This window comes from Micromonospora sp. WMMA1363 (assembly GCF_030345795.1).
In the GTDB taxonomy this organism is placed as follows: domain Bacteria; phylum Actinomycetota; class Actinomycetes; order Mycobacteriales; family Micromonosporaceae; genus Micromonospora.
In genome coordinates, this window is the sequence record NZ_JAUALB010000001.1 from 5458927 (window position 1) to 5516597 (window position 57671).

The following is a 57671-nucleotide window of genomic DNA, read 5'->3' on the forward strand; positions in this document are numbered from 1 at the left end:
TGTAGCGGCGCAGCGAGCGGAAGGTGGTCAGCCGCGGTGCGGCCTCGTTGGTGAAGGCACGGAAGGGCCCAGGGGGTTTCGTGTGCGACGGTGGCGTTGAACGACTCCGCGGTGGCGTTGTCGGCGCTGCCGACCGTGCTCATCGGCCGAAGGGCACTTCTGGCCATCGACTGCGACCGTACTTTTCTGATAACTTCGCAGCGGCGGATCATCATGGTTCGGATGAGGCGATGATCGCCACGATGAACCATCGACGCCAATGCGAAATGGTGGGAGACGGTGACAGCATCAGTCGAATATTCGGTCGATCACGGTCACGTTGAGCTGCTTCCGATCCACTTCGACGACCTCGACTCGATGGGGCTCGTCCACAACTGCCGGTACGGAGTTCTGGTGGAGCGCGCCCTCAACACCTTCTGGACGTCCCACGGCTGGACGTTCGACGGTGGCACCTACAGCCACCCGGACGTGTTTCTCGCGGTGGCCGAGTTCGCCATCTCCTACCGCACGCCGTTCCGGGGCACCGGCGCCATGGCCGTCCACCTGTGGATCGACCAGTTCAGCGGGTCCAGCGCCGTGTACGGATTCCGCTGTCTGTCCCGGGACGGGCAGACCGTGCACGCCGAGGGTAGGCGGGTGCACATCCGCATCGACCCGAAGACCCTGCGCCCCACCGCCTGGGCGGACGACACCCGGTCGGTCATGAAGCTCATCGCACGGCCTTCTGACTGACCACGGGCGCGGCCTTCAGACTGACCACGGGCGGTCAGGACGGCACCGCCTCCACGACCGAGAGCGCGGACGCGGTCGGGATGATCCGGCCCAGTTGGAAACCCTCTCCCGCGAGTAGCGCCGCGAACTCCTCGGCCGTGCGTTCCCGCCCGTCCCACAGGGCCATCATCAGCACGTCCGACACGACGGCGGGGTGTGCGCCCGGAGTCGCGGGCACCACGGCGTCGACCACCAGCAGCCGCGCGTCGTCGGCCATGGCCTTGCGGCACGAGGCCAGCACCGCCGCCGACTCCTCGTCGCTCTTGTCGTGCAGGATTCGCTTGAGCAGATAGACGTCCCCACCGGGCGGTACGGCGTCGATCATGTCGCCGGCCTCGGTACGCCACCGCCCGGCCAGCGCCGGGCCGTCCAGCAGGTGCCGCTCCAGCACCGGGGCGCGGTCCAGCAGCACGCCGCGCAGCCCCGGGTTCGCCGTCAGCACCGCCCGCAGCAGCCCGCCCCGCCCGCCGGCGACATCCACCACGGTGCCGGTCGCGGGGAAGTCGTACGCGGCGACCACCGCATCCTGCTCCAGCGCCGAGACCGTGGCCAGGGCGTCGGCGAAGAGTTGCTCGGTCTCCGGGGCGGTTGGCAGGTGGTCGAAGAACGGCAGCCCGAATACGTCGGCGAAGGCGGTCTGCCCCTGCCGCACCGTGTCGTCGAGCCGCCCGGCCGGCCGCCAGTACAACTCGTCGGTGAAGAGCAGCACGATCGACCGCAACGGCACCGGCGAATCAGTTCGCAGCAGCCGCGCCGCCGGCGTGAGCCGGAACCGGCCCGCGTCGTCCTCGGCGAAGACCCCGCGGGTGCTGAGCAGTCGAAGCGCCCGGCCCAGGCGTCCGGCGTCGACGCTGGTGAGGGCCGCCAGCTCCGCCGCGCTGCGGGGTTCGTCGAGGTGGTCGGCGACCGCGAAGCGGGCCGCGACCCGCAGCGCCGCCGGGTAGAGGTAACCCAGCGAATCTCCGAGTATCTGCCGGATCACGGTCGGGTCGATCCGACCTTCGTCGGCCTCCGTCGCAGTCATCGCGTCGCCCTTCTCGCCGTCGTGGCCGCTGCCGCCGTCACCGCGGCACCGGAAGTTCGCGGAAGCCGCCGAGGGCGGATCCGAGGGAAGATCGATCCACCCGGGTTGGTCAACTTGAGCGGCTCCGGTACGGCGTTCGGCCGGACCTGCGGGTCGGCGCGCGGTTCGGCGAGCTGATCCGGGTTGTCCAGCAGGGGCGGCGTCGAGTCGGCGAGCACGGTCGACCCCGGGTCGGGTCGGTGCGTACGAACAGACAGGGCAGGGGCTGCCCCATCGGTTGTCATCGGAGCACCGCCTCCTCGGGGGCGCTGGGCGTCGCCGGTGGGGCCGGCACGGCTTCGACGATCGACAGCGTCCCGGGAGTCGGGATCACCCGGACGGCCCGGAGGTTCGCGGCGGCCAGCAGGGCGTCGAACTCGGCCTTGGTTCGTTCCTTGCCGTCGAAGTTGGTCATCATCGCGATGTCGTAGAGCTTGCTCGGGTGCGGGTCGTTACCCGAGGGGATGACCGCGTCGATGATCAGCAGCTTCGCCTCGTCCGCCATCGCCTGCCGGGTGGCCTTGAGGATGCGCAGGCTGTCGGCGTCGTCCCAGTCGTGCAGCACGCGTTTGAGGACGTAGATGTCGCCGCCGGTCGGGATCAGCCCGAAGAAGTCACCCGCCACCGGCTCCCAGCGGCCGGCGATCGCGGGGTCGCCCAGCCGGTGCTTGGCGAGGACCGACTCCTGTTCGAACAACACGCCCCGCAGGCCCGGGTTGCGTAGCAGTATCGCGTGTAGCAGGCCGCCGGGCCCGCCGCCGACGTCTACCACGGTGCCGGTGTCCGGGAAGTCGTAGCTTGCCGCGATCGGGTCCTGCTCGGTGACCGACAGGTCGGCGATCGCGGTGTTGAAGATGTCGGCGCGGGACGGGTCCCGGGCGAGGACGTCGAAGAGCGGGCCGCCGAAGATCCCGTTGAACACCGTGGTGCCGGCCCGCACGGTCTCCTCCAGCCGGCCGGCCGGTAGCCAGTACATTTCGTCGGTCAGCAGCAGCACCATCGAGCGGACCGACATGGGCGACTCGGCCCGCAGCAGCTCCGCGGCGGGCGTGAGGTGGTAGGCGCCCCGTTCGTCCTCCCGGAACACCCCTCGCATGGCGAGGAAGCGCAGCACCCGGGCCAGGTGTCCGGGGTCCGCGTCGCTCAGCGTGGCCAGCTCGGCCGGGGTCTTCGGCCCGGACGCGAGATGCTCGGCGATGTCGAGGTGGACCGCGACGCGCAGCGCCGCGGCGTTCAGGAAACCCAGGGCATCCCCCATGACCTGCCGGACCAGGGCCCCCGGGGCGGCCTGTTCGGTGGTGGGCGCAGCGGTCAACGTTCTACCTCCATCGTGGATAGGGCCGGGCGCCGCCGGGGACCGCGGTGGAGCGCGGAGCCGGCACCGGCTCAGGATCGTGGACCGGCCTGACACCGGACTGATGCGCTGCTGACACGGGGCAGGCCGTCGCCGGGGCGGGTGCCGACCGCTCCGGTCGCCACCGTCGCCCCGGGTGACTCGCGTCGTCGCGGTGGCGGCGTACCCACGGGTGCGGCGGCGGACCGAGGCCGGCCGGGAACGCACCGGGCCGCCAGCGGGCCGCCGGGCGACGGACCAGCGCCATGTTCAGGCAGCACGGCTTCCGGCGGCGGTTGTCTCGCCGGCTGCGGCGGCTGCGGCCGGCGGCGGCGCGAAGCGCAGCCCGGCCCAGGTCAACGCGAGCGCGACGACCACCAGGACGGTGCAGAACAGGAACACGTTCCGGTAGTCGGAGAGCCCCTCGCCGGTGGTGCCGCCCACGATGACGGCGAGCGCCGCCACGCCGAGAGCCCCGCCGAACTGCCGGGACATGGTGTTCATGCCGGACGCGCCGGCGAACTGGGTGGGCGGCGCGGACATCGCGGCCGCCAAGGTCGTGCCGTACGTGATGGCGCCCATGCCGAAGCCGGCGATGAGGCTGGCGGGCAGGATGAGCGTCAGGAACGACGGCCGGTCGGTCAGCCCGGCGACCATCCACACGCCGGAGACCAGGAACGCGACGAAGCCGAGCAGGGCCGCCTGGCGCGGGCTGCGTAGCCGGGCGGCGGCCCGTCCCACCAGCAGTGCCGCGGCCGAGGCGGCGAGCGCGCCGGGCGTCATGGCGAACCCGGCCCGCATCTCGTCGTAACGCCACAGCGCGACCATGAACAGCACGGTGCCCAGCAGCCAGGGGAACTGTGCCATGCCGTAGATAAGGGACACCAGGTTGGTCGCCAGGAAGGTGCGGTTGCGCCAGAGGCCGGTCTCCAGCGCCGGCACCGGCCGCCGGGTGGAACGCCAGACGGCGACGGCCACCGCAGCCACGCCACCGGCCAGGCAGCCCAGCGTCCGGCCGTTCCACCAGCCCCACTCCGAGCCCTGGGTAACCCCGACGGTGACCGCGCCGATGCCGGCGGCCAGCAGCAGGGTGCCGAGAGCGTCGGGCAGGCCCCGGCCATGCGTGGGCACCCTGGGCAGCACCCGCGCGGCCACGATGAGCATGGCCACCCCGACGGGCAGGTTGATGTAGAACACGGACGGCCAGCCGAGCCAGTCGACGAGGACGCCGCCGAGCGCCGGCCCGACCGCCGCCGCCACCGCGGACGCGGCGCTCCACAGGCCGATCGCGCTGGCCCGCCGTGCCGGCGGCCCGTCGAGCAGCAGGATCGCGAGCGCCGACGGGATCATCGCCGCCGCGCCGACACCCTGCAGTGCCCGAGCCCCCACCAGGAACGGCAGGGTGGGCGCCAGCGCGCAGGCCAGTGACATGGCGGTGAACAGGGCGACGCCGCCGAGGAAGATGGTGCGCCGGCCCAACACGTCGGCGAGGCGCCCCGCCGAGGGCAGCAGGGCGGCGAAGAGCACCACGTACGCGGTGATCACCCAGGACAGGTCGGCGACGGAGGAACCGTCGAACTCCTGCTGGAGGGCGGGGATCGCCAGGTTGGTCACCGTCGAGTCGAGCATCGCCAGGAAGGTGGCGCCGGAGACCGTGACGAGGATCGCCGCGCTTCGGGTGGGTCGTGTTGCTTGCGACGTCATGCAGTGTTGCTGTCGGTCGACCCGGTGGGCAGGCCGTCGGCGCCGACGGCGATGGTCGCCCCGACCTGGCGTCGGCGACGCTCGTCGACCTCGACGGCGATGTCCTCGTCCTGCGCCATCATCTGGTCCAGGTCCACCTCAGCGAAGCCCAGGACACCCAGTTCGGCGAAGGCGTGGCGCATCTTCGGTCCGAAGAGGCCGATGTCGCGCAGCGTGGGGACGATGCGCGAGAACAGGTGGCTGCGGAACGCGCGGAAGTGCTCGGAGCGGCGCATGAAGTCGATGCACTCGTTCGCGTCGATGTCCAGGTGGCGCCACACCTCCTCGCCCACGAACCGTTGCGCCATCAGGTGACAGGCCTCGACGCAGAACTCCTCGCGTTCGTCGCGCTCGGCCTGGGTGAGCTGCGGGTAGTAGTCGCGCAGGGCCAGCCGACCGAAGGCCACGTGCCGGGCCTCGTCCTGCATGACGTAGGCGTTGAGGGCCTGGGCCAGCGGCTCCTTGGCGTAGTCGCGGATCAGGCCGAACGCGGCCAGCGCCAGGCCTTCGATGAGCACCTGCATACCCAGATAGGTCATGTCCCAGCGGGAGTCGGAGATGACGTTGTTGAGCAGCGCCTGCAGGCTTGGATTGATCGGGTACGCCAGCTCGACCTTCTCCCGCAGGTATCGCGAGTAGGCCTCCATGTGCCGGGCCTCGTCCACCACCTGGGTGGCCGCGTAGAACTTCGAGTCGACGTCGGGGACACTCGCGACGATCTTCGACGAGCAGATCAGCGCCCCCTGCTCCCCGTGCAGGAACTGGGAGAACTGCCACGCGTTGAGGTGTAACCGGACCAGCCCGCGCTCCTTCGGCCCGAGCTTGTCCCACACCCGGGAGCCGTAGATGGCGATGGACTCCTCCGGTACTCCCATCGGGTCGTTCGGGTCGATCTCGATCGACCAGTCCAGCCGTTCGGCGGCGTCCCACTGCCGCTGCTTGCCCTTCTCGTAGAGGGCGAGCAACCGATCCCGGCCGGTGTCGTAGTCCCAGTCGAAGACGGTCGTCGCCCCGCCCGGTACGTGCCAGCGGGTCTGCTCCACCGGGAGCGTGTAGATGCGCGTGCTCAAGCTCGCCTCCGCAGCTGGTCGCTTAAGCCGGCCAGGCCGCCTCGCCCGGCCGTTCGTGCTGACAGTCTCGGCTACCGTCACCCGGCGTAGCATTGGGGAGATCCCTAGGTGCGCGCGTACGTCAGCCGCCGGTCAGCGGCGCGTCAGCGGGCCCGCCCACCATCGGGCCATGAGCGTGGACAGCGCAACGGACCTGGGATCCGAGGGTGTTCTCAAGTGGGCCGGCGGATCCACCTGGTACCGGACAGTCGGTGACCTGACCGGCGGCCCCGCGCCCGTGGTGGTCTGCCACGGAGGGCCGGGCCTCACCCACGACTATCTCCTGTCGTTGGCGGCGCTCGCCGCCGGCGGCCGGGCCTGCGTCTTCTACGACCAACTGGGCAACGGCCGATCCGACCACCGGCCGGACGCGGCGGACGGGTTCTGGACGGTGCCGCTGTTCCTCACCGAGCTGCGCGCACTGCTGACACACCTGGGTATCACCGACCGGTACCACCTGCTCGGCCACTCCTGGGGTGGCCTGCTGGCCCTGGAGTTGGCCACCGAGCGTCCGGCCGGCCTGCGGTCGCTGGTGCTCGCCGACAGCTTCGCCGCCGGCGAGACCTACCGGGCAGAGGTCGGCAGGCTCCGCGACGAGCTGCCCGACGCTGTTCGCGCCGCGCTCGCCGGCCCGCCCGACGACCCCGGGTACGCCGAGGCGGTGAGCGCCTTCTACGCCCGGCATGTCTGCCGGATGCGACCGGTGCCCGACGAGGTGCTGCGGACCCTCGGCGCGGTACGCGAGGATCCGCGGGTCTACGAGACGATGGCCGGCGGCAACGAGTTCGACCTGCGTGGCCACCTCGCCGACTGGGACATCCGGGATCGGCTGGGCCGGGTCGCGGTCCCCGCTCTGTTGATCTCCGGGCGGTACGACGAGGTGACCCCGGCGGCCGTTGCCGAGCTGCACCACGGGCTGTCCTCCTCCCGGTGGGAGCTGTTCGAGGAGTCCAGCCACATGCCGCACGTCGAGGAACCGGAACACTTCCGCGCGACGGTCGACGCGTTCCTGGCCGGGATCGACGCGGCCGACGGTCGACCGGCCACGTCGGACCACGTCCGCTCCGCGGTGCGCTGAGGACCGGCGATGTCGGGACCGGGACCGGCGCCACCCACCACCCCGGCGACGCGCGGCGCGCCGGACACCCGCGAGTTCCGTCGGGTGATGGGGCGTTACCCCACCGGCGCGGTGGTGGTCGCCACAATGCTCGCCGGCCGGCCGTACGGCATGGCGGTGAACTCGTTCACCTCGGTGTCCCTCGATCCGATGCTGGTTCTCTTCTGCGTGCACCGGTCATCGCGGACCTGGGGGGCGCTACGGGCCAGTGGGCGGTTCGCGGTCAGCGTGCTCGCCGCCGACCAGGCGCACGTCTGCCGGGTGTTCGCCACCCCGGGCGCGGACCGTTTCGCCTCGCTGCCCTGGTCGACGAACGACTCCGGCCAGCCGGTGCTGGGCGGCGCGGTGGCCTGGCTCGACTGCGCGGTCACCGCGGTGGTCGACGGCGGCGATCACGAGGTGGTGTTCGGCGTGGTGCGGGCCGCGTTCGACCGCCCGGACGGTGGTCCGCTGGTCTGTCACCGGGGTGGGTTCACCGGCCTGTCGGAGCCGTGACCGGGGCGGACAGCGCGACCGACACCGCGGCCACGATTCCGGCCGGGTCGTCCAGGCAGTAGAAGTGCCCACCGGGGAACACCCGCTCCGACGGTGGGGATCCGGTCCGCTCCCGCCACCACGCCAGGTCCGACGGCCCGGCAAGTGGGTCGTCCCAACCCTGGAACACCGACACGGGGCAGGGCACCGCGTGCCGGCCCGGGGTGTGTCGGGCCAGCGTACGCAGGTCCGCCGTCGTGGTGGCGACCACCAGGTCCCGCAGCTCCGGATGCTGCCAGAGTTCCGCTGGCGTGCCACCGAGTCGGCGCAGGAAGGCCGTCGGGTCGACGATCCCGGCCAGGACGGCGCGCGCCCACCGGGGGCCCGGTGTCGGGGTGGCCGAGACGAACAGGTGGCGTACCGTCACCCCGGCGTCGCGGAGCAGCGGTGTCAGCTCGTACCCGAGCAGGCCACCCATGCTGTGGCCGAACACGGCCAGCGGCAACGGATCGGTGGCGTCCAGCTCGGCCACCGCCGCGGCGACGGAGGCGGCCAGCCCGGCCAGCGTGCCGCCGGCGGGTTCGTCGATCCGGCCGTCCCGGCCGGGCGGCCGCACCGGGCACAGCTGCAGCCAGCCCGGGGCGTACCGGCGCCAGTCCTGGAAGAACCGGGCCCCCGCGCCGGCCGGCGGCAGGCAGAGCAGCCGTAGGGCGGGCGCCACCACCGGCAGCGGATCCAGCCAGAGCGCGGCGGCGCCGCCGGTCACGGCTGCTCGCCCGTGATGAAGTCCGCGGCCCGCTCGCCGATCATGACGGCCGGCGCGTGGGTGTTGCCGGTGGGCACGGTCGGCATCACCGACGCGTCGGCGACGCGCAGGCCGCGCAGGCCCCGGACCCGCAGCCGCGGGTCCACGACGGCGTCCTCGTCGACGCCCATCCGGGCGGTACCGACCTGGTGGTGATAGGTCGAGACGGTTGCCCGGACGTACGCCCGCACCTGCTCGTCGCCGGTCACCTCCGGCCCGGGGTGGACCTCCCGAGCCTCCCAGCCCTGGCGCAGGGCCTTGCCGGCACCCAGTTCCCGGCACAGTCCCACCGAGGCGACCAGCGCGTCGAGGTCCACGGCGCAGCGCAGCACGCCCGCCTCGATGAGTAGTTCGTCGTCGGGTTCGGGCCCGCCCAGCCGGAGCCGGCCCCGGCTGGCCGGGCGCACCAGCCCGGCCTGGAGCGTGAAGCCGCTGTCCGGCGCGGCGAACCCGGGTGGGCACATCGGCACCGGGAAGTGCAGCGGCTGGGTGTCCGGCACCGGAAGGCCAGGGCGGCTACGCCAGTACAGGTGGGTCTGGGCCGGCGGCAGGCCGGCCGACGGACGGCCGAGCGGGCGGCCGGTGCCGAAGACGACCGGCACGAGCAGGTGGTCCTGGAGGTTGCGGCCGACGCCGGGCAGGTGCGCGACCACGTCGAGGCCGAGTCCGCGCAGTTCGTCGGCGTCGCCGATGCCGGAAAGCATCAGCAGCCGCGGTGACTCCAAAGTGCCGGCGGCGAGCACGACCTCCTCCTCGGCCCGGGTGGTGGTGGGTCGGCCGTTCCGTTCCCACACCACGCCCGCGCACCGGTCGCCGTCGACCAGCAGCCGCCGGGCCCGGGCCCGCGTCCGTACCGTGAGTTCCGGCCGGTCGGCGACGGGTCTGAGGTACGCCGCCGCGCTGCCGCACCGCCGCCCGTCCCGCACGGTGAACTGGAGGTACGAGATGCCGTCGAGGTCTCCGGAGTTGTAGTCCGGGTTGAACGGAACGTCGACCTCGCCGGCGGCGTCGACCAGCGACTCGTGGATCGGGTCCGGCCGGTAGGCGGTGAGCACGGGAACGGGGCCGCCGACACCGCGCAGCGGTGTCGGCCCGGTGTCGTAGTCCTCCATCCGCCGGTACACGGGCAGCACGTCCCGCCAGGACCATCCGGTGTTGCCGAGGTACGCCCAGTGGTCGTAGTCGGCCGGCGCGCCGCGCGCGTAGATCATCGCGTTCAGGGAGCTGGAGCCGCCCAGCACGCGGCCGCGCGGCCAGGGCAGGCGGCGGCCGTCCGCGGCCCGCTGCGGTTGGGTCTGATAGCCCCAGTTCTCCTCGGTGAACCACAGCTCGCCGAAGCGCAGGGGATCGTGGATGGCCGGATTGACGTCGGGTCCGCCAGCCTCCAGGAGGAGCACCCGCCGCCCGCGTTCGACCAGCCGGCGGGCCACCGCGCAGCCGGCCGACCCGGCGCCGACCACCACCACGTCGACGGTGTCCACCGGCTCGGTGCCGTCGTTTGTTCCGCGCAATGGTCAGGCCTTCCCGAAGACGAGGACGGCGTTCTGGCCGCCGAAGCCGAACGAGTTGCTGATCGCCACGTGCACCGGGGCGTACCGGGGTGCCTTGGCCACCACGTCGATGTCGATCTCCGGATCCTGACGTTCCAGGTTCGCGGTGGGGGGAATGGCGTCGTGCTGCACGGTGAGCACGGTGAGGGCGGCCTCGATGGCGCCGGCGGCGCCGAGCGCATGCCCGATCACGCCCTTGGTCGAGGTGACGGCGGGGCGGGGGCCGAGCGTCCGGGCGATGGCGGTGGCCTCCGTCCGGTCGTTGGCCGGGGTCGACGTGCCGTGCGCGTTGACGTGGTCCACGTCGGACGCGGTCACGTCGGCGTCGGTGAGCGCGGCGCGGATCGCCTGGGTGATGCCCCGCCCGCCGGGCTCCGGCGCGGTCGCGTGGTACGCGTCGGCGCTGGCCCCGTAGCCGAGCAGGCGCGCCCGCACGCGGGCCCCGCGGGCCCGGGCGTCCGCGGCCCGTTCCAGGACGAGCACGGCACTCCCCTCACCCAGAACGAAGCCGTCCCGGTCCGCGTCGAAGGGGCGCGAGGCGGCGGCCGGGTCGTCGACCCGGGTGGACAGCGCGGTCATCTGGGCGAACCCGGTGAGGATGAGCGGGCTGACGCCGGCCTCGCTGCCGCCGGTGACCACCACGTCGCAGGCGCCGCTGTGCAGCAGAGCGCGGGCCGTGCCGATGGCGGTGGCCCCGGAGGCGCAGGCGCTGGCGGTGACGAAGTTCGGGCCGGTGGCCCGAAGCGCTATGCCGATCTGCCCGGCGACCATGTTCGGCACCAGCATCGGGATCAGCAGGGCGGAGACCGTCGGCGGGCCGCCGCCGAGCAGGTTCTTGTGCTGGGTCTCCCAGGTCGCTACCCCGCCGAGACCGCACCCCATCACCACGCCCACCCGCGCGCCGTCCCAGGTGGCCGGGTCGAGCCCGGCGTCGGCCACCGCCTCCCGCGCGGCGACCAGGGCCAGCTGGACGAAGCGGTCGTACTGCCAGGAGCGGCGGCCCACCGTCCTGCGGGGCTCGAATGCGGGCACCCGGCAGGAGAAGGTGACGGGCAGGTCGGTCAGCTCAGGGTCGGCCCGCGCGGTGGAGGCGCCCGCGCACACGCCCATCCAGGTGGCGTCGACGCCGATCCCGGCCGGGGTCACCAACCCCAGACCGGTCACCGCGAGGTCGCCGCCGGTCATGCCGGTGTCGCCAGGCGGGCGTCGATCAGCTGCGCCGTCTCGGAGATCGTGCTGTGCGGGGTGGCGTCCCGCTCGTCGAGCTTCACGCCCAACTCCTGCTGGACCACGAGACCGAGCTCCACCAGGAACAGGGAGTCGAGTTCCAGGTCCTCGAACGTGACGTCAGGGTGGACCTCGTCCGGCTCGACCTCGAAGCGGGTGACCAAGATGTCGACGAAGCGGTCGTAGGTGGTTGCGGTCATGCGCGTGCTCCTCGTTCTGCAGGACTGGCCGCGGCCAGTCCGGGACAGGTCAGTGACGGCCAGGTGAGGGCGACGGACCCCCAGGTCAACCCGCCGCCGAAGGCGGTCAGCACCAGCCGGTCGCCGGTGCGTAGGGCGCCCGCGGCGAGGGCGTCGGCGAGGGCCAGGGGGATCGACGCGGCTGCGGTGTTGCCGACGCGGGCGATGTTGCTGACCGCGCGGGCCGAGTCGAGGCCGAGGTCCTCGGCCAGGCGGTGCAGGATGCGGCTGTTCGCCTGGTGGCTGACCAGGTGATCGAGATCCGTGGCGCGCCAGCCGGCGCGGGCCAGCACCGTTCGGGTGGAGGCGGCCATCCGGAGCACGGCGTGCCGGAACACCTCCCGGCCGTCCATCGTGAAGTAGTGCTCCTCGGGTGGCACCGGCCGGCCGGAGAGCCGCTGCCGGGACCCGCCGGCGGGCACCGCGATCAGCCCACTGTGCTCGCCGTCGCTGCCCAGGTCGAAGGGACCCACGCGACCCGGCTCGTCGGGGTGCCCGGTGGTCAGCACCACCGCCGCCGCGCCGTCGCCGAAGATCACGGCGGTGGTCCGGTCGAGCGGGTTGAGGATGCTGGAGAAGGTTTCCGCCGCGATCACCAGGACCCGGTCGGCGATGCCTGCCGTGATCAGGCCAGCGGCGCTGGCCAGGGCGTAGACGAAGCCGGCGCAGACCGCCATGACGTCGTACGCGCCGACGTTACCCAGGCCGAGTCGCCAGGTGACCTCGGGCGCGATGCCCGGACAGGGGCGATCCGGTGTGGTGGTGGTGACCACGACGGCGTCCACTTCGGACACGTTGGCGTGTGCCAGGGCCCGGGCGCCGGCCCGGACGGCCAGGTCGGAGGTGGCGGAGCCCGGCTCGGCGAGATATCGCTGGCCGATGCCGGTACGCAGCCGGATCCACTCGTCCGACGTGTTCAGCTCGGCGGGGAGGGCGCTGTTGGGTACGCGGCGTGGCGGTAGCCAGCTGCCGATTCCCCGAAGGACCGCTGCGCGGGTCATGCCGTTCCTCCTCCTGCGCCGGTGCGCCGGCCGGTCGTGTCCGACCGCCGGTTCCGGTGCTCCCACCCTCCCGACGGAAGCTGAAAGCGCACTGACGCCGGACTGACGGGCGGACCTGTCAGTGCGGTCTCAGCACCGCGTCAGCACCGTTGCCGAAGCTGCGGAACCGACAGCGGTTTGCGGAGGGGCGAATGACGACAGGTATCTCTGCGGCGGCCCCGGGGTCCGGGGCGGTGGCGAGCCGTTTCGCCGATCTGGCGGCGCTCGCCGCGATGGTCGGGCGCCCGTTGGGGGTGAGCGCCTGGCAGGAGATCGGCCAGGCGAGGGTGGACAGCTTCGCGGCCGTCACCGGCGACGGGCAGTGGATCCACATCGATCCGGCGCGCGCCGCGCGGGGGCCGTACGGCGGTCCGATCGCCCACGGGTTGCTCCTCGCCTCGCTGATGCCGGGGCCGGTCGTCGAGCTGCTCGCCGTGGACGGGATCGACCTGGTGCTCAACGCCGGCCTGGAGCGGCTGACCTTTCCCGCGCCGGTCCTGGTCGGCGAACGGGTGCGGGTGCGGGCTGAGCTGGCCTCGTTCACCTGGCGGGTCCGCGGCGCGGCCGACGTGACCGTCGAGGCCTGCGTCGAGGTGCAGCAGCGGCCGGCGGTCGGCTGCAGTGCTCTGCTGCGTCTGGTGTTGCGCCCCCGATCGGCCCCGCGCCGGCGGGACTCGAGACCATGAGGCGCCGGTCAGGCAGCGGCCTCGAAGGCCCGCAGGGCGGGATCCCGCAACAGGATCTCGAGGTACCGCTTCTGCAGCCGGTCACCGGGGTCGAGGCCGATGTCCCGGGTCAGACTCCGTCGGAGGCGGTGGTAGGCGTTCACCGCGTCGACCTGTCGCCCGCAGCGGTACAGCGCCACCATGAGCAGCTCGGTGAAGCGTTCCCGCAGCGGGTAGCGGGCGGTGAGCTCCTCCAGCTCGGGCACCACGGTCCGGTCCTCGCCGAGGGTGAGGCGGGCGGCGATCAGATCCTCGGTCGCCATCAGCCGGTTCTCGTCCAGCCAGCAGGCGGCGGCCCGGCAGGCTGGGCCGGGGCCGGCGTCGAGCAGCGCCGGGCCGTGCCAGAGCCGCAGCGCCTGCTCCAGCAGCGCGACCGCCCGCCGTGGATCCTCCGTCCGGCTCGCCGCGCCGAGACCGGCCAACTGCCGGAACCGGTTGGAGTCCAGGGCTTCCGGGGGGAGGTCGAGCTGGTAGCAACTGCCGACCGTCCGGATGAGCGATCCCCTCGCCCCGTGATCGCGTCCGCCGTCGAGGAGCCGACGGAGCCGGGTGATGTGTGCCTGGAGGGCGTTGCGGGCGTTACCGACCGGCTGGTCGGGCCAGAGTTCGTCGACGAGCCGGTCCGAAGTCACGAGCCGGCCCGCGTCGAGGGCCAGCAGCGCGAGTGTCGTACGGACCTTCTCGCCTCTCACCGGCTGGCGACCCTGCTCGGTGATGATGGCGATCGGGCCGAGAACAGACAGTTGCATTTCGCCCCCGAGGGTGGTCGATTCACCGTGCCGCACCTGTCGACGGCGACGCGGCCAAGCGTTTCGGCAATGCCGCATCGACATCTTCACACAATTAAGCCAGCTTCAGGAAAAGTGTTCTTGCGGGGTTGGTGGAAGTTCTACTTGACCCGGCGTCCGGTGTCAACGGAAGTGTCGGCAGGTGGCCACGACGGTGATATTGATAGACCGGACATAGAGGCTGGAAGGTGTGTATCGAGCATCAACTATCTGATCGACAATGACTCATGATACTCCGCTCGGCAGGGCCGGGGCGGACGGGCGATTGGTTGGCGGATGTCCGCTTCCCGACCGGCAACCTCGGGTTTTCCCTAGTGCTGAACCTGGCGTTGGTCGCCCTACGCTCGCTCCTGTCGGTGAACGGCTCGATCGTCTCCTGTGTATTTGTCTAGTGTTCCCAGCCGTTCTGTGGGCCCCTCGTGGAGTCGACTTTTCGAGTCGACCCGAGCTGGCTCCAGGGCCGATGACAAAGACGGAAGGTCTGCCATGGCAACCGGCTCGACGCCAACCCGTAGTGTGGCAAAACCATTGCCGGATCATTTCATGGTGTTGCTGGACGGTGCCGCATACGGCGAGGTGCGGGCGAATCGCTTCCTCAACGACCACTTCGCCCGGGTCAAGGGAAAGAACGCAAACAGCTCCCTCGCCGGCCGGTACGCGACGGTGGGCCTCGCCGGACGCGAGACCCTGCTGGAACTGTTCGGCGCCCCGGTGCCCGGTCCCCGGCCGGTGACCGGTGGACTCGTCTTCTCGTTCCCGCGTGTCGGCTCGGCGCTGGACGCCCGCCGACTGCTCGCCGAGGAGTACGGCGTCGGCTCCCACCACGAACTCGTCCGGCGGGCCGAGCCGGGTGAACCCGACGGCCGCCCCTGGTACCACCTGGTCAGCGTCGACCTCGGTGCGGACAGCCCGTTCGTGCTCTTCCTCAACGAGGTGACCCCCGAGTACTACGCCGCGCTGGGCGCCCGGCCGGGGCCCAACGGAGAGCTGAGCCGCGCCGCGTACCTCGACGGGGTGCTCGGGCCGCCGCCCGACCCGGAGACGCTGATGGCCGACATCGCCGGCGCCACCCTGCGGCTGCGGCCGGAACGGGTCCGGCGGGTGTCCACCGTGCTCGGCGCGCTCGGATACGCCCGCGACAGCGACGGCGCTGACACCGTCGTCCACGACGACACCATCCGGTTACGGCTACGCCCGGACGACACCGGGGTCGAGGGTCTGACCGACGTCGAGGTCGCCCTCACCGCCACCGTGGACGCGGCCGAGCACCACTTCGGCGCGACCTCCCGGCTGGCCGTCGGGCCCGACGACCGGGCCCGGTGGAGCTTCACCCCGGTCGATCCGGCGGAGCTGCGGCGGTGAGCGGCGTCGACGGCACCGCGGGCCGCGACCTGTCGGGCGCCACCGGACACGTGCCCGGCCACCGCCGGCTCCTCGCCGCAGCTCGGACCACCCCGGAGGCGGTGGCGGTGGAGTACCTCGACGAGCGGGTCAGCTACGCCGACCTGGACCGGCGCTCAGCACGGCTGGCTGTGCTGCTACGCCGACACGGGGTGGGCCGCGGCAGCGTCGTGGCGGTGGCGCTGGAACGCTCACCCGAGCTGGTGGTGACGATCCTCGGGGTGCTCCGGGCCGGCGCGGCCTGGGTACCGCTGGATCCGGCGTACCCCGCCGAGCGGTTGGCGCACATGGTGACCGACTCCGGCGCGCGGGCGCTGGTCGCCACGCCGGCCACCGCCGCCGCGCTGCCGCCCACCGCGGCGATCCGGCTGGACCCGGGGGCAGGCGCCGCCGGAACGCCGCCGGACCCGGCCACCGGCCCGGACGACCTGGCCTACCTGATCTACACCTCCGGCTCCACCGGACGTCCCAAGGGGGCCCTGCTCACCGACGGCGGCCTGGCCAACCTGTGCCGGGCACAGGCCGAGTTGTTCGCCGTCCCGCGGCAGGCCCGGGTGCTCCAGTTCGCACCCGCCAGTTTCGACGCCTCCGTCTTCGAGCTGGCCATGGCGCTGGCCGCCGGGGCGACGCTGGTGCTCACCCCACGACCGGCGATCGCACCCGGCCCCGACCTGGCAGCCACCCTCCGCAAAATGCGGATCACCCACGTCACGCTGCCACCTTCGGTGCTCGCCACCCTCCCCACCGGCGAGGAGCTGCCCGACCTGCGAGTGCTGGTGAGCGCGGGGGAGCCGCTGCCGGCAGCGCTGGCCCGTCGTTGGGCCCCGGGCCGCGTCATGATCAACGCGTACGGCCCCACGGAGACGACCGTCTGGGCAACCGCCGCCACGGTCTCCCCCAACGACGAGCGACCCGGCATCGGATCGGCGATCCACGGCGTGTCCGTGCACGTCGTCGACGCCCACCTGCGGCCAGTGCCCGACGGGGAGCCGGGCGAACTGCTCATCGGCGGCGCCGGGGTGGCCCGAGGATACCGGGGGGCACCCGCCCTGACCGCCGAACGGTTCGTGCCCGACCCGTTCACCGGCTTGCCCGGCGCGCGTCTCTACCGCTCCGGCGACCTGGTCCGGCGTGCCCCCGACGGCGGGCTGACCTTCCTGGGCCGCCTCGACGACCAGGTCAAGCTGCGTGGCTTCCGGATCGAGCCGGACGAGGTGACCGCCGTGCTCCGGGAGCACCAGACCGTCCGGGACGCGGCCGTGGTGGTCCGCGACGACGGGGCCGGCCTCCGCCTGGTGGCGTACGCCGTCGGCGACGAGCCACGACCGGAGCCGCTGGTCGCATACCTCGCCTCCCGGCTGCCGGCGTACCTGGTGCCCTCAGCCGTGGTGGCGCTGGACGAGCTGCCCCTGACCCCCAGCGGCAAGGTGGACCGGGCGGCGCTGCCCGCGCCCGACCGGAGCAGCGCCGGCATCACCACCGACCGGGTGGCCCCCCGCTCCGCCACCGAGACCGCCCTGGCCGCCCTGGTCGGGGACCTGCTGGGGCTCGGCGAGGTCGGGGTGACCGACGACTTCTTCGCGCTCGGCGGGCACTCGCTGTTGGCCGGGCGGCTGGTCGCCAGGATCCGCGTCGAGTTGGGACGCGAGGTGCCGCTGTCGGCTTTCCACCGCGCACCCACCGTCGAGGCGCTGGCCGAGCTGGTGGACGCGGGCGAGCTGCCGGTGCTCCCGCCGCTGGTGCCCACCGACCGCACCCGCCCCGTCCCGTTGGCATACCCGCAGGAGCGGATCTGGTACCTGGAGCAGCTGTCGCCGGGCAACCGGGCCTACCACGCGCAGGCCACCCTGCGGCTGCGCGGCCAGCTGGACCGGGACGTGCTGCGGGCCGCGCTGGACGAGCTGGTCCGCCGGCACGAGATCCTGCGTACCGCCTTCGTGGACGAGGGCGTCGGCCCGGAGCAGCGGATACACCCGCCCATGCCGGTGGAGCTGCCGGTGACCGACCTGTCGCACCTGCCTGTGTCCGAACGGGAGGAGGCGGCGGAACGGCACGTGGCCGGGTTCCTCACGGAGCCGTTCGACCTGCGCCGTCCGCCGCTGGCCCGGTGGGCGCTCATCCGCCACGAGCGGGACGACCACACCCTTGTCCACGTCGAACACCACCTCGTCCACGACGGCTGGTCGTACGCGGTCTTCCTGGACGAGTTGGGCATCGTGTACGCCGCGCTGGCACAGGGCCGCCCGGTGCCCCGGCCCGAGGCCCCGCAGTACGCCGACTTCGCCCGGTGGCAGCGCTCCTGGCTGCGCGGCGAGGTGCTGGACCGGCAGGTGGAGCGTTGGGCCGAGGAGCTGGCCGGAGCCCCCGCGGCGCTGACCCTGCCGACCGACCGGCCGCGGCCGCCGGTGCAGAGCTTCGCCGGCGACGCGTTCCGGGTGGACCTGCACGCCGACCTGTGCCGACGGTTACGCCGGTTCAGCCGCGAGCACGGGGTCACCCTCTACCCGACCATGCTGGCCGGCTTCGCCGTCCTGCTGTCCCGCCACAGTGGGCAGGAGGACCTGGTCGTCGGCAACGGGGTGGCCAACCGGCGGATCGCCGCGATCGAGCGGATGCTGGGCATGGTCGTCAACACCCTGCCGCTGCGGATCGACCTGGGCGGCCGACCAGGGTTCGCGGAACTGGTCCGCCGGATCCACGACACGGCGGCCCGGATGTACGAGTGGCAGGACGTCCCGTTCGACCGGCTCGTCCGGCGGCTGGCCCCGGAGCGGGACCTGTCGCGCAACCCGCTGTTCCAGGTGATGTTCAGCTTCCACGACTCGGCGCTGCCGCCCCCCCGGTTCGCCGGGCTCACCGGCACCGTGCTGGAACGGCACAACGGCTCGGCCAAGACCGACATCAACATCGTGGTGCTGCCCCGCGACGAGCAGCTGGCCGGCCACGGCCCCCGTGACGACGCCGCCCCCATCACCCTGATCTGGGAGTACGCCACCGACCTGTTCGACGCCGACACGATGCGTACGCTGGTCGACCGCTACCAGCGGCTGTTGGCGGCGGCGATGGCCGAGCCGGACCGGCCGGTGGGGCGGACCCCGATGCTCACCGCCGAGGAGACGGACGGGCTGCTCACCGCGGGTCGCGGGGCCCGGACCGCGTTCGGGGCGGAACGCAGCATCCCGGAGGTCTTCGCCGACCAGGTCGCCGCCCGCCCGGACGCGCCCGCCGTGACCGACGGCGACACCACCCTGACCTACGCCGAGCTGGACACCCGCGCCGAGAAGCTGGCCCGTCGCCTGCGCGCCCGCGGCGTCGGGCGCGACACCCCGGTGGGCGTCCTGCTGGAGCGGGGCCCCGAACTGGTGACCGTCCTGCTGGCGGTGCTCAAGGCCGGCGGCGGGTATGTTCCCCTCGACCCCGGCTACCCGGTGGACCGGCTCGGCTGGATGCTGGCCGACTGCGGGGCCCCGGTGGTGGTGTCCCGGCGGGCGTTGGCCGAGCGCCTGCCCGACCCGGCCAGCGCGGACCTGGTGCTGCTCGACCGGGCCGACGAGCCGGCGGAGGCGTCACGCCCGCGACGGCCGGCGGCCGCGCCGGCGAGCCTGGCGTACGTGCTCTACACCTCCGGTTCCACCGGCCGGCCCAAGGGCGTGCTGGTGGACCACCGGGCCGTACTGCGGCTGGTGCTGGCCACCAACTATCTGCGGTTCGGGCCGGGGGAGCGGTTCGCGCAGGTCGCCGACGCGTCGTTCGACGCGCTGACCTTCGAGCTGTGGGGCGCGCTGCTGCACGGCGGGACCGTCTGCGTGGTGCCGAAGGAGGCGATGCTCACCGCCGGAGGGCTCGGCGAGTGGCTGCGTCGCTACGGCGTGACCAGCATGTTCCTCACCTCGGCTCTGTTCAACGAGGCGATGGCCACCCACCCGGACAGCTTCGCCGGGGTGACGAACCTGCTGGTCGGAGGGGAGGCGCTCAACGCCGAGCGGGTCCGGCGGCTGCTGCGCTCGTCCGCGCGGCCCCGCCGGGTGCTCAACGGGTACGGGCCGACCGAGACGACCACCTTCGCCGTCGTGCACGAGATCGACGACGTGCCCGACGACGCGACCACCGTGCCGATCGGGCGCCCCATCGCCAACACCACCGCGTACGTGCTGGACCGGCACCTCGCACTCGTGCCGACGGGCGTGACCGGGGAGCTGTACCTGGGCGGCCCGGGGGTGGCCCGCGGGTACGCCGACCGGCCCGGCCTGACCGCGGAGCGGTTCGTGCCGGACCCGTTCGCCGGTGACGGTAGCCGGCTCTACCGCACCGGCGACCTGGTCCGCTGGCGTCCCGACGGGCGGCTGGACTTCCTCGGCCGGACCGACGACCAGGTCAAGATCCGGGGATTCCGGATCGAGCCGGGTGAGGTGGAGGCGGCCCTGGTGACCCACCCGGAGGTGGCCGGGGCGGTGGCGACCGTGGTCGACGGAGCCGGTGGCCAGCGGCTGGTGGCCTTCGTGACGACGACCGGCGCGGTCCCGCCACCGGCGGCGCTGCGCGAGTTCCTCGCCGAGCGACTGCCACCGTACCTGGTGCCGGCGCGCATCGTCGCACTGCCGGCGCTGCCCCTCAACGCGCACGGCAAGGTGGACCGCTCGGCGCTCCCGACTGCCGAGCTGGGCCGCGCCGACACGGCCGCCGACAGCACGCCGCCGTCCGGGCCGACGGAGCAGTCGATCGCGCGGCTCAGCGCCACCCTGCTCGGAGTGGAGCGGGTGGGCCGCCACGACGACTTCTTCGCCCTCGGCGGGCACTCGCTGCTGGCCATGCGCCTGGTCACGTTGACCAACCAGGAGTTCGGCCGGGTCGTGCCACTGCGCGCCTTCCTGGAGCGGCCCACCGTCGCCCACCTCGCGTCGGTGGTCGACGGGGCGGACCGGTGGCGGACGACGGCCCCGGAGATCCGGCAGTCCAGCGGGCGCGCCGCGCAACAGCTGCTCGACAAGGTCGACGAACTCTCCGACGAGCAGGTGGAACGCCTGCTCGCCGACCTGGCGGAAGGCGAGGCGCCCTGATGACCGACACCGTCCCGCCCGCCGGCGGCAACGCCGCCCGCCGGGCGTTGCTCACCGAACGACTACGGCAGCGGGCCCAGCGCAGCCACCCGTTGTCGTACCCGCAGCAGCGGTTGTGGTTCCTCGACCAGCTCGACCCGGAGAATCCGGTCTACACCATCCCGCTCGGCTGGCGGATCAGCGGCCCGCTGGACGTGCCGGCCCTGGAGTGGGCGCTCACCGAGCTGGTCCGCCGGCACGAGGCGCTGCGCACGGTCTTCCGCACCGTCGACGGCCAGCCCCGTCAGGTGGTGGCACCCGCCGCTCCGGTCCGGATCGTCGTGGCCGACGTGGACGACGACGAGGAGGCGGCGCGACGGGAGGCCCGGACCGGGTTCGACCTGGCGGCCGGGCCGCTGCTCCGGGCCACCCTGCTGCGCGCCGGCCCCACCGAGCACCGGCTCTGCCTGACGGTCCACCACATCGCCTGCGACGGCTGGTCGGTCCGGGTGCTGGAGCGGGAGATCTCCGCGCTGTACCGCCAGGCCGTCGACGGGACGCCCGCCGGCCTCGACGAGCCGGCCACCCAGTACGCCGACTTCGCCGAGTGGCAGGTCGCCGAGCTGCGCGACGGCGGGCCGCAGGAGGTGATCGCCTACTGGCACCAGCGGCTGCGCGGGGTGCCGGACGTGGCCAGCCTGCCGACGGACCGGCCGCGGCCGCCGACCCAGACGTACCGGGGCGGGCACCTGACCGTCGAACTGCCGGGCGCGGCGGAGGTCGCCGCGGTGGGCCAGCCGGTCGGGGCGACGCCCTTCGCCGTGCTGCTGGCCGCCTTCGCGGTGCTGGTCCGGACGCACACCGGCGGCAACGAGGTGGTCGTCGGCTCCCCGGTGGCCGGGCGTCTCCGTCCGGAGCTCGACGGGCTGGTCGGCTTCTTCGCCAACACGCTGGTGCAGCGGCTGGACGTGACCGGGCGGCCCACGTTCCGGGAGCTGGTGCGTCGGGCCCGGGACGAGTCCCGGGCCGCGGTGGCCCACCAGGAGCTGCCGTTCGAGCGGCTGGTGGAGCAACTGCATCCGAACCGGGACCTGGCCCACAACCCGCTGTTCCAGGTGCTGTTCAGCTACCACGAGGCGGACCCGCGCGGGCTGGAGCTGACCGGTGCCCGGGTACGGCCGGCGCCCGGTGACAGCGGCACCGCCAAGTTCGACCTGAGCGTCAGCGTGACCCGGGTCGACGACGCCCTGTCGGCCCGCGTCGAGTACAGCGAGGACCTGTACGAACGCGGCACCGCGCGTCGACTGGCCGACGGGTTTCGTACCGTGCTGGCCGCCGGGATCGCCGAGCCGGACCTGCCGATCGACGACCTGCCGGTGCTGACCCCCGACGAGCGGCGGCGGATGCTCGTCGACTGGAACGACACCGCCGCGGCCCGGCCGCCGGACGCCCTGGTGCACGAGTTGTTCGCCCGGCGGGTCGCCGAGACGCCGGACCTGCCGGTGCTGCGCGAGGCCCGGCAGGCCCCGGAGGAGACCCTGACCTACCGGCAGCTCGACGAGCGGGCCGAGCGGCTGGCGGCGCGGCTGCGCGCGGCGGGGGTCGGGCCGGACGTCCCCGTCGGGGTGTTCCTGGACCGCGGCGTCGACCTGGTGGTCACCCTGCTCGGCGTTCTCAAGGCCGGCGGGGCGTACCTTCCGCTGGATCCGACGTACCCGTTGGGGCGGCTGTCGTTCATGGTGGCGGACTCCGGCGCGCCCGTGGTGGTCACCCACTCGGGGCTGAGCGGCCGGCTCGACCCGCTGCCGGTGCCCCGGCTGCTGCTGGACGGCGCGGCGGAGCCCGCGCCGGGTCCGCCCGCCGTGCGCCCACGCCCGGAGAACCTGGCGTACCTGACGTACACGTCCGGCTCCACCGGGCGACCCAAGGGCGTCCTGGTGACCCACCGCAACGTCGGCAACTTCTTCGTCGGCATGGACGCCGTGCTGGGCACCCGGGAACCGGGCACCTGGCTCGCCGTCACCAGCGTCTCCTTCGACATCTCCGTGCTGGAGCTGCTCTGGACCCTGGCCCGGGGGCACCGGGTGGTGCTGCGGGCGGACGAGCCGCAGGGGCGCGAGGGGGCGGTGCCGGCGGAGGTGCAGGCCCGGCACGTCGACTTCAGCCTCTTCTACTTCGGCGGCGACGACGGCGCCGACCCGGCCGACCGCTACCGGCTGCTGCTCGACGGCGCCCGGTTCGCCGACCGCAACGGCTTCGCCGCCGTCTGGACCCCGGAACGGCACTTCCACGAGTTCGGCGGGCTGTACCCGAACCCGGCGGTGACCGGCGCGGCGGTCGCCGCCGTCACCGAGCGGGTGGCCGTCCGGGCCGGCAGCGTCGTCCTGCCGCTGCACGACCCGCTGCGGGTGGCCGAGGAGTGGGCCGTGCTGGACAACATCTCGCACGGCCGGGCCGGCATCTCCATCGCCTCCGGCTGGCAGCCCACCGACTTCGCCCTCGCCCCCGAGCACTACACCGACCGCAAGGCGCGGATGGTGGCCGCGCTCGCCGAGGTGCGGCGGCTGTGGGCCGGCGAGACGGTGACCCGACGGGGCGGCACCGGCGCGGAGGTGCGGGTCGGCACCCATCCCCGGCCGGTGCAGGAGCGGCTGCCGGTCTGGGTGACCAGCGCCCGCAACGTGGAGACCTTCGAGCTGGCCGGTCAGCTCGGCGCGGGACTGCTCACCCACCTGCTGGGACACACCGTCGAGGAACTGGCCGGCAAGATCGAGGCGTACCGGCGGGCGTGGCGCGCGGCGGGGCACGACGGGGACGGCCACGTGGCACTGATGGTGCACACCTTCGTCGGTCCGGACACCGAGCGGGTGCGGAAGCTGGTCCGCGAGCCGCTCAAAGCGTACATCCAGTCGTCGTTCGACCTGCTCTCCGGCCTGGGAGCGGCGCTCGGCCGGCCCGGAGACTTCCGGGACCTCCCCGCCGACGAACTGGCCGAGCTGGTCGAGCGGGCCTTCGACCGCTTCTTCGACACCGCGGCCCTGCTCGGCACGCCGGAGCGCTGCGCCGACACGGTCGACCGGCTCAAGCGGATCGGCGTGGACGAGATCGCCTGCCTGGTCGACTTCGGGGTGCCGCACGGGGAGGTACTCGCCAGCCTGGAGCACCTGGCCGCCGTACGGCGGATCGTGACGGCCCGGCGGGCCGCCGCGCTCGACGACGAGCCGATCGGTGACCAGCTGCGTCGCTGCCGCATCACCCACCTGCAGTGCACCCCGTCCCTGGCCGGGGTGCTCGCCGACGACCCGGCGTCCCGGGCCGCGTTGGGCGACCTGCGCCACCTGCTGGTGGGTGGGGAGGCGCTGCCGGCCCCGCTGGCGGCGACCCTGGCCGGCGCCGTGCCCGGGAGCGTGCACAACATGTACGGTCCGACCGAGGCCACCGTCTGGGCCACCACCGACCCGGTGCGCCCCGACGGCGGGCCGGTGACCATCGGGCGCCCACTGGCCAACACCCGGGTCTACGTCGTCGACACGCGGCTGCGGCCGGTGCCGCTCAACGCCCCCGGCGAGCTGTTGATCGGCGGAGAGGGGGTGGCGCGCGGCTACCACCGGCAGCCCGGTCTGACCGCCGAGCGGTTCGTGCCCGACCCGTTCCGGGCCGACGGGAGCCGGCTCTACCGCACCGGCGACCTGGTTCGCTGGCGTCCTGACGGCAGGCTGGAGTTCCTCGGCCGGATCGACGCCCAGGTGAAGATCCACGGGCACCGGATCGAGCTGGGCGAGATCGAGAACGTGATCGTCGCGCACCCGCAGGTGCGCAGCGCGGTCGTGCTGGTCCGGGGTGAGGGGGCGCACGCGACGCTGGTGGCCTACTGCGTACCGGCGGGCGACGCCGACCCGCAGCCGGAGCGCGTCCGCGCGTTTGCCCGGGAGAGCCTGCCGGAGTACATGGTGCCGGCCCGGGTGGTCCTACTCGCGGAGCTGCCCGTGACCCCGAACGGGAAGGTCGACCGGGGACGGCTGCCGGACGGCGTCGAGGAGCGGACGACCGCGTACCGGCCGCCGCGGACGGACCTGGAACGCACCATCGCCGACGTCTGGGCGGAACTGCTCGGCCGCGACCGGATCGGCGCCGACGACCACTTCTTCAGCGTGGGCGGCAACTCGCTGCTCGCGGTCCAGGCGCGTAGCCGGCTGCTGGCCCGCGGGGTCGTCGGGGTGTCCCTGGTGGACATCTTCCGGTACCCCACCCTGCACGAACTGGCGGCCTCCCTGACCGCCGGCACGGATGCCCTGGACACGGAACTCGACCAGGTCCGGCGGTCCGCCGACCGTCGGACCGCCCGGTACGCCGCCACCGCCCGCCACCGTCGAGAGCGGAGCAGTTGATGACCGAGGAACACGACGGCGCGGAGCCGATCGCGATTGTCGGGATGGCGGCCCGGGTGCCCGGCGCCGAGGGGGTCGACCCGTTCTGGGCGGCGATGCGCGACGGCATCGAGTCGATCTCCCGGTTCGACCGGTCGGAGCTGCTGGCCGCCGGCGTGGAGGCGCAGGTGCTGGACGCGCCCGACTACGTTCCCGCCGCCGCGGTGATCGACGACGCGGACGCTTTCGACGCGGACTTCTTCGGCCTCACCGCCCGCGAGGCCGAGGTGCTGGACCCGCAGCAGAGGGTGCTGCTGGAGTGCGCCTGGACGGCGCTGGAGGACGCCGGGCACCATCCCGCGCGGACCCGGGGGCAGATCGGCGTCTTCGTCGGCACGTTCATGAACAAGTACCTGGCCGCGAACCTGGGTACGAACCCGCGGTTCATGCGGTCCCCGATGGCGCCGGCCGCGCGGATCTTCAACGACAAGGACTTCCTGGCGACCCGGCTGGCTTACCTGTTCGACCTGGACGGGCCGGCCTGCACGGTCCAGACGGCCTGCTCGACCTCGCTGGTGGCGGTCCACCTGGCCTGCCAGTCGTTGCTCAGCTACGAGTCGGACCTGGCGCTGACCGGCGGGGTCACGGTCAACCTACCGCTGCGGGCCGGCTACCCGGTCGCCGACGGCGGCCTGTTCAGCGCCGACGGGCACTGCCGCCCGTTCGACGTCGCCGCGTCGGGCACCGTGCCGGGCAACGGTGCGGTGGTGCTGCTGCTGCGCCGGCTCGCGGACGCGGTCGAGGACGGCGACCACGTCTACGCCCTCATCCTCGGCACCGCGGTCAACAACGACGGGCGGAACAAGGCCGGGTTCACCGCGCCCAGCGTCGACGGGCAGGCGAAGGTGGTCACCGCGGCCCAGGCCGTCGCCGGTGTCGACCCCGGTTCGATCGGTTACCTGGAGGCGCACGGCACGGCCACCGCCGTCGGCGATCCGATCGAGGTGGCGGCCCTGACCCGGGCGTTCCGCGCCGGCACCGACCGGCGCGGCTACTGTGCGCTCGGCTCGGTCAAGGCCAACCTGGGGCACCTCGACGCGGCCGCCGGGGCGGCCGGGCTGATGCGCGCCGCGCTGGCCCTGCGGCACCGGCGGATCCCACCGAGCGTGAACTTCACCGCACCCAACCCCGAACTGTGCCTCGACGAGAGCCCGTTCTACGTGCCGACCCGGCTCACCCCGTGGGCGTCCGGGCCGCAGCCGCGCCGCGCCGGGGTCAGCTCGTTCGGTGTGGGCGGCACCAACGCGCACGCGGTGCTGGAGGAGCCGCCGACGCGAGCCGCGCCGACCAGCGGCCGGCCGTGGCAGGTGTTGCCGCTGTCCGCGCGGAGCCGAGCCGCCCTGGACCGGCTCACCGAGCGGCTCGGCGCGCACCTGACTGCCCATCCCGAGCTGGACCTCCCCGACGTGGCCTTCACCCTGCAGGACGGGCGGCGCACCCACGAGGTGCGTCGGATCGTGGTGGCGGGGGACACCGCCGACGCGGCGGCGGTCCTCGGCGGCGCGGAGCCGGGGCGGCTGCACACCCGGACCGGCGACCGGGACCGACGGGCGGTCTTCGCCTTCCCGGGCGGCGGCTTCCAACACCAGGAGATGGGCCGGGAGCTCTACCGCACCGAGCTGGTCTTCCGCGCCGAGGTGGACCGCTGCGCGGAGCTGCTGCGGCCCCGGCTCGACGTGGACCTGCGTGACGTGCTGTACCCGTCGCTGACCGGGACGGCGCGCCGACGCCGGAGCCTGGGCCGCGCCGCCGGGCCGGTCGCGGTCTCCGCCCTCTTCGTCACCGAGTACGCCCTGGCGACCCTCTGGCAGTCCTGGGGGGTACGGCCGGTCGGCATGATCGGGCACAGCCTCGGCGAGTACGTCGCCGCCTGCGTGGCCGGCGTCTTCGACCTGCCCGACGCCCTGGAGGTCACCCTGGCCCGGGGCGAACTCTTCGCCCAACTGCCCCCGGGCCGGATGCTGACGGTGGCCGCGCCGGTCGAGGAGGTGGAGCCGCTGCTCGACGAGCGGCTGTCCGTTGCCGCCGTCAACGCGCCTCGGCTCACCGTCGTCGCCGGGCCGGACGCCGACATCGACCGGTTCGCCGCCGAGCTGGTCGGGCGGGCGGTGGAGTGCAGCCGGATCAACGTGCCGGTGGCGAGCCACTCCTGGATGGTCGAGCCGTACCTGGACGAGTTCACCCGCCGGGTGAAGGCGCTGCGCCCGCGGGCGCCGCGGATCCCGTTCGTGTCCTGCGTGACCGGTTCCTGGATCACCGAGGAGGAGGCGACCGACCCGCACTACTGGGCCCGGCACCTGCGGGAGCCGGTCCGCTTCGGTGCCGGCCTGCGCACGGCGCTCGCCGAGCCCGACCGGTTGCTGCTGGAGGTCGGGCCGGGGGAGGGGTTGACCGCGCTGGCCTCCGCCGCCGGGCTGGCGCCGATGCCCCTGGCGTTCTCGTCGATGGGGCACCCGCGCGCGCCGGAGCCGGAACTGGCCCACCTGGCCGGGGCCCTCGGCCGGCTGTGGCAGGCCGGGGTCGAGGTGGACTGGCGGGCGGTGCACGGCCCGGACCGGCCGCGGCGCGTCAGCCTCCCCGGATACCCCTTCCAGCGCCGCCGGTACTGGATCTCCCCGGGGCGCGCCGCCCGCACCGAACCCGACGAGCCGGAGGAGCCGACCCGCACCGAGACCGCCGAGCCCGACGACCACCTCCCGCCGCGCACCGAACGGGAACGTCAGGTGGCCGCGCTCTGGTCCGACCTGCTGGGGGTCGACCGGATCGGGGTGGACGTGGACCTGTTCTCCCTGGGCGCCCACTCCCTCATGATCACTCAGGCGGCCCGGGAGCTGCGCCGGCTCAGTGGCCGGGACATCACCGCCCGCCAGGTGCTCCAGACGCCGACCGTCGCGGCGCACGCCGCGTTGGCCGACGGGCGGGTCGTCGACCCGGCCATGGCCACCGGTGACGACCTGGCCGCGGACGTCGTGCTCGACCCCGCGGTCACCGCCGCCGGGCTGCCCGCACCCTGGTCCGGTCCGCCCCGGACGGTGCTGCTCACCGGCGCCACCGGCTTCGTCGGGGCGTTCCTCTGCGCCGAACTGGCGGAGCGCACCTCGGCGCAGATCCGGTGCCTGGTCCGGGCCGCCGACCCGGTCGAGGGCGAGGAACGGCTGCGGGCAGCCCTGGAGTCGTACGGGCTGCGGTGGCCGGGCGCCGGGCGGATCCGCGTGATCCCCGGCGACCTGAGCCGGCCCCGGCTGGGACTCGGCGCGGAGGAGTACGCCCGGCAGGCCGCCGAGGTCGACGTGATCCACCACTGTGGAGCCCAGGTCAACTTCGTCCGCCCGTACCGGTTCCTGCGGGCCACCAACGTACGCGGCACCGAGGAGGTGCTCCGGCTGGCCACCACCACCGTGCTGAAGCCGGTGCACCACATCTCCACGCTGGCCGTACTCGCCGGCGCCGTGGCCACCGGCGTGCCGGAGGTCCGGGAGGACGACCCCCTGCCGCCGCCCGTCGGGCACGACACCGCGTACAGCCAGAGCAAGTGGGTGGCCGAGGGGCTGGTGGGGCTGGCCCGGGAACGCGGCGTCCCGGTCTCGGTCTACCGGGCCGGGGCAGTGCTGCCCGACAGCCGCACCGGGGCGGCCAACCGCGAGGACTACGTGACCAAGGTGATCCAGGGTTGCGTCGAGCTGGGTGCCGCCCCGGCCCGCCGGTACGAGCTGGCGGTGGCCAGCGTCGACCACGTGGCGCGGCTGGTGGTCGGGCTCTCGGTCCGACCCGAGACCTGGGGGGCGACCTTCCACACCGTGCACCCGGCGCCGTTGGCCTGGAACACGATTTTCGACCAGCTCCGTCACTGTGGTCACCCGGTGCGGTCGTTGAGCTGGAACGACTGGCGCGCGGAGCTGACCAGGGCGGTCGAGGAGGACGACGCGGCGAACGCGCTCGCCCCGCTGATGGCGATGCTGGGCGAGGTGGCGGACCGGGACATGCCCCGGATGGACTGCGCCAACGTGCTCGCCGGTCTGCCCCCCGAGGCGTCGCGGGCACCCGACCTTGACGAGACCTTCTTCGACAAGATGTTCGGCCACTTCGTCCGGGCGGGCTGGTTGCCGCGCCCGCAGCGACCGGAGTCCGAGGGGGAGGAGCCCCGTCCATGACCACGCTGCTCACCGGTGCGACGCTGATCGACGGCCTGGGAGGTGAACCCGTGCCCCGCGCCGACGTGCTCGTCGACGCCGACCGGATCCGTGCCGTGGGGGAGCAGCGTCCGCCCGCCGACGCCGACGTGGTGGACCTGAGCGGGCTCACCCTGCTTCCCGGGCTGATCGACGCCCACGTACACCTCGGCTACTCCAGCGAGATGCGCGCCATGCTCAACGCGGAACTGTCGGTGGCCGAACGGGCGGCGGACATCTTCCGCAACCTGCGCGAGACCCTGGAGGGCGGCTTCACCGCGGTCCGCGACTGCGGCGGAATCGACCACGGCGTGCTGCGTACCGTGGGGCGCGGCCTGGTGCCCGGGCCGCGGATCTGGGCGTCGGCGTCGCCGTTGACCCAGTGCGGGGGGCACGGTCACCTCGGCTCGCCGTTCCTGCCGCCGGACGCGCAGTTCCACTTCCGGGTCCGGGGCCTCACCGCGGTGGGGCGGATCTCCGACGGGCCGGACGAGGTACGCAGGGCCGCCCGGGAGTGTTTCCGGCAGGGCGCGTCGTTCCTCAAGATGTCGGTCACCGGTGGGGTGGTGTCCATCGCGGACGACCTCTCCGACACCCAGTTCACCGTCGGCGAGATCGAGGTGGCCGTCCAGGAGGCCGCCGCCCGGAACACGTACGTGACGGTGCACGCGCACAACGTCCACGGGATCCGCAACGCGGTGCGCGCCGGGGTCGGCTGCGTCGAGCACGGAACCGGCATCGACGAGCCGACGGCGGCGATGATGGCCGACCGCGGCGTGCACCTGGTGCCGACGCTGACCATCGCCCGGTCGCTGCTGGACAACTTCGCACAGCACGGGCTGCCGCCGCAGATCCGGGACCGGGTGGGTGACACCGAGCAGGGGATGGTCGACGGGATGTTGGCCGCCCGCGCGGCCGGGGTGCTGGTCGGCTCGGGGTCGGACCTGATCGGCCCCGACCAGCGGGGCCGGGGCCGGGAGATCGCCCTGAAGGCGGCAGTTCTGGGGCCGATGGCGGCGATCGTCTCGGCCACCTCGGTCAACGCCCGGATCATGCGGGTCGAGGGGCAGGTCGGTTCGGTCGAGGCGGGCAAGCTGGCCGACCTGGTGGCGGTCGACTTCGACCCGCTGGCGGAGCCGGAGGCGTTCGGCGACCCGGACCGGGTCGTGCTGGTGGTCAGGGGCGGCCGGATCGTCAAGGACGTCCGCAAGTAAGCGACGTGAGGGGAACGGACAGGTGGACGAGGAACGGTACGTCGTGGTCGTGAACGACGAGGAGCAGTACTCGATCTGGGAGGACGGCGCTCCACTGCCCGGCGGCTGGCACCCGACCGGGTTCACCGGTGACCGGTCGGTGTGTCTGGCGCACATCGATGCGGTCTGGACGGACCTGCGTCCGCGCGGCCTGCGGGTGGCCGCGGAGCAGGCGTGAGCGCACCGGCGCGGACGGGCCGCCCGGCGGCGACGCCGGACAACTCCGGCGCGGCGGCCACCTCGGCCCCGCCGGCGGATTCGGTCGACGGCCGGCCCGCGGATCCGGCGGTTGCGCCGGGGTCGATGGATCCGGCGGTTGCGCCGGGGTCCGCGGATCCGGCGGTTGCGCCCGGGGCCGCCGAGACGCCGGTGACGACAGCGGAGCGGATCGCGGACCTGCGTAGACGTCGGGAGCAGGCGCGGCAGCCCGGGTCGCCGCGGCTGGCCCGCCGGATGGTGGCCCTGGGGCGGATGACCGTCCGGGACCGGATCGACTACCTGCTGGACGAGGGTTCGTTCGTGGAGACCGATCGGTTCGCCCGACACCGGGGGCGGCACTACGGCATCGAGGCCGACCGCCCGTACGGCGACGCGGTGGTCACCGGCTACGGCACCGTCGACGGGCGGCCCGTCTGCGTGTACGCCCAGGACGGCAGCACGCTCTCCGGCAGCGTGGGGGAGGTCTTCGGCGAGAAGGTGGGCAAGCTGCTGGAACTGGCGGTGCAGACCGGCTGCCCGGTGGTCGGTATCAACGACTCCAGCGGCGCCCGCCTGCAGGAGGGGGTACTCTCGCTCGCCGCGTACGGCCGGGTGGCCCGCCGCGTGGTCGGCGCCTCCGGGGTGATACCGCAGCTCTCCCTCATCATGGGCATCTGCGCCGGCGGCGCGGTGTACACGCCGGCGGCGACGGACTTCGTGGTGATGGTGGAGCGCACCTCCCACATGTTCGTCACCGGACCGGCGGTGATCCGGGCGGTCACCGGCGAGGACATCGGCCTGGAGGACCTCGGTGGGGCGCGGGTGCACACCGAGCGCACCGGCAACGCTCACTACCTGGCGACCGACGAGCAGGACGCCATCGACTACGTCCGCGAGCTGCTCGGCTACCTGCCCTCGAACAACCTCGACGAACCGCCCGCCCTGCCCGTGGCGCCGGATCCGGAGGTCACCGGGGCGGACCTCGTCCTCGACCGGATCATCCCGGACGCCCCGGAGCGCGGGTACGACATGCGGGCGGTCATCACCCACCTGGTCGACGACGGCGAGCTGCTGGAGGTGCACGACCGGTTCGCGCCCAACCTGCTGTGCGGGTTCGCGCGGGTCGACGGCCGTACGGTCGGCGTCGTGGCGAACAACCCCCAGTGGCTGGCGGGCGCGCTGGACATCGACGCCTCCGAGAAAGGTGCGCGTTTCGTCCGTTTCTGCGATGCCTTCAGTATCCCGTTGCTCACCCTCGTGGACGTGCCGGGTTTTCTGCCCGGGGCCGCGCAGGAGCACCAAAGCATCATCCGGCGCGGGGCGAAGCTCGGGTTCGCCTACATCGAGGCCACCGTTCCGAAGGTCACCGTCATCGTCCGCAAGGCGTTCGGCGGCGGGTACGCGGTCATGGGCGCGAAGGAACTCGGCGCGGACCTCTGCGCGGCCTGGCCGACCGCCCAGATCGGCGTGATGGGGGCGGCCAGCGGGGTGGGCCTGCTCTGTCCCCGGGAGCTGGCCGAGGCGGACGGACCGGGCCGGCGGGCGTTGTACGAGGAGTACGAACAGCGACTGGTCAGCCCCTACATCGCGGCCGAGCGGGGCAACGTGGACGACGTGATCGTGCCGTCGGAGACCCGGCCGTGGGTGCTGCGGGCCTTCCGGGCGCTGCGCACGAAGCGGGTGGTGTCTCCGCCCCGCAAGCACTCCAACATCCCGCTGTGATCAGCCCGCCACGAATCGGGCGACGGCCACCCGTGAGGTCACGTTGAGCTTGGTGAAAATGTTCGCCAGGTGCATCTCGACGGTCTTCTCGGTGACAAAGAGCCGTTGGGCGATGTGCCGGTTGGTCAGCCCCTCGCTGACCAGCGCGGCGACCTGACGCTCGCGCCTGGTCAGGGACGCCACTCCGGTCTGCTGCACGTGTTGCCGGCGACGGGAGACGCGGGCGGCGAGTCGCCGGCGTTCCAACCGGGCCCGCTTCACGTACGCCACGGCACCGTACTCCTCGAACGCCAACTCGGCGGCCTTGAGGTCGGCGGCGGCCTGCTCGCTCTGCCCCTCGACGGCGAGCACGGTGCCGCCGACCAGCACGGCACGGGCGGCGTCGAGCACCAGGCCCGCGCCGTTCAACGTGGCCGCGGCGTGCTCGGACAGGTGGTACGCGCCGGCGTCGCCCCGGGCCGCCGCGACCTGTGCCCGCGCCAACAGCGCCAGCCCGGTACGCCCGGGCAGGCCCAGCGGCTCCGCCGTCTCCTCGGCCCGGTCGGCCCACGCCTGCGCGCTCTCGAGCTGACCGAGGGTCAGCGCGGCCCGAGTCATGATCTCCGCCCACACCGGGCGTGAACAGTGTTCGGTGCGGTCCAGCGACAGCCCGCCGGCCCGCTCCACGAGGGCGGTGGCAGCGGCCGGGTCGTTGCCGACGACGTACGCGTCGGCCAGCATCCGGCGGGCGAGCATCGCCTTCCACTGGTCGACCCCGGGCAGGTGGGCCTCGGCGGGGCCAGCGTGCGGCAGGCCGGCGTCGTCACCGGTCAGCGCGCCGACCCACCGCTGCAGGGCCAGGGCGCAGGCGTACTGCTCGCCACTGCCGGAACGCTGGGCCAGGGCGAGCGCCTCGCGGATGACGTCGGTGGCCTCTCCCAACCGGCCCCGGCTGCGTAGGGCGATCACCTTGGCCAGGTAGAGCGGGTGCAGCACGAGGCTCTGCTCCGCTCGTGCCGCGGAGGCCAGCGCCCGCTCCAGGTGCCGTAGGCCGTTGTCCCAGCGTTCGAGCAGCAGCTCGCCCCAGACCACCGAGATGGCGGCCCGGTGACTCGCCGTGAACTCGCCGTTGAGCATGGCGTCCAGCAGGTTCGCGGCCCTGTCGAGGTGGCGGCCGGCGGCCGGCAGATCGCCACGGGCGGCGTCGGCCATCGCCAGCAGGCCCAGCGCCGCGGCCTGGTAGGGCCGCACCCGGTGGCGCCGGCTGCTGCACAGCACCTGGACGGCGTTGGCCCGGCCCGCGTCGATCTCACCCGCGGAGAGTTCTCCGGAGGCCCGCTCGAACAGCAGGATGGCCCGGGCCATGCCGTCCCGCTGGTGGAGGCCGCTCAGCTCCGCGCGCAGCAGCGCGTCGGCTTCTGCCCGACGTAACAGCAGGCGCTCGATCAGCACGCAGAACGCCATCGCGCGGGCGCGCGGGTCGGCCGGGGTCGCCGGCAGCAGTTCCAGTGCCTCGTGCATGACCTCGCGGCTGGCCTCGAGCTGACCGCTGAGGCCGAGCGCCTCGGCCAGGCTGACCAGCAGCGTCGCTCGACGCCGGCGGTCGGTGTCGGCCGGCAGTAACCGCAGCGCGGCACGCAGCCAGGCCACCGACGAGGCGAGCGAGACGCGCCGGGCTGTTGCCGCGGCCCGTTCCAGCACCGCCACGGCGACCAGGTCGCCACGCCGGGCGGCGTGCTGCAGGTGGTGGGCGAGGGCGGTGGCGCTGGCGCCACGCCGGCGGAGCACCTCCGTCGTCCGGGCGTGCAGCGCGATCCGCTGCCCCGGGCTGATGTCCTGATAGAGGGCCTGGCACAGCAGGGGGTGCCGGAAGCCGTAGTGGCGTCCGTCCCGGGTGGGGCGGACGAGATCGAGCGCGATCAGCTCGTCGAGGCGTTCGACGATGTGCCGCTCGTCGTGACCGGTCACCTCGGCCAGTAGGTCGGCGCTGAACGGTGCGCCGGCCACCGCCGCCGCGTGAGCGAGTCGGCGTGCCCCGGTCGACGCCTGCTCGACCTCGCTGAGCATTCGGAGGTTGGCCGAGTTGAGCAGTTGCGGGCTGTCGGCGAGGGTGGTCTGGCCCGGACGGTGCCCGAGCCGGGCCAGGGATTCCAGGTACAGCGGGATGCCGTGACTGGCGTCGTAGAGCTCGCGGACGGTGGAGCGGCTGCGGCCCCCGCCGATCAGGGCGGCGGCGTCGTCCTCGCTGATCGGGCCGAGGTGCAGGTGGCGGATGGTTCGGCTGTCGGCCAGCAAGGTGTGCAGGCGCAGCGGTGCCTGCCGCTGCCGGTAGGCCAGCACGACCACCAGGGGCAGTCGCGGCGTCTCGCGGACCAGCCCACCGATCAGCCGGGTGGTGTCGTCGTCCGCGTGGTGCATGTCGTCGAGGAGCAGCACGCTGGCGGGTGCGGCCCCGTCCCCGACCAATCGCGCGAGTATCGCGTGGCTGGCCTGGTCGGTGTGCTGCGGCCCTGGCGCGGCGCCGGCGGCCGACCCGGACGGCGCCGGCTGACCGGCCGCGCCGACCACGGCCGGGTGGTCGATTTCGGCCAGCGCCTCCAGCAGCGGCGCGTGGGGGGACCGGCGGTACAGCGGGTAGCCGCGTCCGGCGAGGACCCGGAACCCCTGCTCCGCGCCGACGTGTCGGAACTCGGTGAGCAGCCGGCTCTTCCCGATGCCCGGCTCGCCGGTGACGACGAGAACCTGGGTACGCCCCGCGCGAGCGCGGTCGAGGGCGAGCCGGAACACGTCGAGTTCCCCACACCGGCCGACCAGGGGAGCGGCTGCGCTGAGGCTCGTCGCGGCGTGCTGATCGTCGGTGGTCGTGGACAGTGCCGCGCCGGACCGGTGCACCATCGCCCCCTATCGCCGTTGGGCCAACGTCCGCCAGGGTGGCTGCGCCCCGGTGGTTCGGCCCCGCAGTATGCATCGACGACTATCTTGGCAACCGGCGCTGTGGCCGATCGGCTTCGCGCCTTGCACAGTATGGCACCTGTCACGCGTTCGGCACCGTGGGTGATCGGCAGATGGACAGACGCGCGCCACGTGGTGGTGGGGTGCGGAACGCGAACGACGGTGAAGGTGCTGCTGGTGTTGTCGAGGCCGCCCGACGGAGCGCCGGTCACCGTGGTGTTGGTGAAGGTGACCTCACACGTTCCTGATTTTTCCCCGAAAGGCTGTCCGTCCGGGCCGGGAGCGTTCTGGCCGGAGTGGACAGGAGAGCAAGAGTTATGTGGAGAAGTCCCAGAATGGTGGTGGCCGCGATCGCGCTGACCGCGTTGTCGGCGTGCGCATCAACCGAGCAGTCCGATGGTGATCGGTCGACCGCGGGCGACGGGGCGAAGGTGGCGACGCTGACCAGCCCCGGCAGCAACCCGTCTGCCTCGGCCCAGGCGCAGCGACCGCGTGCCCGGCTCGACACTACCCCGGAGGAGTGGGAGGCCCTGCTGGCGCCGTACAACAAGTGCATGCGGGAGCACGGCGTCGACAGCGATGTGGACCGCAAGAAGGCTCAGGACTCCGGGGTCCGGGTCGCGACCTCGGAGGAGCAGAGGAAGCTGACCGAGGCGAACCAGATCTGTGAGCCGCAGTATTATCCGCTGCCCGCGTGGGAGAAGGACCCGGCCAACCCGGAGGCCCGTGACTTCGCCCTCGCCGTGGTGGACTGCCTGAAGGACAAGGGCGTCGAGCACGCGGCGGTCGGTGGCGACGGGGTCAGCCTGGAACTCGGCGGGGACAAGAACGACGCGCGCTCGATCCGGCTCGGCCTGGAGAAAGCGCCCGAATGCGAGCGCCAGGTCGCCGCAGCGACAAGGTAGCTCGACCGGAACGACAGGGGGGCGCGACAGCCGGATCCGGCCGTCGCGCCCCCCTGCCGTTCCGGCCGTCGCGCCCCGTGTCGCCCGGCCGTCGTGTCATCCGGCCGTCGGGCCCGTGTCACCCGGCGGCCAGGGCCTGGGTCGGGGTCAACCGCGACGCGCGCACGCACGGGTAGAGACCGGCGAGGACTCCGACGACGATGGCACCGACCACCCCTGCCCCGGCCGACTGGGCCGGTACCACGAGCGGCCATCCCTGCCAGGTCGCGTACCCGATGGTGGCGAGGAGGCCGAGCGCCGTCCCCGCCAGCCCACCCGCGGTGGCCAGCACGACCGACTCGGTCAGGAACTGGCCGCGGATCTGACCGCGGGTGGCGCCGAGCGCGCGCCGCAGTCCGATCTCGCCGCGTCGCTCCAGCACCGACACGACCATCGTGTTGGCCACTCCGATACCGCCGACGATCAGCGCGACCGCGGCCAGGGCGAGAAACAGGACCGAGAAGCTGTTCTCGGTGGCCTGTTTGGCGGCCAGCGCGTCCGAAGGCCGGGTGATCATCACCCTGCCGGGCCGTTCCGGGGAGACGGTCTCCGGTAGCACCCCGCGGACCGCGTCGATCTCGGACTCCGCGCACTTCAGATAGATCACCGTCGGGTGGCCGTCGAAGCGCAACTCGGTACGGGCCGCCTCCCAGCCGACCAGGACCGACCGGTCGATGTCCGGTGACAGGTCGGTGGTGGTGAGAATGCCGACCACGGTGAATCGGCGGTTCGCGATCATCACCTGGGGCCTGGCCTGATCGGGAGGCAGGTCGGTGATGCCGAGCCGGGTGGCCGCGACCGAGCCGAGCACGACGGTGGGGAACTGCGCCGTGGCCGGGTTCAACCACGTACCGACCCGGATCCGGGCATTGATCACTGGCAGCAGGTCCAGCTGGGTGGCCAGCACGGTCAGGCCGGAGCCGTCGTCGGGGTCGATGCGGTCGCTGCGGCGGACCAGGGTGTGAGTGTTGCCTACCGCGCTGGCCGCGGTGACCGGCCGGATCCGTCGCACCATGCTCACCGCCTCCTCCGGCAGTTGCGCCGGCCGGCCATCCTCCGGCACCGCCATCGCCTGCAGGGTGTTGGTGCCCAGTGCGGTGAGCTGCTGGAGCAGCGCGGCCTGGCTGGAGGCCGGGATGCCGGTCACCACGATCATCGTGGCGATGCCGATTGCGATGCCCAGTCCGGACAGGATCGCCCGGGCCGGGCGGGTTCGCACCCCCATCAGCCCGAGCCCGAGCAGGTCCAGCGGGGCCAGCCGGGCGGGACGAGGCCGGCTCACCGTCCGGCCGTCCTCGTGTCGCCGACCAGCCGTCCGTCCCGGATCTCGATCTGTCGGGGCAGCGACGCGGCGATGTCGCGGTCGTGGGTGATCAGTGCGATGGTGGTGCCCTCCTCGTTGAGCCGGCGCAGCAGCCCCAGCACTGCTCTGCCGGTGACGGTGTCCAGCGCGCCGGTGGGTTCGTCGGCCAGCACCAGCGACGGCCGGTTGACCAGCGCGCGGGCGATCGCGACGCGTTGCCGCTCTCCACCGGAGAGCTGCTGCGGCCGGTGGCCGCTACGATGCGCCAGGCCGACCCGGGCCAGGGCGTGCAGGGCGTGTTCGCGCCGCTCCCGGCGGGGCACCCCGGCGTAGAGCAGTCCGGTGCCGACATTCTCCGCGGCGCTGAGTCCATCGGCGAGATGGAACTGCTGGAAGACGAAACCGATCTCGCGCGCTCGCAGGGCGGAGAGATGCCGGTCACCGAGAGCCGCGACGTCGTGGCCGGAGATCCGGACGGTTCCCGAGGTGGGGCGGTCCAAGGTCCCGATGACGTTGAGCAGCGTCGACTTGCCGGAGCCGGACGGCCCGACGATTGCCACCAGTTCCCCGGCGGCGATGGTCAGGCTGACACCGCCGAGGGCCCGCACCCCGCCTGGATAGACCATGCCTACGTCGTGGACGGACAGGACGGGTTCCGTGGTCACGAGGCGACCGCCACAGTGGTGCCCTCGGCGAGCCCGTCACCGGTGATCTCGACCCAGCCGTTGGCGAACATGCCGGTGCGTACCGCGACGAGACCTCCGGGCACCTGTACGGCGTAGCCGCCCTCGTTGAGAGCCACCAGCGCCTCCACCGGCACGGCGAGCACGTCCTTGCTGGTACGACCGACGAAATTCACTGTCACGTCGGCGGCGTCGATCTTGGTGATGGTCCTCGGGTCGTTGACGGAAGCCGTCACCGTCAGCTTCGGTGCTTCGGTGCCGGGGCCTGTGTCGGGCGAGACGAGTTCCCGGCCGACCGCGACCACCCGGGCCGGCACGGTGCGGTCGTCGGGCAGTCGCACGGTGACCTGGTCGCCCTGCGCGATGGAGCCGGCATCGGAGAGTTCGGCGCTCACCGTGATCACCTTGCGGGTCGAGGTGACCGACATCAGCGGTCCGTCGGCCGGGGCGCCGGCCTGCACGCTGACCGAGTCAACCCGGATCGCGCCGCTGAGCACCTCGACGTCACCTACCGCGATGGTTCCGGTGACGGGGCGGCCGAGGTCCGCCTGCCAGCGCTTGATCGCGTCGATCAGCCGGGTGGTGAGCACGCCCTCACCCTTGTTGACCTTCACCGCTGTGCCACTCCCGGCGGTCTTCGCCGCCGTGCCGCTCCCGGCGGCATTCGCCGTCGTGCTCGCAGCTGGTTTCCCCGGGCCGGTGTCGTCCGTCGGTGAGTTCCGGCCGGTGCCGCCCGCCGCCGAGTCCTGCCCGGTGGCAGGTGCGGGTTCCGGCACGACCCACTCGCCGGCCGAGGGCTGCCGGCCGATCGAGTAGCCGAGTGCCTTGAGGTTCTCCGCCACGATCTGCACGTCCCGGCCCACCAGGTTCCTGCCAGCGATGCCCCGGAACAGCGGCATGCTGCCGTAGAAGAGCGGCACCGGTAGGTCGTCCGCACGGTACACCTGATCGCCTCGCGCGATCGTGCTTCCCGGCTCGGGCAGCCAGGTGACGGTCGCCTGCTGATGCCCGGAGAGTGGGCGGGCCGGGCCGTATCCGACGGTGCCCGGCAACGACCTGGTGGTGGACAGGTCCCGGCGTTCGACGTTCGCCGTCGCGGCGGCGACCGTCTCCTCCGGTCGTGGCGTCTCGGCGGTCCGGTGCCGGGTCACGGCGACCGCCCCCCCGGCCGCCAGCGCGACGGCGACGCCGGCGGCGAGCCACCATCCAGGCTGGCGCCGCCGTGTTGGCGGATCGGCGACGAGCGGTATCAGTTCGGTGGGAGCGTCAGGATTCGACTGCATGCCGAGCAGCGTGGCCGGCGGTCGTTAGTACTGCAACGGCGGGTCGTGACTTATGGCGGTTTGAGTCGTTTGCGGTAGTGGGCGGCTCGGGCTTGTTCCTGGCGGCGACGGCGGAAGTCGGACCAGCGCAGGATGTGGTCGGCTCGACGGCGGGTGGTCAGGACGAGGTGGGCGAACAGGCGGCGGATTTCGTTGCTGCTCAGCGGGATCTGGCTGCGCTCGTTTGCGGTGGTGCCCCCTTTGCGGCTTCGAGGGCGCGGGTGACGACGAGGAACGCGGCGGCGGCCATCGCGAGGGTGATGTGGGCGTACCAGGCGTCGTAGCGGCGGACCTGGTACTGGTCCAGGCCGACCTCGTTCTTCGCGGTCTGGAACGATTCCTCCACCGACCAACGGCTACCGGCGACCCGCACCAGGTCGCGTAGTCGGGTGCCGCGGGGGCCGAAGCAGACGTAGTAGGCGATGTCGCCGGGATCCGTGATCGAGCGTCGGGCCAGGACCCAGCCGCGGCGGCCGTGGGCAAAGGTGCGGCGGATCGGCAGCCGAGCCCAGTCGTAGCGGCGCGGCCCGTGCGCGCCGTCACCACACGACAGTCGTTGCCACGCGCCCGCACGCACCCTGCCGATCAGCTCGTCGACACCGGTGGTGGTGTGCAGCCCGGAGGGCACCCGATCGTCGCGTCGGGTGGCCATCACGTACGCGATGTCCCGATCCTCCAACCAGCCCCGCAGGCCAGGGTTCTGCCCGTAGGCCTCATCGGCCGTGAACCACGAAAACGGCACCCCCGCGGTGACCGCCCGCTCCAGCATGGCCTGCGCCTGCTGCGGCTTGGTCGCGAACCCGACGGCGTCCGGGATCGCCGAGCGCCGGCACCGGTCCCGATCACCGGTCCACGACTTGGGCAGGTACAACTCCCGATCGATCAACGCCCGACCCCGCGGCGTGGCGTAGCACAGGAACGTGCCGATCTGGCAGTTCTCGGTCTTGCCCGCCGTACCCGAATACTGCCGTTGGACCCCCGCCGACGCACGGCCCTTCTTGACGAACCCCGTCTCGTCAGCGATGAGCACCCCGGCCGCATCGCCGATCTGGTCCACCACGTAATCGCGCACGTCATCGCGGACCGCGTCCCGGTCCCACGCCGCGCTGCACAGCATGCCCTGCAACCCGTCCGGCGACACATGCCCAGCCTGCTCCGCGAGGGTCCAGCCGTTACGCCGCTCCAACGGTGCCAGTAGCCCCCGCACATACGCCCATGCCCGCCGCCGCGGCTCCACCCGCTCAAACCGATGCGCGAACCGGAAGAACAACTCCTCCAACCCGGCATCCCACGACCCGACCACCCGCGCATCCACCACAACCAACCAACGAATGATCAGCACCCGAAGCTACGACCCGCCGTTGCAGTATTAGGAAGCTGTGAGCTATCGCCCGCGGGCTCCTGCCGCAGGTCGGGACGGGCCTATCATCGCCGCCATGAGTGCTCGAGTCCTCGTCGCAGACGACGATCCCCGCCAGGCCGAGGTGGTGCGTCGGTATCTGGTCGCCGAGGGCCACGAGGCCATCGTGGTGCACGACGGGCGGGCGGCGCTGGCCGAGGGCCGACGCCGCCGGCCCGATCTGATGATGCTCGACGTGATGATGCCGGGGCTCGATGGCCTGCAGGTGTGTCGGACGCTGCGCCAGGAATCGGACGTACTGGTGCTGATGCTGACCGCCCGGACCACCGAGGAGGACCTGCTGCTCGGGCTGGAGCTCGGCGCCGACGACTACCTGACCAAGCCGTACAGCCCGCGGGAGCTGATGGCCCGCATCCGTACCCTGCTGCGGCGCGCGCCCCGCAGCGCCCCGCACGCCTCCGGTTTCGGCCGGCGGGAGATCGGCCGGATCTGCGTCGACCTCGGCCGGCACCAGGTGACCGTCGACGGCGTGCCAATCGAGTGCACCCGCGGCGAATTCGCGATCCTGGCCGCCATGGCGCAACAGCCCGAGCGGGTGTTCACCCGGGCCCAGCTGCTACACCACACCCGCGGCATCGACCGCAGCTCCACCGAGCGCACCATCGACGTCCACGTCATGAACCTACGTCGAAAGATCGAACCGGATTCGCGGCGTCCCACCCAGCTACTGACGGTCTACGGCGTCGGCTACAAGCTGACGTCCAGCCCGAAGCTGGAGCCTGGTCCGATGGGAACGCCGTGAGGACCAACCGGGTGCCGCTGCGGCACAGCCTGCTCACCAGGCTGCTGGTCACCTCGATCCTGATCGCGGTCGCCGCCACCACCGCCACCGCGTGGCTGGCCGTTCGCACCGCGACCCGCGCGATCAGCCAGGAACAGGGCCGGTCGCTCGCCGACGACAAGGGCGTCTACGACATGTTGATCGGGTACGCCGCCACCCACCCCGACTGGTCCGGCGCCCCGGAACTGATCGAGGCGCGGGCCGTGGAACTGGGCCGCCGGATCACCCTGATGACCGAGGACCGGCAGGTGATCGCCGACTCGGCCGCCGGCCCGCCGCTGCGCACCGCCCGCCCGTCCGCGGTCGTCGACCCGCTCAACCTGGACCTCGGCCTCACCGGAGGCGGCGAGCGGATCGACAGCCGGGCCGTCGGTCCGCTGGAGGTTCCCCCCTCCGAACGTCCCGACCTGCAACAACTGGCCGCCAAGGAGGTCGACTGCCTGCGCGGGCTCGGCCTCGACGCGACGGTCGGTACGGCGCCGAACGGCCGGCCGGTGGTCACCCGAGCCACGCCGGACCTGTCCACCGAGGCGCGGTGGTGCGACGTGGATATGAACACGCTGGTCACCAAGACCGAGCAGAAGGCGCTGCGGTCGCTGGCGGACCTGGCCGGTCGGTGCCTCGACCTACCCGACCCCCGCACCCTTTGGGTGCGGCCCGACTTCTCCGTCTACCAGGTCGGCGCTTCGATCAAGCAGGTGCCCGGTGAGCAGCCCTTGATGCCCGCCGTCCCGCTGGAGAGCGCGTCCGTGTCCGCGACTGACGTCGCCCGAGTCCAATCGTGTGTGGAGAAGTCACGGCGAGCCCTGCTCCAACCGTACGTCGCCCCGCCCGCCCTGCTCTTCGTCACCGATCCGGGCGACGGCGCCGACCAGACCACGTTCACCCTCTCCACGGAGAACACCGTCCGGATCGTCGCGGTCACCGGCGCTGTGCTGCTCGCCACCATCGTCGTCACCGTGCTGGTCGGCCGCCGGCTGGTCCGCCCGCTGCGGGCCCTCACCGAGGCCGTCGACCAGCACGCTCCGGCCCCGATCGCCGGCGCCGACGAGATCGGCCGCCTGGCCCGGGCCCTCAACGACTCCGTCGAACGCCGGGACCGGGCCGAAACCCAGCGCCGGGACATGGTCACCGATGTCGCCCACGAGTTGCGGACCCCGCTCAGCAACATCCGTAGCTGGCTGGAGGCGGCCCAGGACAATCTGACGCCGACCGACGCCCAGCTGCTGGAGCTGCTGCACGAGGAGGCCGTCCTCCTGCAACACATCATCGACGACCTGAGCGACCTGGCCGCGGCGGATGCGGGCACGTTGCGGATCCACCCGGAGCCGACGTACCTCCGGGACGTCCTGACCCAGGTGGTGGACGCGCACCTGGGCACCGCGCACGCCGCCGGGGTCCGGCTGATCATGGACATCCGGGACGACCCGGTGCTACCGGCCGACGCCGTACGCCTGCGTCAGCTCGTCGGTAACCTGGTCTCGAACGCGATCCGCCACACCCCGGCCGGTGGCACCGTGACGGTGGGTGCACACGACACGACGATCACCGTACGGGACACCGGCGTGGGCATCGCCGCCGAGAACCTACCGAGGGTCTTCGACCGGTTCTGGCGGGCCGAGGCTTCGCGCAGCCGGGCCACCGGCGGCAGCGGCCTTGGGCTGGCGATCGCCCGCAAGCTGGCCGAGGCGCACGGCGGCACGATCGGGGTTGCCAGCGAGCCGGGCCGGGGTGCGCTCTTCACCGTCCGCCTGGCCAGCAGCGGATCCGGGTAGCCGCGGGACCGCCGGCCCCGGTGCCTTTCCGATACCCGAGCCACCCGGCCTGGACCGATGGGGGTCGGCGCCGGTTGCCTGATCGCCTCGACCGGGTCAGAACAGGGTCGGGGGTTCGATCGAGATCGGTGCCGGGAGCGGTTCGAGCTCGGGGGCGAGAGCGCGTACCTCGTCGTGGAAGCGGCGGGCGAGCACGGGCGCGTCGGCATTGTCCGGGGTGTGGACGAACACCGTCGGCGAGCGACCCTCGCGCAGCCATTCGGTGGTGACCCCGACCCAGTGCCGCCAACCCTCGACGGTCTGTGCGGTGTCGTCGCGGCCGAGGTACCGGACGATCGGCCGGTCGGTCAGTGCGACCGACCGGAGCGGCATCCGTGGCTTCTTCGTCCAGGCGTCGCGTTCCGCGTCGCTGGACGGTGGGGCGGAGAAGAAGGTGGTGGTGTCGAAGGGGATCCACTCCGCCCCCACGGTGGCGAGTGCCGCTTCGAGGAGCCGGGTCGAGCGGGGGTCGTCGACGAACGCCGGGTGCCGGACCTCCACGGCGTACCGGTGGGAGCGGGGGAGCCGGCTGAGGAAGCGGGCGAGGACGGGCACGTCGGTGGGGGCGAACGAGCCCGGCACCTGGATCCAGAGGGCGTGGGCGCGTGGGCCGAGCGGCTCGATCGCGTCGAGGAATACGCGTAGTTGCTCGTCGACGTCGCCGAGCCGGCGTTCGTGCGTGATGACCTTCGGAAGCTTGAGCACGAACCGGAAGTCGGGGCCGGTCTGCTCCGCCCACGACGCCACCGCGTCCCGAGCCGGAGTCGCGTAGAACGTGGTGTTGCCCTCGACCGCGGTACACCAGGCGGCGTAGTGCCGCAGACGTTCCCGGGCCGGCAGGGGATGCGCCAGCAGCCGCCCCTGCCAGGACCTGTGCGCCCACATCGCGCAGCCGACATGAAGGCGCACGACTCGCATCCCTCCCGCGGTTGGACCGTGCCGGGTGCCCCGGCCCGGGGCTCCTGCGGCTCGGTCACCGATCCCGGCGGTCGGCACCATGGTGACACGCCGCGTCGGCGGCCGCGTCCACGAGGCCTCGCTGCCGGAGTTCGGCTTCGGCCCGATGAACCGGTCCCCCCCCGGGACGGCCCCCTTCCATCCGGCTGAACGGCCCCCTTCCATCCGGCTGACCGGAAGGGGGCTTCCGGGAAGCGGTCGTCGCGACCTTACCGCCGCGAGTCGAGCAGGTCCCGGACCTGATCCCGTACGACGCGCGCGGCAAGAAGGCCCTGGAGCTGACCTTCCGGGAGGCGCTTCGGCTCGGCCACAACTACATCGGCACCGAGCACATCCTGCTCGCCCTCATCGAGGAGGAGGGCGGCAACGGCGTGCTCACCGGCCTCGGGCTCGAGAAGAAAGGCGTGGAGGCCGCCGCCCAGGGTGCGCTCGCCGCGCTCACCCGGAAGAGCTGAGCACGCCGGCCGGGCACGCGGCACGGGGCGCATGCCCGGCCGGGGGCGTCAGCCGGCGGTGGGAAAGCCGTACCGGGTGGCGTGCTCCGCGTCGGTCGGGTCGATCTGGCGGATGCCGGCGTCGGCGAGGCGCTTGTTGACCTCGTCGAGCCGTTCGCGTACCAGCCGGGCCTCATCCTCGGTGACCCGGCCCCGGTGCGGCCTGCCCGCGTGCTCGATCGTGCCGTAGTCCACCTTTTCGGCGGCCCGGCGGGTCTTCGGCGGGCGGACCCGCTCGGCGGTCTTCAGCAGCTGCGCCATCGGCACGTCGGTGGCCATCGCGTCGAACTCGCTGGCGGTCAGCACCACCCGGCGGGGCTCGCCGCCGCCGTTCCGGTCATGGATCTCGACCACGACGACGTCCAGAGCGGCGTCGTCGATGCCCTCCACCTCGACCGGGGTGGCGTCCAACTGCACGGGCCCGGCGACCAGGTCGGGATGTTCCAGGATGACGACGCGGACGGCCTCGTCGTCGGGTCGCAGGACCCTGCCGCTGAAGTCGGAGACGCGGATCGTCTTCTTGCCCATGCGCGGAGTTGCTCCTGTCGTCGGCGGTCGGAGGACCAGAAGACGTTACCCGACAGGTGTGCGAAAGCCCGCGCCGCCTCGCCGGCGCGGTCAGCGGGTGTTGTTGAGGGTGCGGGTCGAGGCGCCGGCGGGCAGGCGGTTCAGTTCACCCCAGGTGAGCGCGGACCCGCGGTTGCCCCGGTACGGCGGCTGGGCCGGGAACCGTCCCTTGACCCCGACGGTCGGCCAGACCAACTCGGGGTCGTGTTGGTAACGGTCATTCGGCTGATTCGGCATGACCCTACCGTCCCAAACAAAGTTGTACGCCTATGAAAATAGATATGACGGTCGATCAGTTCCCTAGGTTCCCGCGAGCGGCAGCCGGACCTCGAAGCGACACCCTCCGGCAATATTCCGAACCTGTACCCGTCCACCGTGGGCTTCGACCAAGCCGCGCACGATCGCCAACCCCAGCCCGCCCGCGCCACTCGGCCCGGAGCGGTTGGCCGATCGTGGGGTACGCGCGGGCTCACCGCGGAAGGCGACGTCGAAGACCCGGGGCAGGTCGTCCTCCGGGATACCGCCGCAGGTGTCGGCCACGGCGAACCACGCGCTGTCGGCGTCGCAGCCGGTGTCGACCCGGACCGTCCCGTCCGAGGGGGTGTAGCGGACGGCGTTGAGTAGCAGGTTCCCCACCACCCGGGCCAGTTCGGGCTCGCTGGCCAGCACGGTGGGCCAGCCCGAGTCGGGTGCCCTCAGGCGCACCCGGTGGGCTGCGGCCAGGGGTGCGGTGCTCGCGAGCGCGTCGGAGACCACGTCGCCCAGCGGCACCGCCGACAGCGTCAGCCGCAGCGCACCAGCGTTGATCCGGGACAGCTCGAACAGGTCGTCCACCAGCCGGGTCATCCGGTCCGTCTCCACCCGGATGCGGCGGTGGTACTCGCTCACCGACTCCGGGTCGGCGACCACCCGGTCCTCCAGCGCCTCGGCCATCGCCCGCAGCCCGGCGAGGGGGGTCCGCAGGTCGTGCGACACCCAGGCGACGAGGTCGCGTCGCCCCTGCTCGATGCGCCGCTCCCGCTGCCGGGCCTGGTCGGCCCAGACGGCCGCGGCGGCCAGGCGCCGCCCGAACAGCCAGCCCACCGCGAGGCTGACCACGGCCGCCGCCGCCACGGTGATCAGCACCACGTCCCGGTCGTGTGCGGAGAGGAACATCGCCTCGGCGACCGCCGCGACACCGGCAGCCACCGCCGTCACGGTGACCGCCAGCAGCGCGACGATGTGGACGGTGATGGACCGCCCGCGCAGCCGGCGCAGGACGAGCGCGCCGACGGCCCCGACGCAGAGCGCCGCGCCGAGGGCGAACGCGAAGATCAGCGCCAGGTCACCCATCGAAGGGCTCGTAGCGGTAGCCGACGCCCCACACCGTCACGATGCGCTGCGGGTTCGCTGGGTCGACCTCGATCTTCTCGCGTAGCCGCCGGACGTGCACGGTCACCGTGGACTGGTCGCCGAAACTCCAGCCCCACACCCGTTCCAGCAGCTCCGCCCGGCGGAACGCCCGGGCCGGGTGCCGCATCAGGTAGGCCAGCAGGTCGAACTCGCGCACCGTGAGGGTCAGCTCGCGGCCGTGCAGCCGGGCCACCCGGGGGCCGGTCTCGACCACCAGGCCGTCGTCGCGCAGCACGTCCGGCGCCGTGGTCAGCTCGCCGCCGGCTCGCCGCAGCACCGACCGGACCCGCAGCACGAGCTCCCGCGGAGAGAACGGTTTGCCCAGGTAGTCGTCGGCGCCGAGTTGCAGGCCGAGGATCCGGTCGGCCTCGTCGCCCCGGGCGGTGAGCATGATGATGGGCACGCCCTCCGGCTGCGCGCGCAGCCGCCGGCAGACCTCCAGGCCGTCGAGCCCCGGCAGCATCAGATCAAGGACGACCAGGTGCGGCGGCTGGGTGGCCACGGCGTCGAGTGCCGACACGCCGTCACCCACGTGTGTGACCTGGTAGCCGGCGTGCTCCAGGTAGCGACAGACCACGTCGCTGACCGTCCGGTCGTCATCGACGACCAGCACCCGCTGCGTCACCGGACCTCCCTCGTGTCGGCCCAGCCTAGTCACCGTCGGCCGGCGCAATCCTTGCGAGCTGCTTACGGCCTGTGGCACGAAGGACGGGAGGCGGCCGGCGCGAGATCTTGGCGGGTGGGACCCCACCAGGGCCGGAAGCCACCGAGATCGGAGGCCGGCCCGGCGCCCGGAGGGTGGTCCGTATGGCGCCGCGCTGCGGGGGCTCGGCGTACGGTGACGACCGTGGGCCGGAGGGAGAAGTCGATGCGTGACCGGCTGCTCCACCTGCACCTGGCCGTCTGGCTGGGCCAGTGGCCCGCCGGCCCCGGCTTGCACGTCGTCCGGTCCCATCGCCGGGCGCTGCCCGCGTGGGACGGCCGGCTCAGGCCGGCGATCGCCGTCAGTGTCGGGGGCAGCACGGTGCTGTCGGTGCCACCGGACCGGGTGACCGCCGCCCGCGACCTGGCCCGCGACTGCCCCCGACGGTTGCTGCCCGGGCTGCCGGTGGCCGTCGGCCACGCCGGCTGGGCGGTGCACGATGACGTGTTCCGATGGAGTCGCGCGCCGGCGAAGCTGCCCGACGTGGGGGAGTGGGTGGCGCCGACCGTTCCGGGCCTGCCGCCCTGGTTGCGGCTGTTCGACCAGCCCGTGCTGGTGGTGTGGGACGACCGCGGTCGGTACCTGGCCGGGGCGGGCGTCAAGTGGCATGACGCGTACGGGCGCGAGCTGGCGGTGGAGACGGTGCCGGCGGCGCGTGGACGCGGGCTGGCCCGGCGACTGGTCGCCCAGGCGGCCCGCCGGGTGCTCGACGAGGGAGCGGTACCGACGTACCTGCACAACCGGCGCAACGGCGCCTCGGCCCGGGTGGCCGAGGCGGCCGGCTTCCCCGACCGGGGCTGGCGGTCGTTCGGCGTCTACCCGAGCTGACCGCTCGGCGCGGCGGCCGGCGGGGCGCGGACCGGATCTCCCGGGCCGGATCCCCGGCCCGCGCCCTTCTCCCCCAGGCCCCGTCCCGGTGTCCGGTGGTTCGGTCGATCACCGGCTGTTGCGATCACGCTACGTATCCTCAGGCCGGTCGGCAAGAGTCATTCGCGCGGGTCGCGGTGTCGATAAGTGGACTCTGACCTGCTGCTGTTCGATCCGTAGGATCTCGGGTGTTCGGTGACGCAGAGTGTGCAGGGGCGGTTCAGTGGGTCAGCCCGAGCGCTTCGGCGGCGGCCCGTCCGTTGGCGTGGCTCGCCCCGTACGTGGTGACGAAGGCCCGGGCGCCAGCTGGCCGCCACTGTGCCGGCCAGCCCATCTCGACCACCGTCACCGGGTGCCGCGCGGCCAGCGCGGTCACCAGATCGGTGGCGCCGGGGAGCCGGTGCAGGTGCCGGCCGACCAGGACGATCGGGCGGTCGCCGGCGAGCCGGACCAGGGCCGCCGGGTCGGTTTCGGCGGCCAGTACCCGTAGTTCCTCCGTGTCGGCGAGGTGCGGGCCAAGCCCCCACGGCACCGGCCCCTCGGCAATGGTGGAGGTCGCATGCAGCTGCACCACCAGGGGCCGATCCAGCCCGGTCAGCGCACCCTCCACCCGGACGGCGCGGCGGGCGGCCGCGTATCCGAGGTCGGCGGGGGCGGATTCGACGGTGCCGGCGGCCCGGGTCCAGGCGGCGAGATCGGCGGCACGGCCAGCCGCCTCCTCGACCCGCGCCCGGTCCAGCCGGCCGTCGCCCAGCGCCGCCACGATTTCCGCCGCCACCCGCTCGACCAGGTCGGCGTCGACCTTGGCGCCGATGCAGAGCAGGTCCGCGCCGGCGGCCAGGGCCCGGACCGCGGCGGGGCCCACGCCGCCGGCGGCGCCGGCGGCGCCCTTCATCTCCAGGGCGTCGGTGACGATGGTGCCCGTGAAGCCGTGTTCGCGCCGCAGCAGGTCGACCAGGACCGCCCGGCTGAAGGTGGCCGGGCCGTCGCCGGTCACTGCCGGGACCCGAATGTGCGCGGTCATCACCGCCCGCACGCCGGCGGCGACGACCGCGGCGAACGGGGGCAGGTCCCGCGCGCGCAGAACGTCCACCGGTACGTCGACGGTGGGCAGCTCGTGGTGGGAGTCGGCGATCGTCGCGCCGTGGCCGGGGAAGTGCTTGGCGCATGCGGCGACGCCGGCGGCCTGGAGCCCGGACACCGCCGCTGCGGCGTGCGCGGCGACCTGCACCGGATCGGCGCCGAACGAGCGGGTGCCGATCACCGGGTTGTCGTCGGTGCTGTTCACGTCGACGGTCGGGGCCAGGTTGACGGTGACGCCGACGGTGGCCAGCTCCGCGCCGATCGCCTCGTGGACGCGCCGGGTCAGTGCCACGTCGCCGATCGCGCCGAGCGCGGCGTTGCCGGGGTACGGGCTGCCGGTGGCGTGGGCCAGTCGGGTGACGTCCCCACCCTCCTCGTCAATAGCGATCAGTACGTCCGACCGGGCGGCGCGCAGCGCGGCGGTGCTCGCCGTGACCTGGTCCGGGTCGTGGACGTTGGTGCCGAACAGGGTGTGCCCGGCGAGTCCTTCGCCGACCAGGTCGACGGCCCAGTCCGGCGGGACCGGGCCTGGGTATGCGGCGAGCAGCGTGCCCAGTGCGAGCCGGCGGAGTCCTGGATCCAACCCCACTGATCTTTCCTTTTCGGTGTGGGGTGGCATTGGTCTTTCCTTTTCGGTGTGGGGTGGCACTGGTCGTTCCCTTTCGGTGCCGGGTGGCATTCGTCTTCGTGTCGGAGGCGGCCGCTGGCGGGTCGGCCGGGCGCTTTGGTCGACGAGTGGCCGATACGCTACGGCTACCCGTTTTGCAGGGCTGTTTACAGTTAGCAAACCTTACAGAATTTCAAGGACGTGGCATGAGCGCGACCCGGCTTCCCGGCACCCCTCGTCTGTTGCGGGCGCTCAACGACCGCGCAGCCCTGGAACTGTTGCTGAAGCGCGGCCCGCTGACCCGGGCCCGGCTGGGTGAGCTGACCGGGCTGTCCAAGGTCACGGCGTCGCAGCTGGTCGAACGCCTGGAGGAGCGGGGGCTGGTCACCCGCGTCGGCGAGCAGGCGGGCGGCCGGGGCCCGAACGCCCAGCTCTACGCCGTCCGGCCAGGCAGTGCCCACGTCGTCGGCGTGGATGTCGGGCCGGATCGGGTGGTCGCCGCCTGCGCGGACATCACCGGCGCCGTGATCGGCCGAGTCGAGCAGTCGACGCGGAACACCGACGACCCGGTCGGGGTGGTACACAACGCGGTCGTCCAGGTGGCCAGCAGCGCCCAGGCGCAGCTGTCCAGCGTTCGGCGGATCGTGCTGGGCACTCCCGGTCTGGTCGATCCCGGCAGCGGCGACATCACCTTCGCGTTCAATCTGCCGCGTTGGCACGCTGGCCTGCTCGCCGCGCTTCGCGACGACCTGCACACCCCGGTGGTCTTCGAGAACGACGTCAACCTGGCCGCGATGGCCGAGGCGCAGTCCGGCGCGGCCCAGGGTGTACCGGACTTCGTGCTGGTCTGGGTCGGCGCCGGTGTGGGGCTGGCGATCGTGCTGGGCGGGCGCCTGCACCATGGCAGCAGCGGCGCCGCGGGTGAGATCGGCTACCTGCCGGTGCCCGGCGCGCCGATCCCGCGCGACGTCTCGCGTCGGGCCAAGCCGGCTTTTCAGCAGCTCGCCGGTGGCGACGCGGTGCGCGCGTTGGCCCGCGAGCACGGGTACCCGGACGGCACGGCGGCCGACGGCGTGTGGGCCGCCGTCGCCGACGGCGCCGCCGGTGGACCGATGCTCGACGAGCTGGCCCGCCGGCTCGCCCTCGGCGTGGCGAGCACCTGCGTGGTGCTGGACCCGCCGCTGGTGGTGCTCGCCGGCGAGGTCGGTCAGGCCGGTGGGACGACGCTGGCGGAGCGGGTGCAGCAGGAGGTCGCCGCGATCACCCTGGTCCGCCCCCGGGTGGTACCCACCGGGCTGACCGAGGAGCCGATCCTGCGCGGTGCCCTGCACACCGCCCTCGACGCCGTCCGGGACGAGGTGTTCGGCTCCACGACTGGCTGACCGGCTGACGTCGCTGTCCGTCACGCGACGGGATGTATGTATCACCGCCGGCGACGGGATGCGTATCACCGCCGGCTCAGCATGTGAGCCGACATTCTCGGTCGAGTGCCGTCCGGGTGCGAGCGACACCCGGACGGGCTGGCCGGCCGACAGTCAGATCAGGTCGCGGCGACGGAACACCGCGAAGGCGGCCATCCGAGCGGCTCCCTGCTCCGTATAGGCATCGGCCGTCCTCCGGTGGGGGTGATCAACGACACGATGCTCAGCCTATGGCTGGCGCACCGCCCGTGGGGGGCGCCGGGTGGGTGCGTGGTTGGATGGGCTCGTGACTGGTGACCTGATCCCCGGCGCCCCCGACGACGCTGCTGCTCCCTCGCCCGTGGACGCGGATCTGGTGGTCAGCCTCGACGGCGTCGGTGTCCGCCGCTCCGGCACGGCCCTCCTGCACGACGTGGACTGGCGGGTCGAGCTGGACGAGCGCTGGGTTGTGCTCGGCCCCAATGGCGCAGGCAAGACCACCCTGCTCAACCTGGCCGCCGGCCGGCTACACCCGACCGCCGGCACCGCCCACGTGCTCGGCGAGCGGATCGGCCGCACCGACGTGACCGAACTGCGCACCCGCATCGGGCTCTCCACCGCCGCCCTGGCCGAACGCATCCCCGCCGACGAGCGGGTCACCGACGTCGTGGTCACCGCCGCGTGGTCGGTAATGGGCCGCTGGCGGGAGAGTTACGACAGCGGTGACGAGGCCCGCGCCCGGGCTCTGCTCGGGCAGCTCGGCGTCGACGCCCTCGCCGGCCGCCGCTACGGCACGCTCTCCGAGGGCGAGCGCAAGCGGGTGCAGATCGCCCGCGCGCTGATGACCGACCCGGAGCTGTTGCTGCTCGACGAGCCCGCCGCCGGGCTCGACCTGGCTGGCCGGGAGGACTTGGTCGCCCGGCTGGCCGAGCTCGCGTACGACCCGGATGCACCGGCTCTGGTGCTGGTCACCCATCACGTGGAGGAGATCCCGCCCGGCTTCACCCACGCGCTCCTGCTGCGCGAGGGCGGAGTGGTGGCGCAGGGGCTGCTCGCGGACACCGTCACCGGCGACAATCTGTCGAAGGCCTTTGGTCTGCCCCTGGTCGTGGAGCGGCACGGCGCCCGCTACACCGCCCGCGCCGTCTGAGGGCAGGGAAGGGCTTCTGCCAAGCCGCGGTGGAGCAGGGGCCCGCTGAGTGCCAGGAGGTGTTCGGGTGCCACCACAGCCCCGCGTCGTCGTTGTGGGCAGCGCCAACATGGACCTGGTGGCGACCGCCCCGGCGCTGCCGAGGCCCGGGGAGACCCTGCTCGGCACCGACTTCGTGATGGTGCCGGGGGGCAAGGGCGCCAACCAGGCCGTGGCGGCCGTGCGGGCCGGCGCCTTTTGCGCGTTCCTCGGTGCCATCGGCTCCGACTCGTTCGGGGTCACGCTCCGTGCCCGGATCATCGCGGCCGGGGTGGACACCTCCCACCTGCGGGTCGCCTACGGCACGTCCGGCGTCGCGCTCGTGATGGTCAATGCCAAGGGGGAGAACGCCATTGTCGTCAGCCCTGGCGCGAACGCCACGATGACCGGCCTGACCGCGCCGGAGCTTGTCGCCGTCCGCGAGGCGGACGTGCTGGTCGCGCAGTTGGAGATCCCGGTAGAGACTGTCACCGCGGCAGCCGTGGCGGCCCGCGCCGCCGGCACCCGGGTGGTGCTCAACGCCGTGCCTGCCCGACCCGTGCCGCCGGAGCTGCTGGCCGCCACCGACCTGCTGGTAGTCAACGAGAGCGAGGCCGCGGCGCTCACCGGCCGAGGTCGGGAGGAGCCGCAAGCCCTGCTCGACCTGGCGCCGCGGGTGGTGCTCACCCTGGGCGCGTCCGGAGCTTGGTACGGCGACCGGGACGGGACCGCGATGCACATTCCGGCCGTACCGGTCGAGGTCGTCGACTCGACCGCCGCCGGGGACGCGTTCACCGCGGCGCTCGCCGTCGGCTGGGCCGAGGGGCGGGGTCTCGTCGACGCGGTTCGCTGGGCGGCGGCGGCCGGCGCGGCGTGCGTCCGGCGGCTCGGTGCCTCGGTGGCGCTGCCCGTCCGCGCCGAGATCGACGAGTTGTACCGGTCGGGCTGACGGCCGGTCGGCGCCGGACCGCCCCGCCACGCCGTCGGCACGTCCGCGTTGCCGTGCCCGCTCGTCGCCCCGTGGCAGCGTGCCCCGGGCCGGTCCGCGGGGCCGGGGTCCGCCGCCGGCGTCGGTCAGCGCATGCCCTCGAAGGCGACTGCCGGATCGGTCTGCGCGGGCGTTCCCCAGATCGCCTCGTCGTACGTCGGGTCTCCGGCCAGGTGACGGAGGAACCACTGGGTGAGCAGCCGCCGGGCGAGCCGCAACTGGGTGGCCCGGTTGATGCTCCCGCTTTCGCAGGTCGGAGTGGCTCTGTCCAGGAAGCCGCAGTGGCAGCCGCCACGGATGGTCCGAAGCTGCTTGGCCGACGGCTTGCTGTCGTAGATCGGTCGCTGGTGCCCGGAGATCGTGGCGACGGAGTCCCGCTCCGCGCTGATCAGCTGAACCGGGATGGTGAGCGTGGCGGCGGCCACCATGGCGGACGGGTTGGTCTCCACCGCGGCGAGGCCGGCCACCGTCGTCACCCGTGGATTGCGCGCCGCCGCGAGCAGGCTCGCCCCGCCCCCTGTGGAGTGCCCGGACAGCCCGAGGCGGTCGGCGCTGACGTGCCAGGCGAACCGCGAGCCGCTCGTGGTGTGTTGTGCGACCAGCCAGTCCAGGGCGGTGTTGAGGTCGTCGGCGAAGGCACTGTGGCTTGGCGCGTTCCGGCCGTGCGAATCGGGGGCGACCACGATGAAGCCCCAGCTGGCGAGGTGCCCGAGGGTCGAGTGGTAGCGCGAGGTGGCCTGCCCGGGGCCGGGCCCGAAGGCGAGCGCGGGGAATCGTCCCGCCGCGACCGGCTGGCCGGCGCCGGATGCCGTCGCCGGGTAGTAGACCCGGGCGGAGAAGGAACGACCCGCGGCGCTGACCACGGTGTCAACGTAGCCGGCGGCGTAGTCGCCGGGACTTCCCGGATCGGAGGCGGCGGCGCCGGCACTGGCGCCGAGCGGAGCGGGAAGCACCAGGGCGAGGGCGGTGGCGCCGACGATGAACCACCTCAGCATGACTGCTCCTCGGATCGATGAAGGTAACTATCTACAGAGGAGAGCACTGGCCTGCTGTGCTGCGCACAGCCCGGTTCGTCAATAACGGCCGTGTTATGGCCAGGTGGTGGTCACCGGTGGTCTCCCTGCTGTTCGATCGCGCGCTGCACGGCCCGGTAGACCTGCCCGAACCGCAGCGCGTCTGGCGTGCGGAGCAACAGCACCTCCTGGCCGTGCGTCTGCACCCAGAGTTCGTGCACCCGGTTTCCCCGCTCGTACGACCGATCCAGCCACCCAAGTGGGACCTCCAGGAAAGGAGTCACGGCCAGTGCCAGCACCACGCAGGCGGCGAGCGCGACGAGCACCGGCCGCCAGCCCCGTTCCGGTACCGACCAGGCGAGCGAGAGCGCGCAGACCACGGCCACGATCGGTGGCAGCGACAGCAGTAGCACCAGTAGGCCCCGGCTCAGGACGCGCCCCCGGACAGCGAGGGTCGTCCGTCCCTTGTCGTGCCAGACGTACGTCACGTCGGCGATCGCCACCACCAGCCCGCCGACCCGGATCGACTCCGACGTCACCTGCACCACGTCGTCCCGGTAATAGAGGGCCATCACCAAGCCTAACCATCCCGCGGCGAATCGCGGTGTCGCGAGCGCGACCGGTCGGCATGGTGGTTGACCCCGTACCCGGGCCGGCGCCAACGTGGGCCGTTGCGGTGTCGGTGTGGGGTGTCCTGGGCCCCGCCGGCGCGGCCGCCGTGCAGCGCGCCTGCGAGATGTGCGGCTGGCCGGGTCACCGTGTGTGACCGGTGGTCACCTCCTGACCCGCACGGCCGGCTCACCCGCCTCGACGGCGCGCTGGACCGCTCGGTAGATCCGGCCGAACCGCACCGCGTCCCCGGTGCGCACCAGCCGGACCGGCCGACCGCGCCAGCGGGCCCAGATCTCGCACTGCCGGCTGCCCTGGACGTATGAGCGGTCCAGGTGCTCGAAGAGGAAGTCGGCGACCGGCCCGACAGCGAGCCCGACCAGCACCGAGGCGCCGACGATGGCGATCGTGACGGTGGGGGAGCGGCCCAACAGGAGGGCGAGCGCGACACCCAACGCGGCGGCCACCAGGGGACCGGCGAGGGCCGCACCGATCGCGCCCCGACCGACGAGCACGCGCCACGAGCGGTTGCCCCGGTGGTGCCACACGGTGCTGATCTCGGCAAGTTGGAAGGACCGGCCGTCCACCCAAATGGCGGTGGACGTGACCTGGACCGACGTGTCGTCGTAGTACGTGACCATGGCGGGAGCTCCCGGTGGCGGACCGGACACCAGACTATGTACCCAACGACCCGCGCCGTAAGGTTGACGCGCGACTTCGACGAGGAAGTGAGGGTCAGCGTGGGCGAGTTCGTGCGGCTGGAGACCAAGGACGGCATCGGCACCATTCGACTGGAGCGGCCGCCGATGAACGCCCTGAACACCCAGGTCCAGGAGGAGTTGCGGGCCGCGGCGACGGCGGCCACCGCCGACCGGGACGTCCGCGCCGTCATCGTGTACGGCGGGGAGCAGGTCTTCGCCGCGGGTGCGGACATCAAGGAAATGGCCGAGATGTCCTACGTGGACATGGCCGCCCGTGCCGCCGACCTGTCCGGTGCGCTGGGCGCGTTCGCCCGGATCCCCAAGCCGGTGGTCGCCGCGATCACCGGGTACGCCCTCGGCGGCGGCTGCGAGCTGGCCCTGGCCTGCGACTGGCGGGTGGTCGCCGAGGACGCCAAGCTCGGTCAGCCGGAGATCAAGCTCGGCATCATCCCCGGTGCGGGCGGCACCCAGCGGCTGGCCCGGTTGGTCGGCCCGGCCCGCGCCAAGGACCTGATCATGTCGGGCCGGATGGTCGACGCTCAGGAAGCGCTGCGGATCGGCCTGGCCGACAGGACGGCCCCGGCCGCCGAGGTCTACGACGCGGCGGTGGCGATGGTGCAGCCCTACCTGACCGGGCCGGCGCAGGCGCTGCGCGCCGCGAAGCTGGCGGTCGACGGCGGCCTGGACATGGACCTCAACTCCGGCCTCGCCTGGGAGAGTCAGCTCTTCGCGGCGCTGTTCGCCACCGACGACCGGCGCGAGGGCATGGCGGCGTTCGTGGAAAAGCGCAAGCCGGACTTCACCGGACGCTGACCCGAGGGCTGTTCACATGCGTGCTACCGGTGAGTAGCGTGTGACTCGGGTGATCCGGACGAAGGGGAGCGGTGATGTCCGAACGGGTCGAAGGTCACGGTGGGCAACTCGCGCTCGCGGCGCTGCGCGCGTACGGGGTGCGGGAGATGTTCACCCTCTCCGGTGGGCACGTGTTTCCGCTCTACGATGCCGCGCACAAGGACGATTTCCCGATCTACGACGTGCGACACGAGCAGTCGGCGGTGTTCGCCGCCGAGGCAGTGGCAAAGCTCCAGCGCCGCCCCGGCCTCGCGGTGCTCACCGCCGGTCCCGGTGTCACGAACGGTATCTCCGGGCTGACCAGCGCATACTTCAACGCGTCACCGGTGTTGGTGCTCGGCGGGCGGGCCCCGCAGTTCCGTTGGGGCTCGGGCAGCCTCCAGGAGATGGACCACCTGCCGCTGGTCGCCCCGGTGACCAAGCACGCGGAGACCGTCTTCAGCCCCGACGACATCCCCCGTGCGGTGGGTGCCGCGTTGACCGCGGCGCTTACCCCGCACCGGGGCCCGGCCTTCCTGGACTTCCCACTCGAGGCGGTCTTCTCGGTGGCCGACGCGGATCTGCCCGCCCCGGCGGGCGCCGCCCCGATCGAGCCGGATCCGGGCGAGGTGGCGAAAGCGGCGGCGCTGATTGCCGGCGCCGCTCACCCGGTGCTCATCGCCGGCTCCGACGTGTACGCCGGGGGCGCCGTCGACGCGCTGCGCGAGGCGGCGGAGGCGCTCCAGGTGCCGGTGTTCACCAACGGCATGGGTCGTGGCGCGCTGCCGCCGGGGCACCCGCTCGCTTTCGCCAAGGCCCGCCGGGTCGCCCTCAAGGGGGCGGACGTCGTCGTGGTCGTCGGCACCCCACTCGACTTCCGGCTCAACTTCGGTGACTTCGGCG

At 73.0% G+C, this 57671-nt stretch carries 44 protein-coding genes and 1 pseudogene (1 of these 45 running past the window's edge); 21 read left to right on the forward strand and 24 right to left on the reverse strand.

All coding sequences use genetic code 11. The annotated features are described in order from the left end of the window. The first annotated feature begins 279 nt into the window (after positions 1-279). Positions 280-732, forward strand: coding sequence for an acyl-CoA thioesterase (locus QTQ03_RS25630; RefSeq protein ID WP_289280283.1), 453 nt, complete (start codon positions 280-282; stop codon positions 730-732). 34 nt (positions 733-766) lie between these two features. Here QTQ03_RS25630 and QTQ03_RS25635 read toward each other — a convergent pair whose 3' ends face one another. From QTQ03_RS25635 to QTQ03_RS25650, 4 genes are all read right to left on the reverse strand, one after another. Then, positions 767-1795, reverse strand: coding sequence for a methyltransferase (locus QTQ03_RS25635; RefSeq protein ID WP_289280284.1), 1029 nt, complete (start codon positions 1793-1795; stop codon positions 767-769). 280 nt (positions 1796-2075) lie between these two features. Beyond that, complete coding sequence (locus QTQ03_RS25640) at positions 2076-3092, reverse strand: methyltransferase (protein WP_353890648.1); 1017 nt, start codon at positions 3090-3092, stop codon at positions 2076-2078. 345 nt (positions 3093-3437) lie between these two features. Further along, a complete protein-coding gene (locus QTQ03_RS25645) occupies positions 3438-4871 on the reverse strand; it encodes a DHA2 family efflux MFS transporter permease subunit (RefSeq protein WP_289280286.1) in 1434 nt (477 codons plus the stop codon). Then, positions 4868-5980 (reverse strand): ferritin-like domain-containing protein, encoded by a 1113-nt coding sequence (locus QTQ03_RS25650; protein WP_289280287.1) that lies wholly within the window; start codon positions 5978-5980, stop codon positions 4868-4870. The genes QTQ03_RS25645 and QTQ03_RS25650 overlap by 4 nt, the downstream gene beginning before the upstream one ends. Before the next feature lie 169 nt (positions 5981-6149). Between QTQ03_RS25650 and QTQ03_RS25655 the strand changes: the two genes are divergently transcribed. After that, positions 6150-7097, forward strand: coding sequence for a proline iminopeptidase-family hydrolase (locus tag QTQ03_RS25655; protein WP_289280288.1), 948 nt, complete (start codon positions 6150-6152; stop codon positions 7095-7097). A gap of 9 nt (positions 7098-7106) precedes the next feature. Then, positions 7107-7631: a flavin reductase family protein gene (locus QTQ03_RS25660; protein WP_289280289.1), complete on the forward strand. Its 525-nt coding sequence runs from the start codon at positions 7107-7109 to the stop codon at positions 7629-7631. Here QTQ03_RS25660 and QTQ03_RS25665 read toward each other — a convergent pair. The 5 genes from QTQ03_RS25665 to QTQ03_RS25685 are packed head-to-tail and all read right to left on the reverse strand — an operon-like array spanning position 7609 to position 12432. Further along, positions 7609-8376 (reverse strand): thioesterase II family protein, encoded by a 768-nt coding sequence (locus QTQ03_RS25665; RefSeq protein ID WP_289280290.1) that lies wholly within the window; start codon positions 8374-8376, stop codon positions 7609-7611. The genes QTQ03_RS25660 and QTQ03_RS25665 overlap by 23 nt on opposite strands. Continuing rightward, a complete protein-coding gene (locus QTQ03_RS25670; RefSeq protein ID WP_289280291.1) occupies positions 8373-9926 on the reverse strand; it encodes a GMC family oxidoreductase in 1554 nt (517 codons plus the stop codon). Before QTQ03_RS25670 ends, QTQ03_RS25665 begins: the two co-directional genes overlap by 4 nt. A gap of 3 nt (positions 9927-9929) precedes the next feature. Next, entirely contained in the window at positions 9930-11150 is a 1221-nt protein-coding gene (locus QTQ03_RS25675; protein WP_289280292.1) for a beta-ketoacyl-[acyl-carrier-protein] synthase family protein, read from the reverse strand. Further along, positions 11147-11392: an acyl carrier protein gene (locus tag QTQ03_RS25680; protein ID WP_289280293.1), complete on the reverse strand. Its 246-nt coding sequence runs from the start codon at positions 11390-11392 to the stop codon at positions 11147-11149. Before QTQ03_RS25680 ends, QTQ03_RS25675 begins: the two co-directional genes overlap by 4 nt. Next, complete coding sequence (locus tag QTQ03_RS25685) at positions 11389-12432, reverse strand: beta-ketoacyl-ACP synthase III (protein ID WP_289280294.1); 1044 nt, start codon at positions 12430-12432, stop codon at positions 11389-11391. Before QTQ03_RS25685 ends, QTQ03_RS25680 begins: the two co-directional genes overlap by 4 nt. Before the next feature lie 191 nt (positions 12433-12623). Between QTQ03_RS25685 and QTQ03_RS25690 the strand changes: the two genes are divergently transcribed. Further along, positions 12624-13157, forward strand: coding sequence for a MaoC family dehydratase (locus QTQ03_RS25690; RefSeq protein ID WP_289280295.1), 534 nt, complete (start codon positions 12624-12626; stop codon positions 13155-13157). 8 nt (positions 13158-13165) lie between these two features. On the opposite strand, the gene QTQ03_RS25695 is transcribed toward QTQ03_RS25690, so the two are convergent. Beyond that, on the reverse strand, positions 13166-13945 hold the full coding sequence (locus tag QTQ03_RS25695; protein WP_289280296.1) for an AfsR/SARP family transcriptional regulator: 780 nt from the start codon (positions 13943-13945) through the stop codon (positions 13166-13168). A gap of 582 nt (positions 13946-14527) precedes the next feature. Between QTQ03_RS25695 and QTQ03_RS25700 the strand changes: the two genes are divergently transcribed. From QTQ03_RS25700 to QTQ03_RS25730, 7 genes are read left to right on the forward strand one after another with little or no spacing between them, the layout of a single operon-like run. After that, positions 14528-15346 (forward strand): DUF5829 family protein, encoded by an 819-nt coding sequence (locus QTQ03_RS25700; protein ID WP_289280297.1) that lies wholly within the window; start codon positions 14528-14530, stop codon positions 15344-15346. Further along, complete coding sequence (locus tag QTQ03_RS25705; RefSeq protein WP_289280298.1) at positions 15343-20442, forward strand: non-ribosomal peptide synthetase; 5100 nt, start codon at positions 15343-15345, stop codon at positions 20440-20442. Before QTQ03_RS25700 ends, QTQ03_RS25705 begins: the two co-directional genes overlap by 4 nt. Then, positions 20442-24809, forward strand: a complete 4368-nt coding sequence (locus QTQ03_RS25710) for a MupA/Atu3671 family FMN-dependent luciferase-like monooxygenase (protein ID WP_289280299.1) — start codon at positions 20442-20444, stop codon at positions 24807-24809. The genes QTQ03_RS25705 and QTQ03_RS25710 overlap by 1 nt, the downstream gene beginning before the upstream one ends. After that, positions 24809-28999 (forward strand): type I polyketide synthase, encoded by a 4191-nt coding sequence (locus QTQ03_RS25715; protein ID WP_289280300.1) that lies wholly within the window; start codon positions 24809-24811, stop codon positions 28997-28999. The genes QTQ03_RS25710 and QTQ03_RS25715 overlap by 1 nt, the downstream gene beginning before the upstream one ends. Further along, on the forward strand, positions 28996-30231 hold the full coding sequence (locus tag QTQ03_RS25720) for a metal-dependent hydrolase family protein (protein ID WP_289280301.1): 1236 nt from the start codon (positions 28996-28998) through the stop codon (positions 30229-30231). Before QTQ03_RS25715 ends, QTQ03_RS25720 begins: the two co-directional genes overlap by 4 nt. A 22-nt stretch (positions 30232-30253) precedes the next feature. Continuing rightward, positions 30254-30448, forward strand: coding sequence for an MbtH family protein (locus QTQ03_RS25725; protein ID WP_289280302.1), 195 nt, complete (start codon positions 30254-30256; stop codon positions 30446-30448). Continuing rightward, positions 30445-32190 carry an acyl-CoA carboxylase subunit beta gene (locus QTQ03_RS25730; protein WP_289280303.1) on the forward strand — a complete coding sequence of 582 codons (1746 nt, stop codon included), beginning with the start codon at positions 30445-30447 and terminating at the stop codon, positions 32188-32190. Before QTQ03_RS25725 ends, QTQ03_RS25730 begins: the two co-directional genes overlap by 4 nt. On the opposite strand, the gene QTQ03_RS25735 is transcribed toward QTQ03_RS25730, so the two are convergent. After that, the gene (locus QTQ03_RS25735) at positions 32191-35064 is read right to left on the reverse strand and encodes a helix-turn-helix transcriptional regulator (protein WP_289280304.1); all 2874 of its coding nucleotides are present in this window, start codon (positions 35062-35064) and stop codon (positions 32191-32193) included. A gap of 392 nt (positions 35065-35456) precedes the next feature. Here QTQ03_RS25735 and QTQ03_RS25740 point away from each other — a divergent pair, with 392 nt between their 5' ends. Next, the gene (locus tag QTQ03_RS25740; protein ID WP_289280305.1) at positions 35457-36026 is read left to right on the forward strand and encodes a hypothetical protein; all 570 of its coding nucleotides are present in this window, start codon (positions 35457-35459) and stop codon (positions 36024-36026) included. Positions 36027-36144: 118 nt separating this feature from the next. Here the strand turns inward: QTQ03_RS25740 and QTQ03_RS25745 are convergent, their stop codons facing one another. The 4 genes from QTQ03_RS25745 to QTQ03_RS25760 form a co-directional block, all read right to left on the reverse strand. Further along, positions 36145-37347, reverse strand: a complete 1203-nt coding sequence (locus QTQ03_RS25745; protein ID WP_289280306.1) for an ABC transporter permease — start codon at positions 37345-37347, stop codon at positions 36145-36147. Then, positions 37344-37994 (reverse strand): ABC transporter ATP-binding protein, encoded by a 651-nt coding sequence (locus tag QTQ03_RS25750; RefSeq protein ID WP_289280986.1) that lies wholly within the window; start codon positions 37992-37994, stop codon positions 37344-37346. The genes QTQ03_RS25745 and QTQ03_RS25750 overlap by 4 nt, the downstream gene beginning before the upstream one ends. A 35-nt stretch (positions 37995-38029) precedes the next feature. Then, positions 38030-39334: an efflux RND transporter periplasmic adaptor subunit gene (locus tag QTQ03_RS25755; RefSeq protein WP_289280307.1), complete on the reverse strand. Its 1305-nt coding sequence runs from the start codon at positions 39332-39334 to the stop codon at positions 38030-38032. Positions 39335-39533: 199 nt separating this feature from the next. Beyond that, positions 39534-40676 carry an IS701 family transposase gene (locus QTQ03_RS25760; protein ID WP_289279559.1) on the reverse strand — a complete coding sequence of 381 codons (1143 nt, stop codon included), beginning with the start codon at positions 40674-40676 and terminating at the stop codon, positions 39534-39536. Between the two features lie 133 nt (positions 40677-40809). On the opposite strand from QTQ03_RS25760, the gene QTQ03_RS25765 reads away from it, so the two are divergent. Then, positions 40810-41535, forward strand: a complete 726-nt coding sequence (locus tag QTQ03_RS25765; protein WP_289280308.1) for a response regulator transcription factor — start codon at positions 40810-40812, stop codon at positions 41533-41535. Next, positions 41532-43349, forward strand: coding sequence for a sensor histidine kinase (locus QTQ03_RS25770; protein WP_289280309.1), 1818 nt, complete (start codon positions 41532-41534; stop codon positions 43347-43349). Before QTQ03_RS25765 ends, QTQ03_RS25770 begins: the two co-directional genes overlap by 4 nt. Positions 43350-43445: 96 nt before the next feature. On the opposite strand, the gene QTQ03_RS25775 is transcribed toward QTQ03_RS25770, so the two are convergent. Next, on the reverse strand, positions 43446-44306 hold the full coding sequence (locus tag QTQ03_RS25775; protein WP_502889823.1) for a DUF72 domain-containing protein: 861 nt from the start codon (positions 44304-44306) through the stop codon (positions 43446-43448). Between the two features lie 227 nt (positions 44307-44533). On the opposite strand from QTQ03_RS25775, the pseudogene QTQ03_RS25780 reads away from it, so the two are divergent. Beyond that, positions 44534-44800 (forward strand): annotated as a pseudogene (locus tag QTQ03_RS25780) (Clp protease N-terminal domain-containing protein); the annotation flags it as partial. Between the two features lie 48 nt (positions 44801-44848). On the opposite strand, the gene QTQ03_RS25785 reads toward QTQ03_RS25780, so the two are convergent. From QTQ03_RS25785 to QTQ03_RS25800, 4 genes are all read right to left on the reverse strand, one after another. Next, positions 44849-45367: a hypothetical protein gene (locus QTQ03_RS25785; RefSeq protein ID WP_289280310.1), complete on the reverse strand. Its 519-nt coding sequence runs from the start codon at positions 45365-45367 to the stop codon at positions 44849-44851. A gap of 90 nt (positions 45368-45457) precedes the next feature. Next, complete coding sequence (locus tag QTQ03_RS25790) at positions 45458-45643, reverse strand: hypothetical protein (RefSeq protein ID WP_289280311.1); 186 nt, start codon at positions 45641-45643, stop codon at positions 45458-45460. A 63-nt stretch (positions 45644-45706) separates the two neighbouring features. Then, positions 45707-46738, reverse strand: a complete 1032-nt coding sequence (locus QTQ03_RS25795; RefSeq protein WP_289280312.1) for a sensor histidine kinase — start codon at positions 46736-46738, stop codon at positions 45707-45709. After that, positions 46731-47423: a response regulator transcription factor gene (locus QTQ03_RS25800; protein ID WP_289280313.1), complete on the reverse strand. Its 693-nt coding sequence runs from the start codon at positions 47421-47423 to the stop codon at positions 46731-46733. The genes QTQ03_RS25795 and QTQ03_RS25800 overlap by 8 nt, the downstream gene beginning before the upstream one ends. A gap of 243 nt (positions 47424-47666) precedes the next feature. Here QTQ03_RS25800 and QTQ03_RS25805 point away from each other — a divergent pair, with 243 nt between their 5' ends. Further along, complete coding sequence (locus QTQ03_RS25805) at positions 47667-48329, forward strand: GNAT family N-acetyltransferase (RefSeq protein WP_353890649.1); 663 nt, start codon at positions 47667-47669, stop codon at positions 48327-48329. 259 nt (positions 48330-48588) lie between these two features. Here QTQ03_RS25805 and QTQ03_RS25810 read toward each other — a convergent pair whose 3' ends face one another. Further along, a complete protein-coding gene (locus QTQ03_RS25810; RefSeq protein ID WP_289280315.1) occupies positions 48589-50040 on the reverse strand; it encodes a glycoside hydrolase family 3 N-terminal domain-containing protein in 1452 nt (483 codons plus the stop codon). Between the two features lie 224 nt (positions 50041-50264). On the opposite strand from QTQ03_RS25810, the gene QTQ03_RS25815 reads away from it, so the two are divergent. The 3 genes from QTQ03_RS25815 to QTQ03_RS25825 all read left to right on the forward strand — a co-directional run bounded on the left by QTQ03_RS25815 (position 50265) and on the right by QTQ03_RS25825 (position 53575). Next, positions 50265-51440 (forward strand): ROK family transcriptional regulator, encoded by a 1176-nt coding sequence (locus QTQ03_RS25815; protein WP_289280316.1) that lies wholly within the window; start codon positions 50265-50267, stop codon positions 51438-51440. Positions 51441-51765: 325 nt separating this feature from the next. Next, positions 51766-52608: an ABC transporter ATP-binding protein gene (locus QTQ03_RS25820; protein ID WP_289280317.1), complete on the forward strand. Its 843-nt coding sequence runs from the start codon at positions 51766-51768 to the stop codon at positions 52606-52608. A gap of 67 nt (positions 52609-52675) precedes the next feature. Then, positions 52676-53575: a ribokinase gene (locus tag QTQ03_RS25825; RefSeq protein ID WP_289280318.1), complete on the forward strand. Its 900-nt coding sequence runs from the start codon at positions 52676-52678 to the stop codon at positions 53573-53575. Positions 53576-53700: 125 nt separating this feature from the next. Here the strand turns inward: QTQ03_RS25825 and QTQ03_RS25830 are convergent, their stop codons facing one another. The 3 genes from QTQ03_RS25830 to QTQ03_RS25840 all read right to left on the reverse strand — a co-directional run bounded on the left by QTQ03_RS25830 (position 53701) and on the right by QTQ03_RS25840 (position 55877). Then, a complete protein-coding gene (locus tag QTQ03_RS25830; protein ID WP_289280319.1) occupies positions 53701-54609 on the reverse strand; it encodes an alpha/beta hydrolase family protein in 909 nt (302 codons plus the stop codon). A 110-nt stretch (positions 54610-54719) separates the two neighbouring features. Further along, the gene (locus tag QTQ03_RS25835; protein WP_289280320.1) at positions 54720-55199 is read right to left on the reverse strand and encodes a DUF6232 family protein; all 480 of its coding nucleotides are present in this window, start codon (positions 55197-55199) and stop codon (positions 54720-54722) included. 201 nt (positions 55200-55400) lie between these two features. Further along, positions 55401-55877 (reverse strand): DUF6232 family protein, encoded by a 477-nt coding sequence (locus tag QTQ03_RS25840; protein ID WP_289280321.1) that lies wholly within the window; start codon positions 55875-55877, stop codon positions 55401-55403. 99 nt (positions 55878-55976) lie between these two features. On the opposite strand from QTQ03_RS25840, the gene QTQ03_RS25845 reads away from it, so the two are divergent. Together QTQ03_RS25845 and QTQ03_RS25850 are read left to right on the forward strand one after the other, a co-directional pair. Further along, complete coding sequence (locus QTQ03_RS25845) at positions 55977-56750, forward strand: enoyl-CoA hydratase-related protein (RefSeq protein ID WP_289280322.1); 774 nt, start codon at positions 55977-55979, stop codon at positions 56748-56750. Between the two features lie 74 nt (positions 56751-56824). Further along, positions 56825-57671 carry the 5' portion of an acetolactate synthase gene (locus QTQ03_RS25850; RefSeq protein WP_289280323.1) on the forward strand. 776 nt of this gene lie beyond the right edge of the window, so the window shows 847 of its 1623 coding nt (coding positions 1-847); it begins with the start codon at positions 56825-56827; its stop codon lies off the right edge, out of view.

Coding starts and splice junctions, on each gene's coding strand:
- QTQ03_RS25635 (WP_289280284.1), bottom strand. CDS start 1,795: ATGACTGCGACGGAGGCCGACGAAGGTCGGATCGACCCGACCGTGATC.
- QTQ03_RS25640 (WP_353890648.1), bottom strand. CDS start 3,092: ATGGGGGATGCCCTGGGTTTCCTGAACGCCGCGGCGCTGCGCGTCGCG.
- QTQ03_RS25645 (WP_289280286.1), bottom strand. CDS start 4,871: ATGACGTCGCAAGCAACACGACCCACCCGAAGCGCGGCGATCCTCGTC.
- QTQ03_RS25655 (WP_289280288.1), top strand. CDS start 6,150: ATGAGCGTGGACAGCGCAACGGACCTGGGATCCGAGGGTGTTCTCAAG.
- QTQ03_RS25660 (WP_289280289.1), top strand. CDS start 7,107: ATGTCGGGACCGGGACCGGCGCCACCCACCACCCCGGCGACGCGCGGC.
- QTQ03_RS25675 (WP_289280292.1), bottom strand. CDS start 11,150: ATGACCGGCGGCGACCTCGCGGTGACCGGTCTGGGGTTGGTGACCCCG.
- QTQ03_RS25680 (WP_289280293.1), bottom strand. CDS start 11,392: ATGACCGCAACCACCTACGACCGCTTCGTCGACATCTTGGTCACCCGC.
- QTQ03_RS25685 (WP_289280294.1), bottom strand. CDS start 12,432: ATGACCCGCGCAGCGGTCCTTCGGGGAATCGGCAGCTGGCTACCGCCA.
- QTQ03_RS25690 (WP_289280295.1), top strand. CDS start 12,624: ATGACGACAGGTATCTCTGCGGCGGCCCCGGGGTCCGGGGCGGTGGCG.
- QTQ03_RS25695 (WP_289280296.1), bottom strand. CDS start 13,945: ATGCAACTGTCTGTTCTCGGCCCGATCGCCATCATCACCGAGCAGGGT.
- QTQ03_RS25700 (WP_289280297.1), top strand. CDS start 14,528: ATGGTGTTGCTGGACGGTGCCGCATACGGCGAGGTGCGGGCGAATCGC.
- QTQ03_RS25710 (WP_289280299.1), top strand. CDS start 20,442: ATGACCGACACCGTCCCGCCCGCCGGCGGCAACGCCGCCCGCCGGGCG.
- QTQ03_RS25715 (WP_289280300.1), top strand. CDS start 24,809: ATGACCGAGGAACACGACGGCGCGGAGCCGATCGCGATTGTCGGGATG.
- QTQ03_RS25720 (WP_289280301.1), top strand. CDS start 28,996: ATGACCACGCTGCTCACCGGTGCGACGCTGATCGACGGCCTGGGAGGT.
- QTQ03_RS25735 (WP_289280304.1), bottom strand. CDS start 35,064: ATGGTGCACCGGTCCGGCGCGGCACTGTCCACGACCACCGACGATCAG.
- QTQ03_RS25740 (WP_289280305.1), top strand. CDS start 35,457: ATGGTGGTGGCCGCGATCGCGCTGACCGCGTTGTCGGCGTGCGCATCA.
- QTQ03_RS25750 (WP_289280986.1), bottom strand. CDS start 37,994: ATGGTCTATCCAGGCGGGGTGCGGGCCCTCGGCGGTGTCAGCCTGACC.
- QTQ03_RS25755 (WP_289280307.1), bottom strand. CDS start 39,334: ATGCAGTCGAATCCTGACGCTCCCACCGAACTGATACCGCTCGTCGCC.
- QTQ03_RS25765 (WP_289280308.1), top strand. CDS start 40,810: ATGAGTGCTCGAGTCCTCGTCGCAGACGACGATCCCCGCCAGGCCGAG.
- QTQ03_RS25775 (WP_502889823.1), bottom strand. CDS start 44,306: ATGCGAGTCGTGCGCCTTCATGTCGGCTGCGCGATGTGGGCGCACAGG.
- QTQ03_RS25785 (WP_289280310.1), bottom strand. CDS start 45,367: ATGGGCAAGAAGACGATCCGCGTCTCCGACTTCAGCGGCAGGGTCCTG.
- QTQ03_RS25790 (WP_289280311.1), bottom strand. CDS start 45,643: ATGCCGAATCAGCCGAATGACCGTTACCAACACGACCCCGAGTTGGTC.
- QTQ03_RS25795 (WP_289280312.1), bottom strand. CDS start 46,738: ATGGGTGACCTGGCGCTGATCTTCGCGTTCGCCCTCGGCGCGGCGCTC.
- QTQ03_RS25805 (WP_353890649.1), top strand. CDS start 47,667: ATGCGTGACCGGCTGCTCCACCTGCACCTGGCCGTCTGGCTGGGCCAG.
- QTQ03_RS25815 (WP_289280316.1), top strand. CDS start 50,265: ATGAGCGCGACCCGGCTTCCCGGCACCCCTCGTCTGTTGCGGGCGCTC.
- QTQ03_RS25830 (WP_289280319.1), bottom strand. CDS start 54,609: ATGCTGAGGTGGTTCATCGTCGGCGCCACCGCCCTCGCCCTGGTGCTT.
- QTQ03_RS25835 (WP_289280320.1), bottom strand. CDS start 55,199: ATGGCCCTCTATTACCGGGACGACGTGGTGCAGGTGACGTCGGAGTCG.
- QTQ03_RS25840 (WP_289280321.1), bottom strand. CDS start 55,877: ATGGTCACGTACTACGACGACACGTCGGTCCAGGTCACGTCCACCGCC.